We start from the raw sequence: 57,671 nt of genomic DNA, 5'->3' as shown, positions 1-57,671 counted from the left end.
TGAGTGCAAGGTAGGTTTCATGCAGCGTCCTGAGCGCGTTGTAGTTACCGCTGTTACTGCGATGATTACCGGCTTTACGGGCAATATCTGGTGGCTGGCTGGCGGAATGATTCTGATTGCCGTTCTGGCAAACATCACCGCTTTCTGGCGCATCTGGCATTGTTATGTTGTGATGAACAGCCGTAAATGATAAACTCAAGTTCTATCAATAAAAAAGTAGAAAAAAGTGTTTAGTATCTATCTGATTATCCTCCTGGCGGTACTCGCAGCCTGGAAGAAGACACGCCGTTTTGCCTTCTATTTTCTGCCTTGGTTCCTCTTTGGAATCATCTACGATTCGATGCGCCTTTATCCTAACTATATGGTGAACGATATTGACGTGGCGAATCTCTATCATGCAGAAAAGTCGCTCTTCGGCATTGCTGCTTCATCCAGCGCAGAACTGCAGGCTGTAGCCGACCATAGCCAGCTGATGATTCCGGGCGAATACTTCAAGGTTCACCATTGCGGTTTTGCCGATTTCTGGGCAGGCATCTTCTATCTCTGCTGGGTTCCGGTGCCTATCGCCTTTGCCCTTTATCTGTATCTTACGAAACAGCTTAAATGGTTCAAGCGTTTCTCCTGGGCTTTCCTGCTGGTGAATGTCATCGGCTTCATCGGCTATTACATCTATCCGGCTGCTCCGCCCTGGTATGCGATGAACTATGGCTTCAAGGCTGTGCTCAATACACCGGGCAATGTGGCTGGTCTGGGCAGATGGGACGAAATGACCGGACTGCACGTGTTCCACGGACTCTACGGCAAGAATGCCAATGTCTTTGCTGCCGTGCCTAGCCTGCATGCTGCCTATATGTTCCTCACTACGATTTATGCTGTGATGAGCCGTAAACGCTGGTATACGGTGGTGCTCTTCGCCTGCATCTGTCTGGGCATCTGGTGGACGGCAGTTTATTCCGGTCATCATTATATTATCGATGTCATGTTGGGTATTCTTACTACGATAGTAGGCGTACTGCTTATGGAATCCAGGAGATTATGGGCAAGATTAAAGAAGAACTCGTAACCTTCGGCAAGGCAGAACTGACCGCCTCCTGCGCCTCAGTTGTAGACTTCGGACTGGCATTCTTCCTCTCAGATATCATCGGCATTTATTACGGACTTGCCAATGCGCTGGGAGTGATAAGTGGCGGCATTACCAACTGCATACTGAATTACCGTTATGTGTTCGGCGATTCCAAGAGCAAGAAAAAGAGTGTAGCCTGGCGCTATTTTATCATCTGGGGCATCAGCTGGATGCTCAATTCGGGCGGCACTATCGCCCTGACCGAATTTCTGAATGCGCACGAACATATTCAGCTGCATTATATGATTCCGAAGAGTATTGTATCTCTGCTGGTAGCGATATTCGTTAACTATCCCGGACAGAAGAAATTTGTTTTTAAGCAGTAATAACCATATCAGATGGGGGCAGTATTCAGTATGTGCCCTCATCTTTTTTGTATCCTGTTTTTTGTATCCTGGCAGGTAATCTGTTGGCATTGGGACATAAAAAAGAGTTTGGATTGTCTCCCGACATTCCAAACCCACGCTTGTTTCTAACTAACTTATTATCAACTATTCATTACTTTTCAGTTTGCAAAAATACGAGTTTTTTTCTTATAAAATAAATTTTTTCAAAAAAATAATAACGTAAACGTTTGCGCTTTCGAAAGAAATTGTTATCTTTGCAAAGAATTCACTAATTCTGCAGTCGGAAAGAAAAATATGCAGAATTTGTGGATACAAAAATGTATTTCTATAATAAGCGTAAACTAACAGATGAAACAACGAAGAACATCTTTGAAAGACCTCGCCGATCAACTTGGCGTCAGCATAGCAACTGTATCTAGAGCCCTGCGAAACAGCCATGAAGTGGGTGAGGAGATGACTCAAAAGGTGAAAAGCCTTGCCAAGGAGCTCAATTATCGACCAAACCCCTTTGCACAGAGCCTCAGAAAAGAAGCACCTAGGGTGATTGGTGTAATTGTGCCAAACCTGGTAACTCATTATTATGCTGCCGTGCTGGATGGTATAGAAGATTATGCCGTAAGGAATGGTTATTCGGTGATCAGCGCCAATAGCCACGAGAATACAGAACACGAGAAGAGAGCGGTAGAAAACTTCCTAAATATGCATGTGGAAGGCATCATCGCCTGCCTGGCACAGGATACGGTCGACTATTCTCATTTCGAGCAGTTGCATAAGATGGGCGTTCCACTGGTGTTCTTTGCGCGTTGTTGCTTAGAAGATAAGTTCTCCCAGGTAGTAGGCAATGGTGATGTTGCCGCCCAGGAGGCTACCCAGCATATGATAGATACCGGTTCGCGCCGCATCGCCTTCATCGGCGGTCCAAACCATCTTGATATGGTGCGCCGCAGAAAACACGGTTATCTGGAGGCTCTGAGAGAGAACCGCATTCCTATCGACCGTGACCTCGTAGTTTGCGACAGAATCGATTTCGATGTGGCCCGAAACGCTACCCTCCGTCTCCTCGAAAAGGAGGACAGACCTGATGCCATTCTTGCCTTTAACGATATTATCACCTATGCCGCCTTCGATGCTATCAAGGAAAAAGGGCTTCGAATACCAGAGGATGTTGCTATCATTGGTTTTACCGATGGTGATACTGCAGCCTTCGTTACGCCGAAACTCTCGGCTATCATGGACAAGGCACACGAACAGGGAACCACAGCCTGTGATCTACTCATGAGAAGTATCAATGGAGATGAAAAAATCTACAAGAAAGTGGTACCGATGATACTGAAAATACGCGAAAGTTCTGAAAAAAACGACGTGAAATAAAACCTATTATAGAAATAATTCCTATTTTATAGAACTGTAAATTAAGCCTACGATTATGATGATAAAAAAACAAAACTACTTGAAACATGCCATCGTGCTGTTTCTGCTCTTGCTGCTCATGCAGCCGGGTAGGGCATGGGCTGCCTATGAGAACGTAGAATTCAGCAGCCTCACCAATCATGATGGACTTACGAACAGTCAGGTGGGTGCCATCCTCAAGGACATCAGAGGCTACATCTGGTTCGGTACCCAGTCGGGACTGTGCCGCTTTGACGGCTTCCGTATGAAAACTTTCTATTATAGCAACACTGATGATAAGTCGCTGCCTAACAATTCGGTAGATGAACTTCAGCAAGACTATGATGGAAATATCTGGGTGCATACCTCTGTGGGTTACAGCATCTACAAATATGATGAAGAGCAGTTTAACCGCAAACCGGAAGAATGGCTCAAAAACATCCACGTGCAGGGACCTCCTTATAAACTCCTGATAGATAAGGATAAGAACATGTGGATAGCTGTCTACGGACAGGGACTCTACTTTCATAATGCCAAAACAAAAAATACTTATCTTTTTAAATTTACCAAAAAGGCTCAGCCGGGCTGTCTGAAAGAGGGAAATATCAGTAAAATAACCGAGGTTGACGGCGATGCGCTCATTACCTATGGTGATGGTACAATCTGCCGTGTCAACGGACAGAAACAGAAGGTTCTCTGGTCCAATTCCTTCCTTGCCACCCATAAAGCTGCCGGTGATAATGGCGCCTATACTTTCTATGATGGTATAGGTGGTTTCTGGGTTTCTGTAAGTAATGCCAATTACGTGTATCAGTCTAAAACCGGAAAATGGACCGATGCACGTTCTTATCTTACAAACATGGGCATTGATATTCCTTGCCCAACCCATATTCTGATGCGCGATATTGCCCGCGATAAGGCAGGCAATCTCTGGGTGGCTTCCGACCATAATGGTCTCTTCTTCGTTGATTTCAAACGCAAAATCTGCCGTCAGTATGTTCATTCCGAAGCAAAGGGAAGTATCGTTGACAATTCCCTGCAGAAGGTTTATGTGGATGATGAGGGGGCTATCTGGGTAGGTAGTTACAAGAACGGCGTGGCTTATTATTCGCCTGCTGCTCAGAAATTCACAACTATTCCGCTTGGTGATGTGTGTACAATCACGCAGGATCTGAATGGTAATCTCTGGTGTGGAACCAATGATAGCGGTATTGTATGCTACAGTCCGCTTACCGGACAGAACTGGCGATTCTCACAGGCTGAAACCGGTTTGGCTTCGGATATTATCGTCAGCAGCGTAACCATGAGTGATGGTACGATGTATTTCGGTACCTTCAATGGTGGACTTGCCCAATATAAAAATGGCAGATGGAAGAGTTTTCAGGCAGCTCCAGGCGGACTTGCCAATAACAGCGTCTGGTGTCTTGCCGAAGATCCGTATCATCGCCTGATTATCGGAACCTTGGGCTCAGGCTTCCAGATTTATAATCCTGAAAGTGGTAAGTTTACAACCTACAATGTTCAGAACTCAGGCATATCCAGCGATTTTATCAACTCGCTCTTCCTGCCGAATAAAGATGAAATTCTGATAGGTCATTCGCAGAACTATTCTATCTTTAATTTCGGAACCCGAAAGGTAACCAATGTGAATACAACCAAGGACGGACAGCCTTTCCCGAGTCCTTCCCTGAATTACATGATGAAGGATAGCCGCGGCATCTTGTGGATGGCTTCGCCTGCGGGTGTCACCATGTATGATGAGGCTTCAGGACAGTTGGAGTCAATCAATGACCTCAATGGTACGCAGGGCACGGTAGGCTGTATGGTGCTCGAAGATAGGCAGCATAACATCTGGCTGGTTTCTGAATTTATCGTTACACGTGTTACGCTGACCAAGAATAATCAGGGCAAATGGGACATCACGATGATCAGTTTCAATTCGCTCGATGGCTTGCAGAGCCGCCAGTTTAACCAGCGTTCTGCCTGTCTGATGAGAAATGGAGCCATCGCCATCGGCGGTCAGGATGGTATTAATATCATCAATCCTGCCAAGATCCTTCCTGCTCAGAAACATGCAAAAGTCTTGTTTAGCGGTTTCGTACTCTTCGATCATCCGCTCAAGGCAGGTGAGGAGTTTGAGGGAAGAGTGCCTCTGGCTAAATCGCTTGATACAAACCCGGAACTGGATCTCAGTTATAAGGACAAGGCGTTTACCATACAGCTGGCTTCCGACCAGGTAAGTATTCCTGCCCGCTGCCGTTTCCTCTATCGCATGAAGGGACTTGATGACAAATGGATGCTGACACCTGAGGGACGTCCGGAGGCTACCTTTACCAATCTCTCTTCAGGCAGCTATATCCTGGAGGCAAAGGTGGTGAATGCTGATGGTAGTGTGAGCGAAGAGGTGAGCACGCTGAAGATTCATATTCACCCGCCTTTCTATCTCTCTATATGGGCGTTCATCGTATATATTATATTAATAGGTGTAGCTTTCTATCTCTACCGTAAACGCATGCTCGAAAAGCAGCGTGTTAAATTCGAACTCCAGAGCAAGGAAGACAGTATCAAGAAGACCAAGGAGTTGAATGAACTCAAACTCAACTTCTTCACCAATGTGAGCCACGAACTCCGTACTCCGCTCACCTTGATTATCTCGCCGCTGGTCAATATGATTAGAGAAGAAAGAGATGAAAGTAAACGCAGAAAGCTGGAGATGATTCATCGCAATGCTACCCGTTTGCTCAATCTGGTAAACCAGATTCTCGACTTCCGCAAGATAGACCAGAACAAGGAAAAACTTACCCTGTCGCATATCGACATTGTGAGCTTCGTTGACAATATCTGTACTTCGTTCCGTACTTTGGCAAACAGCAAAGTAACGCTTGCCTTCGATTCTACGGTGCCTAGTCTGCAGATGTCGTTTGATGCTGATAAGGTAGGAAAAATCGTGAATAACCTCTTGAGCAATGCTTACAAGTTTACGCCAGATGGCGGATTTATCACCGTTTCTCTGAGTGTTGCACTCCGCCAGCGTGTAGGAGACAAGGATTCTGATATGCTCCGCATCTCAGTATCTGATACTGGCAAGGGCATCAGCGATAAGGAGAAAGAACATGTGTTTGAGCGTTTCTATCAGGTTAATGGTACTGAAATGCAGCCGCAGGGTGGTAGCGGAATAGGCCTGAACCTGGTAAAGAAGTTTGCCGAACTGCATGGCGGTAAAGTAGATGTTACAGATAATCCAAGCGGAGGAACCATCTTTATGGTAGACCTTCCGATAGAGAGCAGTACCACCTCTAATTCTACTGCACATCTCGGTTCCTTGCGAGCAGCACCTATCATAACCACGGTGCATCAGGCTGCTGATGAGGATCCGGATGCAGGTAAGAACGTTCTCTACGGAATGAGTAAACATGCGCATCAGCCTGGAGAATCGATGATCAGGAAGCCGGTAGTGCTCCTCGTTGACGACAGTGAGGACTTCCGTGAGTTTATGAACGAAGTATTGACAGACTATACGGTTGTTGAGGCTGTCAATGGTCAGGATGCCTGGAACAAGATCATCGACCGTCGTCCTGACATCATCCTGAGCGATGTAATGATGCCTGTGATGGATGGTAACGAACTCTGCCGGATGTGTAAGGACAATGACGAAACAATAGCCATACCTTTCATCATGCTCTCAGCCCGTATGGGAGATGAGCAACGTAAGGAAAGTCTGAAGTGTGGTGCTGACGAGTATATTGCCAAACCATTCGATATTGATATGTTGAATCTCTGTATTCTGAACCTCTTGAAGAAACGCAAGAATGTGAGCACAGAATATGTAATAACAGAGGCCGACCGCAAATTTATTGATGAGGTGAATGCTTATATCCGCGACAATATGAGCAATCCTGAAACATCGGTAGAATCGCTCAGTACTCATCTTAGCATTTCACGCGTACAATTATATAAACGCATGATTTCGCTGACGGGTATTACACCTTCTGAATATCTCAGAACCAAGCGTATCAAATTTGCAGAGCATCTGCTGCGCTCGGGCGACTTGAACATCAGTGAAATAGCCTATAAGGTGGGATTCAATAATCCACGTTATTTCACTAAATACTTCCAAGACGCGTATGGCGTTACGCCGTCTCAATATCGTAAGAATCTGTCAGAATCAGAGTAGTTTACGCTTCTAGTTAACATTTTATACACATACAGATAACATTTGCGCACAAAGATACGGGAATTTTCTCGTATCTTTGCCGCAGATTTTTAAACTTTCCTTTAAACGTATAAAATGAGACTAACTAAAACATTATTGATTTCAGCAGTGCTGCTGATGAGTGCCACAGGCATGCAGGCAGCCGGTTTCAACCAGAATGGTAATTATCTCACTGTTCAGTTGAAGCAACACCAGAATTTTGGTCCTAGTCAGATTCGCCTCCAGGTGGTGAGCGATAAGATTATCCGTGTTCAGGCTACAGCCGAACAGAGTTTCCGTAATAAACAGAGTCTGATTATTGTGCCTCAAAACAGCAAGGCAAATTATAAGGTGGAAGAGCAGGGAGACAATCTCATCATTACCACTGCTGCTATGCGTGCTGTCATGAACGAGGCTACGGGTCAGATTACCTTCTATGACCTGAAAGACAATGTCCTTCTCAATGAGGTTGCACAGGGCGGAAAGACTTTCAAGCCGTTCACTGTGCCTGACCGTGAAATCGGTGTAGACATTGCCAAGGTTCCTGAAGCACAGAAGCACGGATGGTCATGGCGTGCTCTCTTCAACTCTCCTGATAACGAGGCGTTCTATGGTCTCGGTCAGCATCAGAGTGAGGAACTCAACATGAAGGGTAAGAACGAAGACCTCTTCCAGTATAATACCAAGGTGAGTGTGCCTTTCGTCATCTCTAATAAAAACTACGGCATCCTCTGGGATTCTTATTCTTATTGCCGTTGGGGTAATCCGGAAGATTATCTCCAGCTCAACCGTGCCTTCAAACTCTATGATAAGGATGGTAAGGAAGGTCAGTTGACAGGTACTTATGTGGACAAGAACGGGCAGAAGATTGTTCGAGGCGAAGATAGCATTTACTTTGAGTACGCAATGCCTGAGGCTTCTGAGATTTGTAACCAGACCGACAAGGGCGGCATTCAGAACCTGCCAAAGGGTTTTGCACTGAATGGTTCCAAGGTGGTTTACGAGGGTTATGTGGAGGCTCCAACCAACAGCTTCTATCAGTTTATCCTCTACTATGCCGGTTACATGAAGATTTATATCGATGGCAAACTGGTTGTGCCTGAGCGCTGGCGTACAGCATGGAATCCGAACTCTTATAAGTTTGAAACTCCTATCAAGAAGGGCGTAAAGACTCCTGTCCGCATCGAGTGGCAGCCAGATGGTGATGTTTCCTACTGCGGACTTCGCGTAGCAGCTCCTCGTTCTGAGGCTGAGAAGAACCAGTTGAGCATCTGGAGTGAAATGTCGCCGGATATGGACTATTATTTCATCGCCGGTCAGAATCTCGATGAGGTGATTTCCGGTTACCGTACGCTTACCGGCAAGGCTTCGCTTTATCCTAAGTGGACCCTCGGTTTCTGGCAGAGCCGTGAGCGCTATCAGAGCAGCAAGGACATCGAGGACAACCTGAAGAAGTTCCGCGACTTGCATATTCCTGTAGACAATATCGTTCAGGACTGGAACTACTGGAAGCTGGATTCATGGGGAAGTCATGAGTTTGAGGCTGCCCGCTATCCAAACCCACAGGCGATGCTCGACAGCGTACATGCGATGAATGGCCGCTTCATGATTTCCGTATGGCCTAAGTTCTATGATACTGTCAAGAACTATAAGGAACTCGACAGCAAGGGCTGGATGTATCATCAGGCTATCAAGGATGATATTCACGACTGGCTCGGCTTCCGCGGTTCATTCTATGATGCCTATTCTGACGGTGCCCGCAAGATGTTCTGGCGCCAGATGGACGAGAATCTTTATACTAAGTATAAGTTCGGAATCGATGCATGGTGGATGGATGCATCAGAACCAAACGTTCGTGACTGTACTCCGATGTGGTACCGTAAGGCCCTATCAGGTCCTACAGCCATCGGTACATCTACCGAATATTTCAATGCTTACAGCATCGTGAATGCTGATGCTATCTATAACGGACAGCGCAGTGTGAACCCTAACCAGCGTGTCTTCCTCCTGACCCGTTCCGGTTTTGCCGGTGAACAGCGCTACAGTACGGCTACCTGGTCTGGTGACATTGCTACCCGTTGGGAAGATATGCGTGCCCAGATGACTGCAGGTTTGAACTATTCTATGGCAGGTCTGCCTTTCTGGGGAATGGACCAGGGTGGTTTCTGTGTAGAAAACCGTTATGTTGCTGCCCAGCAGGAGTTCGATAAGACCGGTAAGGAGAATGCTGACTTGAAGGAATGGCGCGAGTTGCAGGCGCGTTGGAACCAGTTCGGTTGCTTCGTACCTCTTTATCGTACTCATGGCCAGTGGCCTACACGTGAGGTATGGAACATTGCTCCGGCAGATCATCCTGCTTATAAAACCATCGTTGCATACGATAAACTCCGTTACCGCCTGATGCCTTACCTCTACAGTATGGCGGGTATGGTTCACTTCAAGGACTATACGATGATGCGTGGATTGGTGATGGACTTCAACGGCGATGATAATCTTTACGACATCAAAGATCAGTGGATGTTCGGTCCTGCTCTCATGGCTTGTCCTGTAGGCGAGTATCAGAAGTACAGCCGCCATGTTTATCTTCCTAAGCAGAAGGGCTGGTATGATTTCTATACAGGTAAGCACTATGCCGGTGGACAGACGATCGTAGCCGATGCGCCTTTCGATAAGATTCCAGTCTTTGTTCCAGAGGGTTCTATTCTTCCTGTGGGTCCAGAGATGGAGTGGAGCGATCAGAAGAAGGCTGAGCTTATCGATCTCTATGTCTATGCAGGCAAGGACGGTTCTTATACTCTCTATGAGGATGAGGGAACCAACTACAACTACGAGAAGGGTAAGTATGCTATGATCGACTTCAAGTATAATGATGCTCAGAAGACCGTTACTATCGCTGCCCGTAAGGGTGCTTTCGACGGTATGCTCCAGAAGCGTCGCTTCAATATCGTACTTGTTAGTGATAACAACCAGCAGGGCATCAGCCTCGCCAAGGCGCCTAAGGGCAAGATGGTGAAGTATGCTGGTAAGACTGTTACTGTAAAACTGAAGTAATATGAAGAAGATATTTGCTTTAGCAATCTTTCTATTGGGCGCTCAGTCGTTGAGCGCCCGTGATCGCCAGTCTTTTGATAAAGGCTGGCTTTTCACTTTAGCAGATAGTGCCGGAATGTCAAAGTCTGATTATTCAGACCGACATTGGCGAAGTTTGAATCTTCCTCACGATTGGGCGATAGAGGGCGATTTCTCTCCATCGAATCCTTCGGGAGCCAGTGGTGGGGCACTGCCGGGCGGCATCGGATGGTACCGTAAGCACTTCTCGGTGAATCCGAAGGAAAAGTATGACCGGTTTACCATCACCTTTGATGGAGTATATATGAATTCTACCGTGTATATCAATGGTCATAAACTCGGAACCCGTCCTTACGGATACAGTACATTCGAGTATGATCTTACACCTTATATTAATAAGAAGGGTGATAATGTCATTGCGGTGAAGGTAGATAACAGCGACCAGCCTAACAGCCGCTGGTATTCCGGTTGCGGTATTTACCGCCATGTCTGGCTCACCAAAACCATGAAATCTGCTTATATTCCCCAATGGGGACAGTATGTAGTAACTTCTCCACAGGGTGATGTCAGGGTGAAGGTGGATTTCGCTGCTTCCGGTAATAAGATGAAACTCTCTGTCCGTAATACAATCTATGATGCTGCCGGAAAGATTGTAGCCAAGAGTCAGGGTGTTCGGGAACAGAAACTCAAGGTGAAGAATCCGCATCTCTGGAACATCGGAAAGGGATATCTCTATACTGTCAAGAGCGAGCTGGTAGTAAATGGGAAGGTAGTGGATGTAGCTACGTCAACTGCCGGTTTCCGCGATGTGAAGTTTGATGCAAAGAAGGGTTTCTTCCTCAATGGCAAGAATATCAAGATAAATGGTGTCTGTGAGCATCATGATTTCGGTTGCCTGGGTGCTGCCGTTAATGAGGATGCGATGCATCGTAAGCTTACCATCCTTCGCGATATGGGCGTGAACGCTATCCGAAGCAGTCATAATCCTCCGGCACCAGAACTCCTGAACATGTGCGATTCGATGGGCATCCTCGTGATGGACGAGAGTTTCGACATGTGGCGCCGCAAGAAATCGAATGGCGATTATGCCCGTTTCTTCGATGAATGGCATAAGAAAGACCTGTCTGATCTCATCAAGCGCGACCGTAACCATCCAAGTATCATCATGTGGAGTATCGGTAATGAAGTTCTCGAACAATGGTCAAATGCGGCTGCTGATACGCTCAGTCTAGAGCAGGCTAACCTGATTCTGAATGCCGGTCATGATGCTTCTAGCTTGTCACATAGCGATGAACTGAGTGTCAATTCGCTTCTTACCCAGCATCTGGCAAAAATCGTGAAGGAGTATGATCCTTGGAGCTATCGCCCTGTTACTGCTGGCTGCAATGAGCCCGACCCGAAGAATCACCTCTTTAAGAGTGGAGCTATTGATGTAATAGGTTTCAATTATCACCATCAGTGGGTGAAGGATGTGCCAAAGAATTTCCCTGGCAAGCCTTTCATTCTGTCGGAGAGTGTTTCTGCCTTGCAGACTCGTGGTTACTATATGATGCCTAGCGACAGCATTTATACTGCGCCAAAGGAATGGTGGTTGCCTTATACCGATCCATCGTTTATGTGTTCGGCTTATGATAATTTCCATGCCTCATGGAGTAGTACCCACGAAGAAACCTGGGATGTGGTGAAGCACAACGACTTTGTGGGCGGTCAGTTTATCTGGACCGGTTTCGATTATATCGGTGAACCTACTCCTTATGCTTATCCTGCCCGTAGCAGTTATTTTGGCATTATCGATTTGGCGGGTCTTCCAAAAGACAGCTATTATATGTATCAGAGTGAGTGGACTCAGAAAGATGTGCTTCATCTCTTCCCTCATTGGAACTGGCTGCCGGGACAGACCATCGACATGTGGTGTTATTATAATCATGCCGATGAGGTTGAACTCTTTATCAATGGCAAGAGTCAGGGCATCCGTAAGAAGACAGTCTACGGTGCAAAGAATGAAGGCGATGCTTTCAGAAAGAGTACTGAATATCATGTGATGTGGCGCGTAAACTTTGAACCGGGAGAAGTGAAGGTTGTAGCCAGAAAGAATGGTAAAGTTCTTAGAGAGCAGGTCATAAAAACAGCAGGAGCTCCTCATCATCTTGTGTTGAAGAAGACCTATCAGGGCTGTCAGGCCTATGGCACTTCAGAGCCGACTACCTTTGTCGAGGTGAATGTGGTAGATAAAGACGGCAATCTCTGTCCGAACGCAGATAACCGGATTTTCTTCTCTGTTTCAGCAGAACAGGATGCAAGTGGTCATGGTTACCTGAAAATGCCAAAGATTCTGGGAACAGATAATGGATGTCAGACTTCTTTGGAGCGTTTTACCGATTCACATCGCAAGGCATTCTTCGGAAAATGTGTCGTTGTGATAAAAGGTAAGGGAACCCTCAAGGCACAGGCAGTAGACTTAAAGGATGCTTCTGTAGCTTTGTGATTATAGTAATATTCTGAAAATCAAAACCTTAATGATTTATATTGCGAAGAAGGATACACTCTTTCGGTGTATACCTTTTTCGCTCTTAAAAACGAAAAAGGTTTTGAAGCATTGGGACCCAAGGGATTTGGGTATCTCTATTATGCTAGTAATAGAAATTTAGCTTCAAAACCTGTGGCAAAGATACATCTTTTTTTCGAATAAAAAAACTTTTTCGAATAAAAAATATAAAAAACTTGCTCTTATCAAAAAATATACGTAACTTTGTAAACGATAAGGCATCAAACCCAATCTGCAATCATGAAAAAAGTAATTGTAGAATTTCCTCACGATGCTGGAGCATGAAAGAAATAACAATAATAAAACAATAAACAAAAAATAGTATAATGAAAATTCAAATAGAACAGGCTACGCCAGACAAGGCTTCGCATATTGCATCGCTTATCATGGAGGCGATGAATGTGCAGTGTTGCCAAAATTTTGCTGGTCCTCAGCATACATTGGTTGATTTTCACCGTATGATGACTAAACTTGTAGAGATGGAGGACAGTCAGTATAGTTATAAGAATACATTGGTTGCTATGTCTACTGATGGCATTCTTGTTGGCATCTTGGTTGCATACGATGGTGCTGACGTCAAAAGATTACGTAAGCGCTTTATTGAGGCTGCAATCGTGGCTTTTGGAATAGACTATTCGGCTATGGAGCTTGAAACAGAGGAAGGTGAGTTCTATTTGGATAGTTTGGCTGTTTCTAATCAATACCGTGGAAAAGGTATTGCATCTAAACTGTTGGATGCTGCTATCTCTCGCGCAAGAGAATTAGGACTTCCTGCTGTAGGTTTGCTTTGTGATAAAGGCAATCCGAAAGCGGAGCGTCTCTATACGAAGGTTGGTTTCCAATATGTCAATGATACCACTTGGGGTGGTCATGCAATGAAACATCTTCAGTATAAATTGTAATCTGATCGTGCAAACTGTGCAAACGTTTGCCCAATAAAAAGTATAGAAATCAACAGAAAATGTGCTGTTTATTGCGCAAACTGTAGTATCTTTGCACCATAAGTTCATAACGAATAGGTTTTTTGGTTTTTAGAAAAGATATTTTATTAGTTTTTGTTGATTTAATAATAAAAGCTCGGTCTGCAGTGATGCAATGCCGAGCTTTTGTATTTTTACTCCCTTTCAGGGTATTTCCTTTCTGTGTCTTTTATTCTAATTCCTCTATTTCTTTTTCGTCCATGTCTTTATCTAACTGGTCTCTCCACAGATACTTTCTGGTTTCATGCACTATGATACCACTCAGGCAGAGCAAGGAGATAAGGTTTGGTATGGCCATTAAAGCATTCATGCAGTCGGCAATGTTCCAAACCAGTCCCAGACTGATGACACTACCCAGGAAGATAGTAGCAATATAGACTATGCGGAAACAGAGCATCCACTTTTTGCCTTTCAGATATTCTACACACCGTTCTCCATAATAACTCCATCCCAATGTCGTACTGAATGCAAATGTTGCCAGTCCGATGGTCAATATCGGAGCTCCGATATATGGAATCTTACTGAAGGCAGCCTTGGTGAGTGCTGCTCCGTTATGGTAGTCAATGTCTGGGTATGCTATGATACTTGAGGTGATGACGAGACCTGTAAGGGCACAGATGATGACCGTATCCCAAAAGGTACCGGTAGATGAAACCAATGCCTGACGCACAGGGTTACGGGTTTGGGCTGCTGCAGCAACGATGGGTGCCGAACCCAGACCACTTTCGTTAGAGAACAATCCGCGGGCTATACCATAGCGGGCTGCAACCATCATGGTACTTCCAGCGAAGCCGCCACCTGCAGCCTTTGTTGTGAATGCAGAGTCTAAGATTACGTGGATGGCAGGCAATAAATAAGCATGATTTACACAGAGAATGTAGATGCAGCCTAATACATAAAAGACTGCCATGAAAGGTACCAGCATGCCACAAACTTTGGAGATACTGTTCACGCCTCCAAGAATCACTGCAGCTCCTAACGCTGTAACGATGGCACCTGTAATGTAAGGAGAAATGCCGTATTGGTTTTCTACCAGGGTTGAGATGGCATTTGCCTGTACCGTGCTACCGATTCCGAATGATGCCAATGCGGCAAAGAGGGCAAACAGGACTGCAAGCCATTTCCAGCCCAATCCTTTTTCCAGGGCATACATAGGTCCACCCAACATAGTGCCTCGTTTGGTTTTTACGCGATATTTTACGGCGAGTAATCCTTCGGCATATTTGGTAGAAATGCCAAAGACACCAGTTAACCAGCACCAGAGTACGGCTCCTGGTCCGCCAAGAGCGATAGCTGTAGCCACACCGATGATGTTACCGGTACCAATTGTGGCTGCCAGTGCTGTTGCCAGTGCTCCGAACTGTGAAACATCTCCTGTGGCATTCTTGTCTTTCTTTACAGATAGTTTGATTGCCTTGAAAATCTTGCGTTGTGGAAAGCGCAAGCGGATGGTCAGAAAGATGTGGGTTCCCAACAGCAGGATAATCATAGGCCATCCCCACAGGAATGAACTAAATGCGGTGAAAAAATCGTTTATTGCATCCATCTCTTAAAAATTTTACGTTTATCTTATATCTATATTTTTTTATACCTGATAACGCAGTTACTTGTGTATTATAACCTTTTTATTTCTCAAATTCTATCTTTACGTTTTTGAATCCCATTGCTTTCAGCATCTCTCTAAACTGAGTTTTGGCATTCGCCTGTGCAGTATAGATATTGGTGCGGTTTAAGCAACGTTTCTTCATGGCTTGATAAGCGCGCTCATACATAGCCTGTCTGTCGCTGCCTGTCCATTTGCCTTCTTCAAAGAAACTCTTGGTCTTCGCTTCGTCAATGAAGTTATGGTCTAGTAGTTTGATAGGAGGTAAAGTGCATACGATGCTGTCCTGGCTGGCTTGTAGCCATCCTTTTTTTACATCCTTCATATCGATACCCAAGCGCAACGTTCCGTAATAGATACGTACCAGTTGGTCGTCACCCCAAAAGCCACGGCGTATAGTATCTATCAGTTCTTCATCACTTACAGATAGAAATTCCCATTGGCCGATATTCTCGATACTTTCTACCTGAGTGGGTGAGAGGGTTGTCTTATCTTCCTGTACCACGCTGACCTCGTTGTCTTTGGTGAGCCAATAGAAGGCTCCACCCAGAATAAGGATCAGTGCTAATAGTACGATGATTTGTATTCTTTTCATATCATTGTTCTCCTCGCTTAGTGATTCTTTTCGATAGTTGTCTTATCCAGAAGAGTCTTCAGATCGTTGAAAGTGAATTTCTTCCTGAAACTGATTTTGATATTCTCTTCAGCGAATCCCATGTCCTGTAACATCGGAATCAGGGTGTTTGCTGCACTTTGGCGTGCCTGTTCAAGAATATCTAGGTTCGGTATATCGCGAATGATGCTTTCCCTGCCTTGTTGTTCGAATTGTGACAGTTCTGCATCACTGTAGTTTCTTCTGGTGAGTGAAACGAATTGTCTTACACCTTCATGATTGATTTTACTGCTGGTGAGCATCACTTTTGGGTCTGGTAAGATAATTTCTATCTTGTCACCTTGTCGGTTAACGTTCTTAGCAGAGAATCCTGAAAAATCTACATAAGCTTTTAATGTTGCATCCATCGGAATGGCTACCTTGCGGTTTGAGCCGGGAACATGAATATTAAAGTCTTTCTTGAACAGTGAGCCCTTCAGATTGAGCTGGTCATCATGTGTTATAATCTTATGAACATGAGCTTCTGCTGTATATAAGCGATTGCATTTCTGTATCTGCATCACCATCACAGGTATTGTGTCGATGACTTGCTCCTTCTTTTCTGTTTGCTGATGCGAACATGAAACGAAGGCAAAAAATACAGAAAGGATAAATATTAACCTCTTTTTCATACTTAATGTCTTTATTATGCTGCAAAGGTACGGCAAATTGTTTGAAAAACAAAACAAAATCATGTTTTTTGATGTTCTTTTGCTAAGAAATGAAAAAAAAAGCAGAAAAAGCACTTTTTTTTATATCTTGATTAAACCTTTTCATTTTCTTTTCGTCAAAGTTACGATTAGAATTCATAAACTGAACTTTTATTATATCGTGTAAGATTCAATAGGAAATTTATTAGTTAGTATTTAGGTATGTAGGGCGTCTGCTTGTGAAAGTAGGCGCCTTTTTGCATCTGATTTTGTGTAAGAATGTAGATTTCGGTTCTTTTCTTTGGCTATTTCAAAAGAAAAATGTACTTTTGCAGTAAGAAAAAATAACGGAATGAAACGAATTGATTATATATTAATAGGTCTTTTGGCTATTTTTAGCTTGACGGCTTGTACAGAAAAGAAGAAGAGTAATATCATTATTGCTCCTAAACCGGTGGCTAAAGTTGTGAATAAAGCTACTCAGAAAATGAGTGATTATGAGCAGACCAGGGAGGCTGACTGGGTTGGTTCACATTATAAAGTGGTGGTGAAACGTAGTTCTGACAAGGAACTTCCGGTTCTCCAGTTGGACGAAAATACCAAGTATTATGATAACAGAATTTCGGTTAAGGTATTGAGAAGCGATGGCTCAGAATTCTTTAGCCGTACTTTCACAAAGAAAGATTTCACGTCTTATATTGACAAACATACACAGGACATGGGTGCTTTGCTTGGTATTGTGTATGTGAAAGCAGAAGGTGATTATCTTTACTTCGCAGCAAGTGTTGGGTCGCCTGATGTTACCAGTGATGAATATGTACCTCTGGTACTTAAGATTTCCCGAATGGGTAGTATCTCGATATCAAAGGATGAGAAGTTGGATACCAACGCTTCTGCTGAAGAGGAAGAAGAAGATGGGGTATAAAGCGGTTCTTCCGTTAAATGTATGAGTATTTATTATGTCTATTCTGAAATTATTATTGTACTTTTGTAAGCGTATTCATTATAATAATGTATATATCAGCAGGCATTAAAGTATAGTCATGAGCTCGGTTACATCATCTTGGCTCTTGCCGTTGTTATTGTAGCTTTCCTTGCATACAAGGGGCTCAAGAAGAAATAAGAAACTATCCCCATCCTGCTTCCTCAAGCGGGATGGGGGATTTTTTTCTTTTGTACAGAACTTTCGCATGCAGACTCCGCACACCTTGAACCGACGGACACCGGCTAAAGATTTACACAGATTCTGGGGCGTTAAAAAATACAAACAAGGTGTCGCATTCCCCTATGAAGGAGACACCCAAAACCAAAAAATCATACCTGAAAAAACAAATATTACCCCCCCCACTTTCATATAAAACCCTTAACTTTGCACCAGATTTTTTACAATCTGTATCATGAAGGATTTAAAATATTGTAAATTATAATCAAAACATAATAGATTAATATGAGAAATTACTTAACTGGAAAAGAACGATTACTGGTCGCATTGCTTGCTTTTATTCTTCCATTTTCTTTCGCGAAAGCAGAAGTAAAAGAAGATGGAAAGACCGGTCAGCAAGCCTGGTATGTAGGAGTAGAGGGTGGAATGCCTTTCGGTTTCTCTACTTTCTCAAGCTTCGGACATGACAAGACTCGTCTCGGTTGGGCTGCTGGCTTATATGGGGGCTATCGTTTCAACTCCATATTCTCGGCTGAGTTATCTGCCAAGTATGGAGAAATGAACTTGTCTGCACAAGACTGCTGCGTAGAACGTAACTATTGGTTGGGTAGCGACGGCATGCTTTACAACGCAGGTGTCCTGGGCATGGACAGTTGGAAATATGCCAATCTGAAAAGCCATGTCAGAATGGGACAATATGGGGCAAGAGTGAATATCAATCTCCTTGGACTGTTCCATCAAACAGCTGACAGCCGATGGAATTTGGCTGTTTCACCTCATATATATGCAGTAACGACCAAGGCTGATATCCAGACTATAGCCGATGATGCCAAGGTGATGAAAGGTTCTACCAACTGGCATTTGGGTTATGGTGCAGACTTGCAGGTGGGTTATCAACTGACCTCATGCCTGAAATTGGGTATCTATTCCGGTTTGACTCGTCTTACTGGCGAACGTATGGATGGAATGCCGGAATATCTGCATAAGAACAACTTCTTGTGGGAAAGTGGCATAAGATTAGGAATCAACTTGCCTTTTACCAATCATCATCCGTAACCCATAAAACAAGATAGAAAATGAAAGCAAAAAGAAGATTTAATATTTGGTTATGGGTGCTGTTATGCGTCCCATGCCTGTTGGCAAGTTGCGACCATGATGTTCATGACGGTGAGGATGAGGGAGGCTTGTCGGTATCGCTTACTTGGGCAGATGAATCCGGCCAAGGTACAGAAGTGAAAGACGTGAAGCTCTGGATATTCAATGCCGATGACGGTTCCTTAGTTGAGGAAAAACATGATGGTAGTACTAAGGAGGTGGCAAGCCAACGCTTTGCTTTTCCTGTAGGGCATTATCAGATTCTGGCTGCCACCAACCTTATAGAACCGTTTTTTATCGGTGAGGCTACAAGGGCAACCCTCAACATGAACCAACTCATGTTTGGATTGTCCAATCCAAGTGCCTCTCCCGACCATGCCTATTATGGTGTCACGGACATCGGTATAGACAAATCAAATGTCAACTACATAACAAAAAATGAAATGCGCCATATACTTGCAGAATTGACCATCTTCATTGAAGGAGTTCCTGACAATTTTGCAATGATAGGCAAGGTTCTGAATGTGGCAACCGGACTCCTTCCCCTGCAAAAGAATGAGGATGGAACATTCGGGACGGCAAGCTATACCAAGGAAGAGTGTGATATACCTTTGAGAATCGCAGTGCCTGGCGCAACTTTAAAAACGGAAACATTACGCTTGATGCCGACAGCCAACGGTTTTCATACCACCAAGTTGTTTATCCAACTGATTTCTCCTGGGGGAGTAGTTAGCAACTACGACATCGAAGCTCCTGTCATGAAGTCTGGCGGCAAGTACAAGATAAACTTGGAATTTGAGGAGATGAAACCTTACATGTATCTTACGAGCACGAAGATAGATGATTGGACTGAGGAATGGATTTATCGTGGTGAAATCCTGAATCCTGAAGATTAAGCGACCCTCTCATTTAAGCAAGAATCAAAACAAGAATATAAACATAAAATAGTAAAAGACAATGAAAACAAAGACTTATCTCTTTGCTCTGATGGCAATGGCTTTGACATTAGGCAGTTGTTCAGACAACGAGAACGGTATCGGAGGCGAGACCTCCAAGTACATCACCGTTTCTACCAGTATCGGTAATATGACCCGTGTTGCCACAGATGCGAATGGCGGTCAAACCTTTGAGGAGGGTGATGAAATCAGTGTGTATGCCTGGACTGGCGATGCAACTGTTGCTCCAGAGACACGCGAGCGTGTGGTGAATAACGCCATCAATAAGCTGACAAACGGCTCATGGGTATCCACTCCACAGATGCTTTGGAAGAACAACCGAGACAAGCATTATTTCATCGGTGTGTATCCAACTGCAGCAATATCCGACCTTTCTGCTGGAGAATATACATTCGATGTGAATAAGCAAACGGAAAGCGATCTCTTGGTGGCAGTCAACAAAGATGGCTTATCCTATAATGTCGATGAACAGCAGACTGTACCTCTTACCTTTACCCATGTAATGGCAAAACTTGTGGTGAACCTCACCTATAAGAACCAGTGGGGAACAGAGGGACCTACCGTAGATAAGGTAGTTGTAGGCGATGCCGTAAAAAGTGCAACCGTCAATTATCTGACCAAGGTTGTCACCCCATCTGCTGTAGCAGAAGATAAAGCTGACTTCGACATGCCGGTTTTAACTGCCAACAAGCAATATGCTTCCATCATCATCCCGCAGGATGGTGTTCAGAAGATTAGCATCACCATTGGCGGCAAGGACTTCATCTACGACAACGGCACACCTTTCAAGTTTGAGAGTGGCAAGATTACCACCATCAACCTAGAGGTAGGACGTGACGTCATAAAACTTGGCGATGTAAACATCTCTGGCTGGGGTTCTACAGGCGACCCTATCAAGGGCGAGGCTCACGAGTAACTTTCTTAAAATTAAAACATAAAATTCGACAATATGAAAGCAATTAAAATATTAACAATGGCAGCTTTGGCAACGGCAGTTTTTGCCAGCTGCTCCAACGATGAGGATTTGGCACAGAACAATTATCCAATGGATAATGTGGTTAGAATCATGACAAGTGTAGATGGCATGAATACCCGTGCCTCTTACGGAAACAGTACGGACAAGCTTAAATCGTTCGGCTTCTGCATCAAAAATGCTAATAGCGAAAAATATACCTATGATAATATCAAGGTATCACAGGAAGGCAGCAATTGGATTCCGGCTACCCAGATGTTTTGGCAGAATTCAACTACCGCTGTTGATATTCTGGCTTATGCGCCATATCAGGAGACTACCGAAGATGCAAATGGCAAAGTTAAAGTCTTCGGAAAGCCAGATTATGCCTTTTCTGTAAAGGCAGACCAAAGCGATGCTGAAGACTATTCATCCGACCTTATTGTATATAAGCAAACAGGATTCACGCCTGGTTCGGAATTGAATACCAGCAAAGCGGTTGATGTCACATTCACTCATCTCCTCAGTCAGCTGAATCTCACTATCGAGTTGAGAGACCAGTTTAATCAGGATGAAGAAAAGCCTGTTACGTCAGCAACCGTAACTGATGTCAAGGTGGATGGCACCTTTATCCGCAGTAAGGTGAATTTTGCAGCAGACCCTATAAGTGTTCAATTTGACGACATGGCATCAAAAGCCATTACTCCTGAAACTGTAGCATTCACGAAGGCTGATAAAACAACCGACCATGCCACCTTCAAATATTCTGCCATTGTGATTCCACAGTGGATTAGGGCAGGAGTATTCTGTATCTCGTTTAAGGTGAATGGCAATGATTACATCTGGACATCCACCAGCGATGTGAATTTTGTATCTGGTAAGAAACATGACCTGCTTCTGTTAGTTGGTAAGGATGTAGTGCAAGGGGGCGCCATAACAGCGAAGCCTTGGGGAGAAGAAACCATTACCGAAAAAGAGACTGATTAAAGAATTGTTTGACATTTAAAATAGACAAGATATGAAGATTACAAGATATATGGGAGCATTTGCAGTTATAGCAATGCTTGCCGCTTGCTCTACAGATGAAGAGCAGGGCACTAACACTGCCGCCAATGAGGTGAAGATTGCTGCCACCGTTGGTGGAAACAGCATTTTTACCCGTAGTAATCCTATGGGTTCAGCAACGGAACAAGAGAACTTTAATGAGAACGATGCTATCAGCGTAACTACTGAGGGTAAAACCGTGATTTATAAGAAGACGGGCGAGGTATGGGCACCTGCGAATGCTGGTGACTATCTGGTCTGGACGGGTAATGCCCAGGCTTTCGAGGCTTGTTATCCTGAGAAGGCGGATGAAAGTACCACCAATTCTTTCTCTGTAGGTTATGTCTCAGCAAACCAATCTACAGTTGACAAAATAGAGAAGTCAGATTATATGATAAGCAGAGAAACTATAGAAAAGGCATATATACCTTCCGACAGACAGTTGACATTGAACTTTGAACGTCAGACGGCTCGCGTCATTGTCAAAGTAAGCGGGTTTGGAGATGAGTTCAAAGATCTTAACCCTACGCTTTCTGCCGTAGAAGTTTATTCTAAGCTGAAAGTTCCTGCAGGAGAAAGTGACAGCTACGCAGCCATCAAAACTTATAAAAAAGAAGAAAGTGGCAACAATGTGTTCTATGCTTTGGTATCTCCTGGAGATGCCAATTCTACAGAGAAATTCCTCAAACTCACTGTGACATACAATGATGGTGAGGGCAACCCTACTCAGACTAAAGAACTGTATGTAACGGGAATTCCTGCTCTTAGCAAAGCTATGAGCTATACCTATGATGTAAAAATAGGTAAGGACAAAGTTGCAATAGGAAGTGTAAGTGTTACGGATTGGAGTCCTGGCGATGACATTACTGGTGGCGATGCAGTAACAACTACAGAAAATGCCGTACTAATTATAAAAAATGCTTTGGCTGCGGGCGAAAAGAACATTGAAATCAGAAATTTGCCTGCAAATGCAGATAAGAGTGTGTTTGATGCTATAAGAGAAGCTCTAAAAGGTGCAAATGATGGCAGTATAGAATTAACTGTTTATGGAGTTGAGGCTTTGCCGTCTAGTGCATTTTTGAATTGTAAACCGCTGAAAGTTATTAACTTGCAAGATGTAAAGAGTATAGAGTCGGTGGCTTTTCAGGATTGTATTGATCTTGAAACAATCTATGCTCCGAGAGTTTCATCTATAAGTGACTTTGCCTTTTCCGATTGTCAACACCTAAAATCGGTGACATTAGGTAATATTTCCGCTGCAGGTATCCGTATCTTTGATAATGTATCTACTGAATCTGTAGATTTAACTTTGTCAAAAGATCAAAAGGTTATGACAAAAAAAGATATTGAAGCGTGGCAATCTGATGAATCTGAGAGGTATGCAAAATCTCCGGATCATGTACGACGACAATTTCTTGGAAAAATATTCCACTCCATAAAATGTGGACGTACTAAATATGAATAACAATTTAGAAATTAATAACATTAGATAAACTCCTAAGCTGGGCAGGAGTATTAGGTGCTCAGCAATTATATTTACCCGCACCTCACGGGAAACGACAAGGGTCTATATGCCACGAAGAAAAGGTGGCGTATAGACCCTTCATTTGCGGTATGGGATGGCTATCCTTTATCTTATAAAATACGGGAATCCAAACTTTTCCCGAAACTTTTCTCCCGTTTTCTTTGCGTTTTCAAAATAAAGTCGTAATTTTGCAATCAAGATAGATTAAAAAAGGAGGTTGCGATGCCAAAGATATTTGAATACTTCGGATTTATCTTTCTGTTCTATTCAAATGAGCATGAACCAATACACGTTCAGCTAAAATAACGAAGAAATTATGAATTTAAGTATTGTTTCTGCAAAATATGTGGTGCCATTAAAAGTTGAATTACACTTTAATGATGACACCATTAAGACGATAGATGTAGGTGCTTTTATCAGAAATCACCCACATCCGCAATATAACTCTTACTTGAATGAAAACAAATTCAAAAAGTTCAAGATAGAGTTTGGTAATATCGTTTGGGGAAAGAATTGGGATTTGATATTTCCAATAGATAAGTTATATGCTGGCGTTTGCTGCTGAACAAGAAAAGAATATTGTATAAGTCCTTAATACAGTGATTTTTACCGCACTTCACTTTATCCATGTAAGGGTTAAAAAAAACTGAATAACTGAATACAGATGGTCTTACGTTTCACTTAATTAAGTTATCGGACAATCCTATCCGTTTATAATCCACAACGGTTCGTTTTTCCACTCTTGTGGAAATCCCATAGAACGAGTATTTACAATCTCACTTTTATCTATGAGTTTCAAAAGGCGTTTGGAAAAACTTCCATTTGCAGCTATAGATTGTTCCAAATATGCAAGGCAACACAGTTGAGGATACAATTTATTGGGACGAAAATTGCCAGTAATAAGCCATTGAGAAGGTAAATAATTGGGCATTATAGGCATTGTTGGAAAACGTCTGTTCCAAATGCGAGCATGATGAGCGCAAGCATTTCTTAACACCGCAATACATTTTATCCAATTCTCTAAATATAGATATTGTGGAAGTAGAAACTCTTTTGCCACCTTCTTCTTGACAGAGTTGTCTTTGAAGTTGCAAAACAATTTTGATAGTGTACCAAAGGAAACAACTTCCAAAGTTTTCCAAGCTGGTGGAAATGAGGGAGCCGTGTAGCTGTTGTAGTATTCTGAAATAAAATCTTCTTTTGAACGATTTACCTCGGTTGCTATATTGTCAAGGCAAGAATTGAAAATACTTTGATTCTTAAATTTGCTGGCATCCATGAACCAAAACGGACCATGTTCCATTGAAAAATAATGGATGATTCGAGTACGGAATGCTATTTCTATGTCTTGGATTGCCGTAAAAATCAAAGAACGAAGTTCACGGTCGAAGACATATAAATTAGTAGCAAAAGTGAAACTGCTATTTTGTGCAAATCTATGTGATTCTGTATTCAGTTCCATCGGTTGTAGGTAGTTCGCAAAACGAAAATAGCTTACAGAATGAAGAAATTTTATAGCATCTTCTTCATCTTCGATTGTCAGCCCGCGTTCTTTCAAAATGTCAAGTTGACAATAAAAATCCATTGCTTGTTTTGTGTACTGCATATTACTTCGGTATAATATAAAACACGAAGTCCTGCCGTGGTACGCTTTCAAGAAGAGGCGTGGCAGGAACTGTTGCTGCAAAATTACTAATTTCATTCCAAAATGCCAACTTTTTGTTTAAGAATATGCATTCTAAATATGCTATTTAACATTGTATAACGGAATTTCGGCGTATTTTTTTGATATTGGTATCACATTTGTTCTGAGCCCATAGCTCATTATGGGACTATGGGAGAGAGCAGTTGCAGTAATGTGAGGTCAGCCATATCAACCTCCCTTCTTATTTTACTGATAATGAGTTTATCATGCTCTGAAAAAAATCTCGGCTCTTTCTAGCGCATTCGACAGAATTTCTTCTGCCAGCCTTAGTTGGTCAACGAACCATCTCATGTCATTTGATACTTTCTTCATAATTCTTTTCTTTTGATTCTTTGTCGCGAAGATACAAAAGAATCCGAATAATCGGATACCATTTCATCTTTCTTATATTTTTCGTGCACTTATAAACATTCTCCCCTTGCCAGCAACTTTTTCTAAAACTTTCTCCCCGATTTTCTTGCATGTTTCGAAATAAAAGTTTATCTTTGCGGCAGATTTACAGAATCTAAATTGATAATTTATGGGTAGATACATCAACCCCTTTACCGATTGGGGCTTCAAGCGTCTCTTCGGTCAAGAGTTCAGCAAGGACTTGCTGATTAATTTTTTGAACGACTTGTTTGAAGGTGAGTTTCAAATCAAGGACGTAACATTCAAGGATAAGGAACAGCTTGGAGATACTAATGATCTCCGTGGCTGCATCTTTGACATCTATTGTGTTACCGACGATGATAAACATTTCATCGTTGAGATGCAGAACAGATGGGTACCTTTCTTTGTGAATCGTTCCATCTATTATGCTAGTAAGGCTTTTGTTGCCCAACGCAAGAAATTTGATGAAGCTGGTGTTCGCACAGCTATTTTATACCAGTTTGTACCGGTTTATGTGGTTTGCATCATGAATTTTATGCCAAAGGAGCATGAGGTGACAAAGTTTAGGACAGACGTTGCTTTGAGAGAGAAGTCTAGTGACTCTATATTTTCTGACAAGCTTCGTTTCATCTATCTTTCTCTTCCTTTCTTTGATAAGAGTGAGGAAGAATGCGAGACTGGTTTTGAAAAATGGATTTATGTATTGAAATATATGGAAGTATTGGAAAGATTGCCTTTTACGGCACAGAAAAAGATATTCGATCATCTTGCTAAATTGGCGGATGTTCGTTGCTTGAGTAGTGAGGAGCAGGAAAAATACGATGAAAGTATTAAGGTCGCCGATGATTACTACGGCGTCCTGATGAGTTATTACATGAATGGTATTGATGAAGGTGTTGCCAAAGGTGAAGCAAGGGGTAGCCATCATAAAAGTCTGGAAATTGCCAAAAAAATGATGGCAAAGGGTATGGATGAAAATACCATCATGGAAATAACGGGGTTAACCCAAGAAGAAATCAGAAAGTTGATATCATAGATATGATAAAGAAATTTCCCCATCCGGGGGTGTAATTTAAACTGTGTCAAGGCTTGTTCTTAACTTTCATTCCCACTCCCTGCTGGGGGCATGCCCCCAGCAGGGAAGCCTTTTCGGCTGCAAAGTTACATAATTTTAAATCTATCTCCAAATTTTATTGCCATTTGTTGAGAAATTTGTCCCCAATTTGCCAGTGGCATAGTCCATTTCTTACGGATGTTGCGGTAAGCTAAGTACACAAGCTTCTCCAAAGAATTATCCGTAGGAAAGACCCCTTTAGTCTTTGTGACCTTTCTTACCTGTCTGTGATACCCCTCAACCGTATTGGTCGTATAAATGAGTTTACGGATGGCTGGAGTATATTGGAAATACTCTGTCAGACGTTCCCAATTGTCACGCCATGACTTGATGACAATTGGGTACATCTCTCCCCACTTAGACTCTAACAGGTCTAAATTAGCAGCAGCGGAGTCTTTGTTTACTGCACCATATACTGTTCTTAAATCCTTGATAAACTCCTTTTGATGCTTACTGCCAACATACTTGATAGAATTGCGTATCTGATGGACAATACAGAGCTGCACAGAACTCTCAGGAAATACGCTTTGGATGGCATCCGGGAAGCCTTTGAGACCATCAATACAACAAATCAAGATGTCTCGAACACCACGGTTCTGAAGATCCGTAAGAACTTCTAGCCAGAAGTTAGCTCCTTCACTCTTAGACACATACATACCTAACAGTTCTTTTTGGCCTTCCTTGTTGATACCAAGAATGTTGTAAATGGCTCGTGTGACAGCTCTGCCATTCTCATCCTTTACCTTATAATGGATAGCATCAAGCCAGCAAATGGCATATACAGGATCGAGCATGCGAGACTTCCAGGCGGTGATTTCGGGTAATACACGGTCTGTTATAGAGCTGATTGTATCGGCTGATAGAGTTGTGTTGAACTCACGCTCAAAGTAGCTGCTGATGTCACGTGTGCTGGTGCCCATGGCGTACATCTCAATAATCTGGTCTGCCATGCCATTGGCAAGAATAGTCTCACGCTTCTTTACGGTCTCAGGTTGGAAAGTTCCGTCTCGGTCACGAGGAGTCTCTATAGTGACCTCACCATATTTTGTTTGAACCTTCTTACTCATCTTACCATTACGACGGTTGCCGGAAGAGCGTTCCTCTTCACTTAAATGAGCGTCCATCTCACCTTCGAGAGCTGAGTTGAGAATACGCTCTAACAATGGAGCTAATGCTCCGTCCTTGCCAAATAAGGCTTCACCACTACGCAACTGCTGAGCTGCTTTCTTGTAATCAATTTCTAAGTTGTCCATAATATAAAAACTGTGTTAAACTACTTTTATTGTAGCTTGACACAGTTTAGTTTACACTCTCGAAAGTTGATATCATAGATATGATAAAGAAATTTCCCCATCCGGCTTTCTCAAGCCGGATGGGGGAATTTCTTTATCTGTTATTTCTGAGATAATATTTTATTTTTCTATCTGTTCCTGGGTAAGTCCGGAATACTTTATAATCAGATTGATGTCAACGCCATCAGCAAGCATGTTCCTGACAATATCCAGGGCTTTCTGGTTCATTCCTAATTCCATACATATTTTCCTCCCTAGTTCTATACCCTCCGCAAGACCTTCTTGCTTCGCCGTATCAATGCAGTTCTTGATATCCCGATATGCCATCTTACTTGCTTCATACTCCCTCATTTCCTGAGGTGTGAAGTTGGCAATCTCGGCTTCCTCAAAGAGACGGTCGAAAACCTTGTCGCACAACTCCTTTGGGTGTTGGGTAAGTTTATAGAGGTTCTTCAGCGCATAAAGCCACTTCTCGTAGAGCGTTTCCAATTCTCCTAGTGTCTTATTGAATTTAGCTAGTACTACATAGATAAACTCCTGCTTGTCGTAGGAAATCTTGTGGGTAGCGGTATTGCACAACTGTACATGATGGCGGGTTTTCTCCTTGTCGAAGGCATCCTCATACATGTTGAAATTGAGCAGGGCAATGGTATAGACATGATTGATCTTGAAATCCCAGTCATTCCCCTTGGGCGCCTGTTCTCGGATAGGGAAGGTGGAGTAGAAGAGGGCGCGATCCTTGAAATACGCCTGATAAGCATTCTGCATTTCTACGATGAACTTCTCGCCGTTTTCCCCTTCACAATACACATCGAAGATGTCTTTGCGGTCGGTATAGCCATCTCCCACGTGCTCCGGGTTCAGATACGATACGTCCTTCACAACCTGTTTGCCATTAAACAAGCTGTTGAGGAAGCAAATGAGCAAATCCTTGTTCATTGCTGTTCCAAAAATTCGCTTGAAACCGAAGTCGGTCAGCAAGCTGATGTATCTTTCTTCTACCTGCTTCATAATCTCTGTTTTAAAATTCACTACTGCAAAGTTACGACTTTATTTTCAAACCCACAAGAGATTTTAGGGAAAGTTTAGGAAAAAGTTAGAGATTGTTGAATGTAGAATGTGGAGTGTTGAATGGTCTATATGCCACGATGAAAAGGTGGCGTATAGACCCTTGATTATATGGTGATATTCGTAATCTACATCTCCGCTTTCTGTTTTTTATGAATTGCTCAGATTCTTAATGATTTCCAAAGACAGCTGGGTAGCTTTGGCAACCTGTTCGGCAGAAAGTCCCATTGCCAGCAATCGTTGTGCTGTTTCTGTGTTGGCCTCATGTTTGCCTTCTGCTCTACCTTTTTCCATACCTTCCTTCATGCCCTTTTCCATACCTTCAGCTATACCTTCACGCTTGGCAGTGTCTACGGAATTCTTGATGTCGCGATATGCCATCTTGCTGGTCTCGTACTCCCTCATTTCCTGCGGAGTAAACTTGGCTATCTCGGCTTCCTCGAAGAGGCGGTCGAAGACTTTATCGCACAGTTCTTTAGGACGCTGGGTAAGTTTATAGAGGTTCTTCAGAGCATAGAGCCACTTCTCGTAGAGCGTATCCAATTCTTCCAGGGTTTTGTTGAACTTGGAAATCTCTACATAGATATATTCTAGTTTGTCGTAAAACACTTTGTGGGTAGCTGTGTCGCACAACTGCACATGATGGCGGATTTTCTCCTTGTCGAAGGCGTCCTCGTTCATGCTGAAGTTGAGCAGGGCAACGGTATAGATATGATTGAGCTTGAAATCCCACTCATTCCCCTTGGGCGCCTGTTCTCGGATAGGGAAGGTGGAGTAGAAGAGGGCGCGATCCTTGAAATACGCCTGATAAGCATTCTGCATTTCTACAATGAACTTCTCGCCGTTTTCGCCTTCGCAATATACATCAAAGATGGCTCTGCAGTCGGTATAGACATCTCCTACGTGCTCTGGATTCAGATACGACACGTCCTTCACAACCTGTTTGCCATTAAACAAGCTGTTGAGGAAGCAAATGAGCAAATCCTTGTTCATCGCTGTTCCGAAAATTCGCTTGAAACCGAAGTCGGTCAGCAAGCTGATATATCTTTCTTCTACCTGCTTCATAATCATCTGTTTTAAATATCCATGCCGCAAAGTTACGACTTTATTTTCAAACCCGCAAGAGATTTTAGGGAAAGTTTCGGAAAAAGTTAGAGATTGTTGAATGTTGAATGTGGAATGTTGAATGGTCTATATGCCTCGATGAACAGATGGCGTATAATTAGTCTTTGTTGATAATTACTTTTATTCATATTGGATTATAGGTTAAATAGTCATATCTCTACGTTTTAATAGTTCCAATATCTAGAATTGTACGATTGCTGGCATATGCCGGCAACCTTGCTGGCAGCTGCCGACATCGTTGCTGCCACATGCCAGCAACCCTGCTGGCGTATGCCGACAATCTGATTTATCTGATTCTTAGAGCCAATAGATATGTTATCTCTGATGATATCATCTATGAGTTAAAGGATGGTAAACAAGCGTTTCTTAGTTCTTTAAGATACTTATCAGTATTTACTACAGATACTTTTATTTATCAATGCATCTGACTGAAGAAACATAAAAAAACTCCTGAAGTTTGTTTCAAGCAACTTCAGGAGTTTGATTATTATGTATTGATAGCTTATTTCAATAACTTTTTGTAGTCCTTGTCAAATCCTTGAGGATGACGTCCGATGAAAAGAACATTGAGTAAGCAGTTGGCTGCCAGTTCTACATCATTGAGATCAGCGCCTTTGCCTTTTTTGACTTCCTTTCCCAGGCATACATCCCATGTGGACTGGAAACAGCTATCATTTGCTCCAACAAACATATCATTTGAGTTGGGATCTTCCATCAGTTCAAACTTTATAACCTTTTTGGATGTGATAGATTGGATATTGCAAAGCATATCGAATGCTTTTTCAAAAATATCGCGATGCAACTGTGCATTTGGAAACATCACATTGACTGTTGGAAAAATCTCTTCAAATTCAAACGACTGCAATAGCTGGTAGAGTTTCATATGCTTATACCTTATTATATATATAACATTCAGTTTATCAACTCTCGTTGTGAAGACTAGAACTTAGCCATCTTGATAGCATCTATAGCACACTCATCACCCTTGTTACCCAACTTGCCGCCGCTACGATCCTTAGCTTGCTGCAGATCGTTGGTAGTCAAGAGACCATAGATAACAGGAATTTCCTGAGTAGCATTCAGACGGGCAATTCCGTAGGTAACACCCTCGCAGATGTAATCGAAATGGGGAGTTTCACCACGTATCACACTACCTAAAATGATGACTGCATCATAGCCGCCATTCAAAACCATTTGATGGGCTCCATAGATAAGCTCAAAGCTGCCTGGAACAGTTTTCACATGGATGTTCTCTGTGAGAGCTCCATGTTTTTCGAGTGTTTTTACTGCTCCGTCGAGCAAAGCGCCCGTTATCTCAGGATTCCATTCTGCTACAACGATACCGAAGCACATGTTGCTGGCGTCTGGTATTTTAGTAAAGTCGTATTCAGATAAATTATGAAGTGCTGTTGCCATATTGATTTCGAATTGTTATCAGTACAGATTAGTTAGAAGCGCGCTCGATGTACTTGTCGATTTCGCCACCCTGTACGAGCATAGCGTTAACATACTTCTTCTTGGCATCCTGATAAAGCTTCAAAGCTTCGTCTTTCTTACCCTGGCTTTCGAGAATCTCGCCTGCCTTGATAATGAATGTAGGAGAAAGACTGTTGTTTGTACCATCATCGGCCTTGCTGTCAGCCATAGAAGCAGCCTTCTTGAAAGCATCTACAGCCTTGTCGAGCTGGTTGAGATGCGCATAAGCATCACCTAAGGCAGATTCAGCAGCAGGACTGATCATCTGGTCGTCTTCTGAAGAGAAAGATTCCAGACTCTTCTGAGCTTCTGCCCATTTGCCGAGGTTTGCATAGCAAAGACCAGCATAGAGGTTTGCCAGGTTACCTGCATCTGTGCTGCTGTATTCGTCAGCAATCTTAGTAAAACCTACATAGCCAGCGCCATCACCCTTCAATGCCTGCTCATACATCTGGTTAGCAAAGTAGGTCTGACCCTTAGCAAGCATAGTGCTAGCCTTGTCCTCACGAGGACCTGAGATCTGAGATACATAACCGAATACACCTGCAATGATAACAATGATAGCTACTACTGCAATGATAATTGCCTTCTTGTACTTCAAGAAGAAGGCCTCACGAATGTTTAGGCTCTCTGTTTCCTGAGCCTGTACGTTGTTGTTTGCCATTTTTATTTTGCTTTTTTATTATTCTATACTTTTTAGTTTCTGGTTTAGGGGCAATCTGTTCAATAGAAAGTTAGCTTTCAAATTGTGGAATGCCGCTAAACTTCTGCAAATTTACTCAATTTTATTCAATTATTGAAATTTCTAGCCTATTTTTTTTGTTTTTTCCTCTTTTTCTGCTAACTTTGCACTATAAAAGCAGAAAAGAGACTATGATTTTAAAGAATATTTCCATTATTAACTTTAAAAATATAAAGAGCGCCAATCTGGAGTTGTCGCCCAAAATCAATTGTCTGATAGGACATAATGGCATGGGAAAGACTAATTTCCTTGATGCCATCTACTATCTCTCTTTCTGTAGGAGTGCCTATAATTCTATCGATTCCCAGATTATTACTCATGATGAGCCTTTCTTTATGCTGGAGGGAAATTATGATAATGATAAGGGGGAGATAGAGAATGTTTACTGTGGCATGAAACGGGGTACCAAGAAGCATTTCAAGAGAAACAAGAAGGAGTATAAGCGTCTTTCGCAACATATTGGGCTTATCCCTCTGATTCTGGTTTCTCCATCTGATGTTTCTCTGATAGAAGGGGGAAGCGAAGAGCGCAGAAAACTGATGGATGTGGTCATCTCTCAGTATGATTACTCTTATATAGAGGCTTTATCCAACTATAATAAGGCTTTGCAACAGAGAAATGCTTTGCTGAAAATGGAGGAGGAGCCTGATATTACGCTGCTGGAACTTTGGGAACAGCAGATGGCGAGTAATGGTGAATTGCTGTACCGGAAACGGCAGGCTTTCGTTGACGAACTGGTTCCGCTGTTTCAGCAGATTTATCAGCAGATTTCGGGTGATAAGGAGCAGGTCCGTCTTCACTATGTTTCTCATTGCCAGAGAGGTCCTTTGCTGGATGTTATCCAGCGCGACCGGTTTAAGGATCGTGCTGTAGGGTATTCTCTGCATGGCGTTCACCGTGATGATCTGGAGTTTTTGCTGGGTGATTATCCGATGAAGAGAGAGGGGAGTCAGGGACAGAACAAAACTTTCGTGATAGCCCTGAAACTGGCTCAATTTACTTTCCTGCAGCGCACGAGTTCCAATACGCTTCCTTTGCTCCTCTTAGATGATATTTTCGATAAGTTGGATGCACAGCGGGTTGAGGCTATTGTGAAACTGGTTGCCGGTGACCATTTCGGACAGATTTTTATTACGGATACGAACCGTGATCATTTGGATAAGATTCTCCAGAACATGCAGGGAGATCATACGATATTCTATGTAGAGAATGGGGAAATAATAAAGTAAGAATATGTTTAAAAGAAAAGTTAAGTCAATAGCAGAACTCTTGCCTGAATTTCTGAGAAAGGAAGGCTTGGAGACTCCTTTACAGCAGAAACGCCTGATAATGAGTTGGGATTCTGTTGTAGGGGAAAATATTGCTGCATATTGTGGTGAGAAGTTTATCAAGAACCAGACTCTCTATGTAAAGATAGAGAATGCTGCATTGAGGGCTGACCTCACGATGAGCCGTGCTACCCTTGTTCGTCGTTTGAATGAACAGGTTGGTGCTCAGGTTATTGCCGATATACGCTTTTATTAATATTCCGCGCTCTATATACTCTATATGATTTCATCCATGCCTATATCTGTAGGGGTAACAGGAAGGCGTCCTTCCTCTTTGATTTTCTGGAAGTCGAAACAGATTCCTATTTTGTATGCATGTGGAATCTGGGCAAGAAATCTGTCGTAATAGCCTTTTCCTCTTCCTAACCGGTTGCCTTTCATATCGAAACTCATACCTGGGATTACGGCAAGTTCTATCTCAGGATATTTCTCTTCCGGATAAATCTTGCCTTTCGGTTCAAGTATATGATAGGCTCCTTCCTTCAGGTCTTGAACTCCGGAATATTCTCTCAGTTCCATATTCGTATCGTCCAGCACAACGGGCAGTATCACCCGCTTTCCCCTGGAAACAAGTTGGTCTATATAATGATGGGTGTCTACTTCATCAGGAAGCGAATAGTACATCAGTATGGTTTGGGCATTCTGAAGATGCGGGTTGGAATCTAAACGTGATAATACAGAAAGCGACAGTTCCTCAAGTTGTCTTGAGGAATACTGTCGCTTTCTGTCTTTTATGATTTTTCTTAATTCTTTCTTGTCCATGCCTTAAGCATTTGCTATCATACAATTATTATGGTGTAAGGAAGAATAGTTGTAGGGCGTATTCGCCATAGCTATCTTTGCTTTCTTCGCAGCGCGTTTTTTGGCTGGCTCTGGTTTCTTTGGGAATGCTGCATGGTTCTCAAATACATCCAGCGTCTTTTTGATGACTGGATCATCAAGATTGATGTACTGGGTCCATGCCTGCTCGTCCAACATATTGTAGATGATACGGCTGTCGATGACACGGTCTAATAGTTTGTGTGATTTCTTGATTAAAAGATTTCTACGTTTCAAACCACGTTTATCAGCATAGCTGGCAAACTTTTCAACCATGTCCTGACTGTCAAGATAATCGGCAAGTTCCATCATCTCCTTGAAGTTGTTCAGCTTCGGACGGTTATCGTCTGTATAAGTGAAGGCAAACTGCAAGATGAGACCACTCAGACTAGCCTCCTTGAAATAGGATGTCATGCCGAGCGTATCTTCAGGAACAAAGATGTCTGGGGTGATACCACCTCCGCCATAGACAATACGGCCGTTACCTGTATGATAAGCTGGTCCTGTATGCTTGATGCTATCCTGTGAGAAGAACTCTCCGTGCTGGTATCTGTCAAGCAAGTCTTGCTCATAATCCTTGTCATCGCCCAGGGTATATGGCTTCTGGATGCATCTTCCTGAAGGAGTATAGTAGCGCGCAATGGTCAGACGGATGAGGCTGTGGTCAGGGAATTCTATCTGTTGCTGAACCAGTCCCTTACCAAACGAGCGTCGTCCGATGATGGTAGCACGGTCATTATCCTGCATGGCACCCGCAAAGATTTCTGCAGATGATGCAGAACCTTCATTGATGAGAACTACCATCGGAATCTTCTGGTAGGCACCCTTACCGTCACTCATATAGTTATGTCTAGGCGATTTGCGTCCCTGTGTGTAAACGATGAGCTTCTTGTCTGGCAAGAATTCGTTTGCCATGTTTACTGCAGCCGTCAGGTAACCACCTGAGTTATCACGAAGGTCAATACAGAGGTTGGTGAATCCCTGCTGTGAGAGTTTGGCCAGAGCAATCAGCATTTCCGGATATGTGTTCTCGCCAAAGTTCTTGATACGGATATAGCCAGTTTTGTCGTTAAGCATGTAAGCTGCTGTAACACTCTTTGTCGGTATTTCACCTCGGGTTACGGTAAAGGTCTGAACCTTCTTGCTTCCATATCGTATAACTCCGATTTTCACCTTGGTATCCTTTGGACCCTTCAGGCGATGCATTGCCTCCTGATTGGTTACAATCTTGCCTACAAAAGGCTTGCCGTCTACGGCTACAATCTTATCTCCTGCCAAAAGTCCGGCTTTCTCGGCAGGTCCATTCTGTATCACATTCTGTATATGTATTGTATCTTGGCGGATGACAAACTCTACGCCTACACCCGAGAACGAGCCTTTCAGATCGTCGGTGGCCTGAGCTGCGTCTTTAGCACTGATATATACGGAATGTGGATCCAGTTCTGCTAAAATCTGTGGAATTGCCTTATCTACCAGCGAGTCGATGTTCACGGGATCTACATATTGGTCATCAATAAGATGGAGCAGGTTGTTCAGACGGTTGCTTCCACTATTGATAACGTTGAGGCGATTTCCTGAGAAATGGTTGGAAAAGAATGTTCCGATGATGATACCTATCACAACACAGAATGCCATGATGAATGGCATAAAGCGGTTGGTCTTATTCTTACTCATGTTCATAACAATTCTCTTTTTACTAACGTTTTATCTATCTTATCTCTAATCTTCTACAGAAGATGTCTTTTCATCAGGATTGAGGCATTCTACCTTGATTCCTGCTCGTTGCATCAGTTTGATACCATCGTCCAGACGGTATTTCTCTGCATATACAACACGCTTGATGCCCGACTGTATGATCAGTTTGGCACATTCTATACATGGAGAGGCGGTGACGTAAAGCGTACTTCCCTCACTGTTATTGCTGCTGCGGGCCAATTTCGTAATAGCATTAGCCTCCGCGTGGAGAACGTATGGCTTGGTTACGTTGTTATCCTCACAGACATTTTCAAATCCGCTCGGTGTACCATTGTAGCCATCACTGATAATCATTTTATCTTTTACAACCAGTGCACCTACCTGTCGGCGTTTGCAATAGCTGTTTTCAGCCCATATACGTGCCATTCGCAAATAGCGAAGGTCGAGCTTGGTTTGTTTGGAAAGTTCGTTTGCCATCCTCTTATCCTTTATGTTGTACCTTGATTTCGTTACGTTCCAGCAGTGCATCGATGGTTGGCTCTTGTCCACGGAACCGTTTGTAGAGAACCATAGGATGCTCTGTTCCACCCTTAGAGAGTACGTTGTCACGGAAACTTTGAGCAGTCTTCTGGTCGAAGATTCCATTCTTCTTGAATACACTGAAAGCATCAGCATCCAATACTTCTGCCCATTTGTAGCTATAATATCCTGCGGCATAACCTCCTGCCATGATGTGGGAGAACTGTACGGTCATACAGGTTTCCTGCAACTGTGGCAATATCATCGCCTTTTTCCAGGCTTCCTTTTCATAAGGCATGATGTCGGCAGTAAATTCTTTCTTCTGGGTGTAGTATGCCATGTCAAGCAATCCGAAACTTACCTGGCGCAGGCAACCGTAGGCTGCCATGAAGTTGCGACTCTTCATGATGCGCTCTATGAGCTCATCTGGCAATGGTTCACCTGTCTGATAGTGGAAGGCAAATGTACGGAGAAAATCTTTCTCTATTGCATAATTCTCCATAAACTGTGATGGCAATTCAACGAAGTCCCACCATACGTTGGTTCCCGAAAGACTCTCGAAGCGGGTATTGGCAAACATGCCGTGAAGACTGTGACCAAACTCATGGAGGAAGGTTTCTACTTCTCCTAATGTCAAGAGAGCAGGTTTTTCCTCTGTTGGCTTGGTAAAGTTCATTACCACACTTACGTGAGGACGTATGTTGTTGCCCTTATGGTCTATCCACTGTCCCTGGAACTCTGTCATCCAGGCACCTCCTTGCTTACCCTTGCGAGGGAAGAAGTCGGCATAGAATACAGCCAGATAGCTTCCGTCTTTATCAAATACCTCGTATGCCTTGACGTCTGGATGGTATACCGGTATCTCTTTGTTCTCCTTAAAGGTGATGCCATACAGCTTGTTGGCGAGGCCAAACACACCGCCTATCACTTTGTCCAGCTGGAAATAAGGGCGAAGCATTTCTGCATCGAGATTATATTTCTCCATCTGGAGTTTATGAGAATAGAAGCCGAAATCCCATGGCTCCATTTCGAAATCTTCACCCTCCAATTTCTTGGCAAGGGCTTCCACTTCTTCCACTTCCTTTTCTGCCGTTGGCTTATAAGCCTCTATCAGGTCGTTGAGAAGTTTATATACATGTTCTGTATTGCTTGCCATACGGTGGCGAAGAACATAGTCGGCATAGGTTTCGAAACCGAGCAACTGAGCGAGTTCTCTGCGCAGGTTTACCAGTCGTTTGCAGATTTCCAGGTTGTTCTGCTCGTTATCATGGGTACATACCGTATTGCGTGCCATATACATCTGTTTGCGGAGCTCACGCTGGGTAGAGTAGGTCATAAATGGAGAATAACTTGGATAATCGAGTGTAAAGATCCAGCCTTCTTTTTCCTGCTCTTTGGCGGTATGCGCAGCGGCAGCTTTTGCTGTTTCAGGAAGTCCGTCGAGCTGAGCTTCGTCTGTGATATGGAGTGTAAAAGCCTTGTTTTCTTTTAAGAGATTCTGTGAGAACTGCAGAGTGAGCATACTGGCTTCTTCTGTAAGTTTGCGAAGTTTCTCTTTACCTTCTTCATCTAAGAGTGCACCGCTGCGTACGAATCCGTCATAGCTGGTGTCCAGGAGCATTTTCTCTTCTGGTGTCAGTTCTCTGTTTGGATGATCGTGAACAAACTTGATGCGCTCAAAGAGTTTCTTGTTCAGCGTGATGTCATTTGCGTGCTTTGTGAGAATCGGACTCATCTTCTGCGCAATCTCTTCCATCTCATCGCAGGTTTCAGCACTCATCATGCAAGAGAAAACGTTAGATACACGGCTCAAGAGGTCGTAATAGTGTTCGCCCTTATCGGGATCAACTCTTGCAATGGTATTCTCAAAGGTTGGTTCTGCCGGATCGTTTACAATCTTGTCTGTAGCCTCGTCATCACGGCGGATTCCCTCCATGAATGCTGGCTCATAATCTTCGAGACGGATTCGTTCGAATGGTACTGTATCGTGCGGTGTATTGTAAGGCACGAAGAATGGGTTGGTTCTATTTTGTATTATATTGTCTTGCATATTGTTACTTTTTAGCTGCAAAGTTAGCAAAAAAATGCTTTATTGCCTTGATAATAAACGTTTTTAACTTATATTTATCGGTCGTTATATTTTCTTTAGCGTTTGATGAGATTTTCCAGTGCAGGGATATGGATTCTGCCTCGTTCTAGCTGGATAAGTCCTTCTGACTGTAGTTCGTTGAGGGCTTTGGATACATAGATGCGCTTTACATTCATCTCTTCTGCTAAACGGGTCATCTTGATATGAAAGATTTTCTCGCCTGCCGGGCGGACGCTGTGGCTCTCGAAAAAACGAATCAGACGCTCACTCAGTGTCTTGGCAGGAACTCTGAACAGTCTGCGGTTGTTCTTCTGGGATTGGGTGCAGACCAAGTTCAGAAGATTGATGCGGAATATTTCATATTCATCGGATAACTTCATGATCTCTTGCTTGCTGACTGACATGATGCTGCAGTTGTTCTTTGCCACATAAGTGTGGGTGAAGCGCTGGGTAAGACCGAAAAGTCGTTCCAGCTGGAATGATTCCGGTGCCGAAATGTCTTCTTCTACCTGATAGCCGTAGTCATCTGCCTGGGTTATCACCGTAATATCTCCACTGATTAAATAATATAGACGTGTACAACTGGTGCCTTCTTCAACTATAGTTTTACCCGCTTCCAGTTTTTGAAAGTCAAAACGGGTTTTACCAGCTACATTTTGGAAGTCATAGCGAGTCATTCCCAGGAATAATGGGAGTGATAATAAACTGTTGTATAGTCTATTGGTTGACATGTAAGTTTATTTATTTAATATCTTGTTTTTGAGAGATGGTGAATACCATATCTTGTTTTGTCCTTTCTCGTCAGCATAGATGAGATATGCACAGAGGTCCGGATGCTTTTTCAGAATCTGTTTTGCGCCCTCCATTCCCATTACCATAAACGAGGTTGCATAGGCATCTGCTGTAGCACAGTTCTTGGCTAAAACCGTTGCAGATAAGATGTTATGCTGTACAGGATAGCCTGTTTTGGGATCTATGGTATGTGCATACTTCTTGCCGTTTTTATAATAGAAGTTTCTGTAGTTACCACTCGTAGCCATGGCTATGTCGGTAATATCAAGTACATCCTGAATTTCCTGACTTGTATTGGTAGAATCGTCAGTTGGCTTGTTGATACCAATATGCCAAGGCACTTGTTTCTCGCTAACACCGTTTACTACAATTTCTCCACCAATCTCAACCATAAAGTTGCTGATACCTTTCTTTTTCAGGAATCTGGCAACAATGTCGCTGCCATATCCTTTGGCGATAGCAGAACAGTCAAGCATGATCTTAGGGTTTTGCTTGATGATGCGTCCCTTTTCCAGGGCTACTTTCTCATAACCAACCAGCGTTTTGATACTGTCTATCTTGGCTTTCGTAGGAGATACCCCCTGCTTGAATCCAAAGCCCCAGAGGTTTACCATTGGGGCAACCGTGATGTCAAAGGCTCCATTGGTATCTTTTGAGATGCTTTCTGCCATGCGGAATACTTCGGTAAACATTTCGTCTACCTCAATATCTTTACCTTGGTTTACCTGTGTGATGACAGAGGTCTTATTGAAAGGAGACAAGGATTGGTCTACTTTCTTGAGTTCTGTTTCTATCTCTTGCTGGTAGTTGGTATCACTCTGATAGGTAATGTGATAGATGGTACCAAAGATAAAGCCGGTATCTTTCTGATAGGGCGTATTATGCTGCTGACGTATGATAATGATGGTACCAACGATAAGTATCAACAGAAATGGAATTTGCCAGATAAGTTTCTTTTTTTTCATTCTTTACACATTATTAAGTCTTTAAATCTCTAGGGTTACATTGAATGTTCCGCCAAGGCGTGAACCTCCCTGTTTACCGTAGCCTGGCACATACCAGGTGTTGCCTAATTCTCCATCGTTCTTGAAGAGGCGGCGTTTGTATCTGAAACTCCAGCCCATACGGACGGGACCCCAGATTTTGGCATCAATACCTATTACACCTTCCAGCCAATGATAGTTGCAGGAAATGCCGTTACCTCCATAGGACGTTTCGCCGCCCCATACTGGGTCTGTAACGGGTGGGGCGCTCAGGTCATATTCATAATAGGTGCAGGCATAACGGAAACCGCCAAACAGCCGGTAGTCGTCGTGTTTGTTCTTCAGAAGATTCCAGTCTACACCTAATCTGAAATAGGGAGCGCTGGTCTTGTAGGTGATTTGGGTTGCCTCATCGCTGGCATCTGCCTTTCCATAACCCAATTCGAAAACAGGATAATACTTGTCTTTCAGATTGATACGGAGAGATGCTTCGTACTGCCCATAGTCGCTAACTATCAACTGTACGGGACCTATCAGGTCAACTCCCACAGACATACCTCTAAAAAAAGGTATGGTGTCAGGCTGCTGCTCTATGATCTTCTTCTTGCTTTGGGCCTGACAGGGGAGAACAGCAAATAGGGATAGCATACTAGTTGCGGCTGCCAAAATATATGTAGAAATGTGCTTTGGATGCATCATAATTTACCTCTTTTTGATTGATGACTATTGAGTCAATGTAATTGTGAGTAGTCTTAACATCGGTTATCGTATGGAAGAACGATGGACTGCAGTCTACCGACTCAAAATGAGAGCGGTTTTCCTTTGATACAGTCACGGTGTCCTTGAATACTTGCTTCGATAGGGTATGTATCTCGAAAAACAATATGTCTTCATTCAGGCTGTAACTCATAGGCAGACTGAAACTGTCTACGTTTACATCCTTATTGATCAGCACACTATCTGTTCCTGCTATCTTTTTCGTAGAAATCGTTAGCGTGTCTTTTAGCGTTTTATTGTCGCCCATCAACTTGTATTTGGTATATACAGTATTGTTGAGTGGGCAGTCGAGAGATGTACATCCCATCATGGCTAGAACCATGAAAACGACGAAAGGTATTATTTTCCGCATCTTATTTCTTTTTCTATTTGATAATCGTTACGGTTTGGGTTCTGGCGGCTGATAAGGTCGCCCAGGAATCCGGCAAGGAACAGCTGACTACCCAAAACCATCGCTACAAGAGCAATGAAGAAGTAAGGTGAATCGGTAATGAGATGTCCGTAGATGCCGTTGTGCAGGTCGATGGCCTTGTCTATACCTAGGCCGATGAGCGATAGAAAGGCTACGAAGAATACGACGCTACCCAGGAAGCCGAATACGTGCATGGGCTTTTTGCCAAAATTGCTCAGGAACCAGAGAGTCATCAGGTCAAGATAACCATTTACAAAGCGGTTCCATCCCATAAACTTTGATTTGCCGAACTTTCTTGCCTGATGATGAACAGGCTTTTCGCCTATCTTGGCAAAACCTGCATTCTTGGCTAGATATGGGATATAACGATGCATCTCACCATATACCTCGATATTCTTAACTACGTCGAGGCGATAAGCTTTCAAACCGCAGTTGAAGTCGTGCAGATTGTGAATGCCGCTTACTTTGCGTGCAGTAGCATTGAAGAGTTTGGTAGGGATGGTCTTGCTTAGAGGATCTCCTTCTTTACGGTTCTGCTTGTAACCTGACACGAGGTCGTATCCCTCTTTCATAATCATCTGGTAGAGTCCCGGAATCTCGTCTGGAGAATCCTGTAGATCGGCATCCATGGTGATGACAACATCGCCCTGCGCTTCTTTGAAACCACAGAAGAGTGCTGGGCTCTTTCCATAGTTTCTGCGGAATTTGATACCCTTTACTTGCTCGTTCTTCTCAGCAAGTTCTTCTATGACGTTCCATGAACGGTCGGTAGAACCGTCGTTCACAAAGATGACTTCATAAGTAAAATCGTTTGAGTCCATTACTCGCTTTATCCAGGCGAAGAGCTCTTGTAACGACTCTTCCTCATTGAAAAGAGGAATTATTACTGAAATATCCATTATCTTGTATTTATCTGTTTGTTTCTTATTTATTGTTATTTTGTATGCTGTTGTTTATCCTTCTTTGCCATTACAGCAGCAATAATCGGACTGAGTACAGCACCTGCTACCAGGTCGGTAATCATAAACATGGAAGCCCAGGCTATCGGTTTCATCATACTGACGGCATCAAGAAGGACTTTAGATTCCCCTGCAGTTAACTGATACGCTTGTGCTACAATCTGATAGTTGGTTTGCAGTTGGTTCATGAATAGCCCCGTATCCATAAAACGGAACCAAAGATATTGCACAAGGGTAAGCAGAAGGGTTGCATTGAAGAATGTCTGGATGCAATAGTAGAATGCATGACGGAAAGAGATATGTCCGTCTCTTGCATAGTCACGGAATGCCTTCAGTCGCTTGGCCACAACAAATGGGGTTGCTATGATGAGAATGTTGGAAATGAATCCCAGCATCTGGTATTGCGGGTCTACTGCCAGCATGGTACATACGAAACTGACGATCCAGACAGCTCCGAGGATGGCACCATCTTGCCGGGCAAATGCTTTGGTTTGTCTTATCTTGCCTGTGTCGATGATAATCGTTTTAACCTTATGCATTTGCTGGTTTGTTTTCTTTTCTTCCTGATTCTCGTTATTTTCTGTATTCATTGTTTTTATTGTATTTCTACGGATGTAACATATCAATTTGCAAAAATACAACTTTTTTATTATATAAGGTGTAAAGGGTGGAAATATTTATATATAATTAAAGATAGATCCTCGTGAAATAGAGGTTTCAACTGTAATGTTATGAAATATAGAAGCAAAATGTATGTAAATAAAAAAAGGAACCTTCTAAAAGAAGATTCCTTTTTGAGCCTCTTGTCGGATTCGAACCAACGACCCCGAGATTACAAATCACGTGCTCTGGCCAACTGAGCTAAAGAGGCGGGTGGACAAGCGATTCATATCGCACCGCTACAACCAAGTACCCTTGCTATGTTCCCATCCTGGGGGATTCCGAGGGAGCTGGTCGTATGAGACTTGTCCGTCTCAATTTTTAAGCGGGTGCAAAGGTACGGTTTTTCTTTGAACCCGCCAAATGTTTTGCCGAAAAACTTCAGTTGTTTAACGTTTGTTTGCTAAAAATCGACTACCGTAATGCCTGATCCGCCAAATTGTACGTGTTCATCTGCATAATGGGTCACATTAGGCACACTACTCAGATATTGGCGAATGAGCTGTCTTAGGATGCCATTTCCCTTTCCGTGAAGGATTCTGACTCTTGGCATTCCTACCAGGATAGCGTCATCGATGAAGTATTGTACCGCATTAAGTGCTTCATCGCCTCGCATTCCGCGAACGTCCAGATCCTGGTGGAAGTTGGATTTATGTGAGTCAATGGTCTTTCTGGTTTCCTTACTGATACCGTATGAAGCCAGATTTTCCTTGCGCTCTTCTGTCTTGTCTGCATTTTCAATAGGAGTTGTGGCATGCTCCAGACGGTTCAGGCGCATCTTAGTTCTCATTCCTCCAAATACGGCAGTTGCTGTATCTCCAGTAATGTTTTCTATCTTTCCGACAGTAGTCAGTCCCTTGATGCGCACCGTATCGCCAATCTGAATATCACGTTTACTATCTGCTTGAGTCTTGTTCTGTGCATTCCTCAGTGCTGCTGCAGCCTTTTCCTGATTCTCTTTCTTTTCAGCCTGGCGCTTGGCATGGCGTTCTTTGCGTTGTTGAATCTGGGCTATCTTGCGGGCAATTTTGTCATCGGTCTCCTTGGTATCAATTTCTTGAACTTCTTGCTTGAAGGTATCAAGTTCCTGACGGATACGGCGGGTTTCTTCTTTTTCAGCCTGGCTTTCTTTGATTTCCCGGATGGCGTTTTCGATTCTCTTGTTACTTTCTTTCAGAAGTTCTGCGGCTTCTTCTTTTGCCTTTTTGAGAATTGCCTTTCTGCTTCGCTCAATATCCTCTATGTCGTTTTCGTACTTGGAGATTGTTTTCTCCATGTCTTTTTCACGCTGATGGATATTCTGGCGTTTGTTTTCCCAATATCGCTTGTCACGAACAATATCCTGAAGATACTTGTCGCTTTGAATGTATTCAGAACCAACGATATCTGATGCTTCCTTGATTACTTCTTCGGGTAATCCTATCTTTCTTGCAATTTCGATAGCGAAAGAAGAACCTGGTCTGCCGATAGCTAATTGGAAGAGGGCTTTCATCTCATGGCGGTCGTAGAGCATGGCGCCGTTAACCACTCCTTCATGGCTGTCGGCAAAATGCTTCAGGTTCTGATAGTGGGTGGTAATCACACCATAAGCTTGCTGCTTGCAGAACTTGTCGAGTACAGCTTCGGCGATAGCACCTCCGATGCCTGGCTCTGTACCTGTACCAAACTCATCTATCAGAATGATGGTCTCGCCATTGGCTGCCTTCATCATATTCTTCATGTTCAGAAGATGAGACGAGTAGGTACTCAAGTCATTCTCCAGACTCTGTTCGTCACCGATATCAATCATGATGTTCTGGAAAACACCTGTCTTTGAACGCTCACTTACAGGGATGCTCAAACCGCATTGCAGCATATACTGTAATAATCCGACGGTTTTCAGACAGACAGATTTGCCGCCTGCATTTGGACCGGAGATGATAAGAATGCGTTTGTCCTGTGTAAGCATGATATCCAACGGAACTACTTTCTCGTTTTTTTTCTGTAGAGATAGCTGCAATAATGGGTGTATCGCACGGGTCCAGTCTATGTGTGGGTGGTCTTCTACCTCGGGTTCTATGGCTTTGAAGATATCAGCCAGTTTTTGCTTGGCTTGTATCAGGTCAATGATGGCAAGAAAGCGGTAGCTGTCCAGAATTTCCTTGGAATATGGGCGTACCTTGTTGGTAAAGTCGGTGAGGATGCGGATGATTTCTTTTCTCTCTTCACCCTCCAGTTCACGTACACGGTTGTTTGCCTCTACCACCTCGGTAGGTTCTATAAAGACTGTTTTACCTGTGGCACTCTCATCGTGTACGATACCTTTGATTTTGCGCTTCAGAGTAGGGATGACGGGAATAACCAGTCTGCCGTCACGCAGGGTTGGGGTTACGTCTTTTTCTACGATGCCTTCACTTTGTGCCGAGCGCAATATACTATATAAGGTACGTGAGATGCTGCCCTCTGTCTTTGCCAGTTCTCTGCGAATCTGAAGAAGTTCAGGGGTTGCATTATCTCTTATCTTGCCGAATTTGTCAAGTATCTGGTCGATGCGCTGAATCAGTTGTGGAAAAGTAACTACATCCTGTGAAAGGCGATGTAGGGCTGGGTAGGGATATTTTTTCTCTCTTTTCCATCCGTCTTCCGGCTCGTCATCGTCATCGCTGTGATTCAATATTTTCACCATATCTGCTATGGTAGACAGTGAGCGTCGCAAGTCAAACAGTTCGTCCTCCTCCAGGTGACTGTTTTCTACACGGATACGGAGGATGCTCTCCCTTACATCATAGAAATATTGTAGGGGAAAGTCTTCTACTTCCTCCATCAGTCTGCGGAACTCACGCACCTGCATGAGCCATTCGTTAACTTGTTCTGCATCGCTGCTGAATGCCATCTTGTCTACCTGTTCCTTTCCGAGTGGAGAGAGGCATCTTTCGCGCAGCATCTTGCGGATTTCATTGAATCCTATCTTATTTTCAAAATTATCTGGATATATCATGGGTGCAAAGGTAGTGCAAATCGAAGACAATACAAAATAAAAAAGCATTTTTTTATTTTTATTGTTGAGATTCGGCCTGTCTTATTAGAAAGTAGTGTATTTCTCTCTACCAAATGTTTGAACTGTTAAGCGTATTCTTGGCATTTCCGGGTGTAAGTTTCTGCTTAATTATGGCAAGATATTCCGTCCATTTTGCATCAGTTCTTCTGTTCCAGACGTCGCCTAAAAAAGCACCTCCGCCAAAGTTCCATGCTCTCAATTGTGGAATATATTCAGGGGTGACACCTCCCAATGCAACTACTCGCTCATTGATGATTCCATTGATGCCTGCTTCCTCTAAGTCTTTGTTAGAGAAGGAATGTTTGTAGCCTTTTTTTGAAATGCTGTCAAAGATTGGACTGAGGAAAACATAATGGCAGGCAGGTTTGAGAATCGCGCTCTTTTCGTCTTTGTTCTTGGGTGATATAGTCTGGAGAGCTTGTTCTACTTCCTTAAAACTATGGCAGGATTGTGAGATGCTTCCTTGAAAGCCTTTTGGAATCTCGTGGTTTCTTCTGTTAAGGTGAATACCATGAAGATGAAATTCCTGACATAGTTCGAAGTGATCGTGTACTACGATCTTTTTATGCCATTTCTTGTCGATTTCCTGTATCAGTTGCCTACACTCCTCTATATTTGATTCTGGTTTGCGCAGATGTAGCAGGTCTGTACCTGCTTTAAAGAGTTGGTTGATATAGGTTGATTCATTCTCTATAAAATCGGGCAGAGTGATTACTATCCATTTCATATTCGTTGTGATTTTATTTCTTTATATAAAGGTGTTGGCTGTTATTTGATAAACAGTGCCTTGGGTTCATAGAAATGATTCACCGGACCATGACCTTTTCCTATCTGTACATCTTTTCCTGCCAGAATTGCGCCTGAAAGATAGGTTTTTGCCATGGCGATAGCTGTATTCATATCCATTTCTCTTGCCAGATAAGAAGTGATGGCTGAGGATAGGGTGCAACCTGTACCGTGGGTATTGCGTGTGTTTACGCTAAGGCCTCGATAACTGGTAATAGGTTTTCCGTCTTCGAAGAGGTAATCAATCTTTTCTGCTCCCTGGAAATGGCCGCCTTTGATGAGTACATATTTACAGCCTAACTTACTGATGGCTAAAGCTGCGTTCTGGATGTCTTCCTTATTCTGTATCTTCATTCCTGCCAGTATCTCTGCTTCCGGGATGTTAGGTGTTAGCAGGGTAGCTAGTGGTAATAACTCCTGTATGAAAATGCTGAGAGCGTCCTCCTGCATGAGTCTGCAACCACTGGTGGAAACCATCACTGGGTCAATGATGAGATGCTGGTATTCCCCTTGGTATCTTTTCAGGGCTTCAGCAATAGCCTGGATAGTGGTACGGTCGTTAACCATACCTACTTTGATGGCATCTGGGTGGATGTCGTCCATCACAGCTTCTATCTGGCCCTTTACTATTTCGGGGTTGATGTCTTGGATGGCATAAACTCCCAGGGTGTTCTGTACGGTAATGGCTGTAATGGCCGATGCGGCATATACGCCTAGTGCTGACATTGTCTTGATGTCAGCTTGTACGCCGGCTCCTCCGCAACTGTCTGAGCCAGCTATTGTCATTGCTGTATAATATTTCATAATTCCTATTAACTTCTTGCTTTTCCTCTAAAACTGTTTCTTACCAGGGCTGATTCACAGGTCTCACAGAGATGTTCTGTGGCTTGATGGTGCTTGAAACCTTCTATCATGGCTTGGGCACGGGGTGAAGCCAGAATTTCTTCCAGCGATTGTTCAAGCAGGTTCCCAAGTGCTACATCTCCGTTGTGGTCCAAGCAGCAGGGTACCAATGTTCCGTCTGCCAATACGCCTATCTGCTTGAGTAGGGCTTTACAGAAAACTTCTCTTTTTTCTTCTCTGATACCTGATTTCTGATTTTCTTTTATCATTTCCTTTTCTTCGATATGGTTATCAAAGTTGGGCCATTCGAATTTCCTGTCAAACTCCAGATAGAGATTATTGGTAAGTCTGTAACCGTCAGGTCGTTCTTTCCAGGGTTTGGGAACAAATTTTTCGATGTGCTCCATTACTTCTTCATTTTCCCGGTCTTTTCCTCCTTGGTTCCAAAGTCTGAGAACTATGCAGGTTTCTTTCTCTGCTGCTTGGGTTGAAAAAGTCATTACCTCGTTCATGTAACTGGCAAGCTCTCCCTTGGCATTACTCTCGTGTGAGTGGAGCGAGAGCTGTATTTTGTGGGGAAGTGTATAAAGGAGATCCATAGCTTTGGGTAGCAGAGTGCCGTTGGATGTAAGTACGGTTTTGAAACCTTTCTCTCTTGCCATATTGATAAATTCGGGTAGAAGAGGGTGTAGTAGGGGTTCGCCCATAATGTGGAAATATAGGAAACAGACCTTCCCGCGTATCTTGTCGGTGAGCAGGTCGAATTCCTCAGCACTCAACTGTCTTTTCTTTCTTGTATGTTTTGGACAGAAGTGGCAGTTGAGATTACATGTATTAGTGATTTCTATGTAACAGCGATCTATCATTGTCTTGTCTTTTCTTGCATATAGCTTACTTTTTAGCAAAGTTACATGTTTTCTTTGATATGACCAAATAATATAGCATAATTTTGCATTTGAAGTCTTCTTGTCGTGGATAGTGAATGAATATGAAGGAAATATACAAATACGAAAATAAAAAAAGCCTTCTGAAATTTCTTTCAGAAGGCTCTTGCGGAGAGAGAGGGATTCGAACCCCCGGTACCTCTCGGTACGACGGTTTTCAAGACCGTTGTAATCGACCACTCTACCATCTCTCCATTGTTTTAGTCTGGATGACTATAGCTTGGTTTTCTTAAGCGGTTGCAAAGGTACTACTATTTTCTGGTTCCACCAAATTTTTTGCCAACTTTTTTTTGTTTTTCTTCAAAAAAATGCGTTTTGGGGACTAATAAGTGGCAAAATCGGCAAAAAATAGAGAGGTAAGGCTGAAAAAGACAATAAAAAAGGGCTACCGCCGTAGCCCCAATCTTGATAACCTTAAATCTAATACTATGAAAAACACACTGCAAAAATACAAAATATATCTATTCGTTATGTCAAAAGAATAGAAAATCTGTATTTTGAAAGGGTGCTTTAATCTTTTTTAAACCTTATAGGTAACCTTTCTGCTTAAACTCTTCCATCAGTGGCAAGGCTAAAATCTTGGCATCAGGATGTGGTGCACCGGTAGTACCTAATGCGCGAAGGTCGAAGAAATGTTTCCAGTCACTCACGAAAGCGGTATGAACCAGTTCTGTGTTGCAGTCCAATGGTAGGATGGCTCGTGCTTCCTGTGGTTTGCAACCTGCCTCTATCAGTTTCATGTAGGCATATTCGGCAGCCTGATTGGCGAATATCCAAGTTGTGAGTTTACTCCATTCTGCAGTTCTTCCTTCTGCAATGTCAGCACACATATCTTCTATTCGGTAGTCGCTGGGATCTTGTGAACCATCGAAGCCTTCTGCTTCTACCCATGTAGGCAGGTTGATGGTAATCTCGTTATCAAACTTATTCTTCGAATAGTTGCAGTATCGGGTACTCTGCTCTGCCATAGAGTTGGCACGATGACGGTTATATTCTCGGGTTATGGAAATCTGAGTAGTAAAATGAACGGTAATACGGAGTTCGTGCTTACCTTCTTCATAGTTGCTGAGGTATTTCAAATCATCCATCGCCTTGTTTTCTGCCAATACTCGGAGATTGGTTGTAATATAGTCTTTGCCGTCTAAAGTTTTCAGACGTGAGAACTTGTTGTGGGTATAAAGCGGCAACTCTCCATGTTTGCATACCAGATATACGGTTCCATGTTCCAGCATGGCAAAGTGTTCACTCTGCACCATCCGATCCACGAAAGGTTTGGCAGAATTCACAGTGGTATTATTCTCACTTTTATAGCATACTCTTCCTGCTCGTTCTATCTGCTGGTAGATACCGAGCTCACCTGGTTTCTGTAACCAGATTTCATACGATGGTCTTTGTATTTTCATTTCTTTTTGTTTTTTGTTCTGTCTGCAAAGGTACATTATTTTGTGCATACGGCAAAATAATTCATGCCTTTTTTCGTCTTATATATAATTAAGGTGTAATAATTAGTAAATATGGAGATAAAACCAATAGCATATTTTCGTTCTCCCTTCAGTAGCAAGTTTGGCATACCCAAACAGGCTGGATTGGTAGCAGAACTGGAAGGACAGATTGTTTTTGAACCCGAATTTCGTAACCCTGATGCGCTGCGTGGCATGGAGGGCTTTGATTATCTTTGGCTGATTTGGGAATTTTCAGCCAATAGGCACAAAGCGCACAGTCCGGTTGTTCGTCCTCCTGTGTTGGGAGGCAATGAGAAAGTGGGTGTCTTTGCCACTCGAAGTCCTTTCCGTCCCAATAATATAGGTCTTTCATCGGTAAAAATTTCTCATATCGAATGGGAGACTCCTCATGGTCCTGTCATTCATGTTAAGGGAGCTGATCTTATGGACAAAACACCGATATTTGACATCAAGCCGTATGTGGTGTATGCCGATTCTCATCCTGGGGCAAGGAGCGGTTTTGTTGATGACCGCAAATGGCAGAAACTTGATGTAGAGATTTCTGGAGATGTAGACAGGCATCTGCGTCTGCAGGGATTGAATGCAGAAAAGATTGAAATATTGAAAGAGGTACTTGCCCAAGATCCCCGTCCGCATTACCAGAAAGACCCTCATAAGGTCTATGGAATGCCTTATGAGGGTCTTGATATTCATTTTACGGTTTGCAATCATACGCTTACTGTTGTCAAGTAGATTTCTTGAATGTTGAGTCGAAAATTTACTTTGCGAAACTTTCAAAACGTACGTTTTCCAACAGAATTTTGCAGGCAGCATCGATATTCTTGGCTTCCTTGGTGTAGAAGATATTGGAGTTTTTGATGGTGATATCGTGTACCATACCTTCTGCACCATGTGCTTCAATACCTGTTTTGCAACCTCGTACGTAGATGTTGCTCATGTGGATATCCTGAAAGTTTGGCAGGAATTCCTGTTTTACAGGAGCGGTCTGTTTCTTGGCACCTACGTGGTTATCAAAATAGGTGGTCTCAAAGGTGATGGCTGCATCCTTGATATCGGTCATGTAGATATGGTCGATATAGATGTTCTCTGATGTTCCGCCTCTCTTCACAGCACTCTTAAAACGTAAACCGGTATCTGTTCCCTGGAAAGTATTGTTGCGAACAACAATATTCTTCATGCCGCCAGAGAACTCGCTGCCGATAACAAAACCTCCATGGGCATGGTATACGGTGTTGTCCTGGATATTGATGTTTTCACAAGGACCTGCAGCCACACCTGCTGCGCCGGCGCCACCCTTCATGCAGATACCATCATCACCGGCATCAATCACATTGTTTACGATGAGTACATCCTTACAGCTGGAGATATCAATCGCATCACCATTTTGGGCATTCCAAGGGCATTTTACGGTGATTCCGTCGATAGTCACATTCTTGCATCGGGTAGGGATGATATGGAATTTAGGACTATTCAGAAGTGTAACACCCTGTACGAGCACATTCTCGCAACTGGTGAATCTGATCATGTGTGTTCGGGTTTTCTCCTGTGTATCCATATTCTCTGCCACGTTAGGTTGATGTTTCAGATTGAATGGATACCAGATGTCACCCTTCTCATTCAGTGTTCCGCCCATAGCCTGGAATTCTTTCCATTCTACGTCACTAACCTTACTGCGCTTTACCGGTCTCCACCATTCTCCGTTTCCGTCAATGGTGCCCTCGCCTGTGATAGAGATGTTCTTTCTCTTGCTGGCATTGATGGCTGGAGTTGCACGGTTTTCTTTCTTTCCCGTAGTCTCGTCTATCTTGAAGTGGTCGTTCTTGTCTTCTGAAAGAACGATGATGGCATTCTTTTCCAGATGCAGGTCAATATTGTCCTTCAGTGAGATGAGACCGGTGAGGTAGATACCTGCAGGCACATTAAGATGACCGCCGCCCATCTTGTTCAGTTTGCTGATGGCTTTGGCGAATGCCTGGGTATTCATGGTGAGTCCGTCACCATTACCGCCACATTCCAAGATACTGACATGATTGTCTGGGATGCTAGGCAATGTTGGTTGCTGCATCTGAACTGGTAAGTTCTGATAATACTTACTGTAATCTTTGGCATTGGCTGTCACAAATGAGAAACAGACCAATAGAGCTATTAAAATCTTCTTCATAAGCTTTTTAAGTTTAGTTTGTTTAATAAATTCTATACTTTGTCTTGTTTGTAATATCTGTTACCTTAAGGTGTGGATATAAAAAAAAGACGGCCCTAACCACAGTTAGTAACCGCCTTTTATGAAAGGAGGAGTGGTACCACCAGGAATCGAACCGGGGACACAAGGATTTTCAGTCCTTTGCTCTACCAACTGAGCTATGGCACCATCTTGCTTTTTGCGGTTGCAAAGGTACAATAAATATTTTAATTGAGCAAGAGAAAACGAAATATTTTCTCTTGCTTAATGTTTATTAACTAAATACCGCGTTGTTTGAAATTAATCTTTCAGCGGATTCCAACCTTGTGCTTTCAGTTCAAATTCCTGTCCGTCTCTGGTAATGAGGAACTTGCCCAGATTTTCTTTGGTGATGTAGCCAATCTGCCTTACACCCTCCATGGTCTCAATCTTCTCGTGGTCACCGATAGGTACGGTAAAGAGAAGTTCATAATCTTCGCCACCATTCATAGCACAGGTGGTAAGGTTCATATTGAATTCTTCTGCCTGCACGGCTGTCTGGTAGTCGATAGGTATGTTCTTCTCATATACTCTGCATCCGCAATGACTCTGTTCGCAGATATGCATCAATTCACTGCTCAGACCATCGCTCACATCCATCATGGCGGTAGGACGGATACCTGCCTCACGCAGTTGTGCTATCACATCTCCGCGTGCCTCAGGCTGCAGTTGTCTTTCCAAGAGATATTCCTTGCCGGCGAAATCTGGCTGGAAGTTGCGCATATTCTCTAAGTCTCTGTTCAGAAGAGCCAGTTTCTCGTTATCACCATTTGCTTTAGCCTCAGCCATCTTCTTTCGGATATCTTCTATCTGTCCGTAGTATACAGCCTTTTCGCGTTCCAGCAGTTGAAGTCCCATATAGGCACCGCCCAAGTCACCCGACACACAGATCAGGTCTGTTTCCTTGGCTCCGTTGCGGTATACGATTTCTTCTTTTGCTGCTTCTCCGATACAAGTAATACTGATGGCTAAACCGGTGAGAGAAGAGGTAGTATCACCTCCCACGATATCTACTCCCCATTTGTCGCATGCCATTCGAAGACCCTTATAGAATTCATCAATGTCTTCTACTTTGAATCGTTTACTCAATGCTATGCTTACTACCATCTGGCGTGGGGTTCCGTTCATAGCAAAGATATCACTGATGTTTACCATTGCACTCTTGTAACCCAAGTGAACCATGTCAATATAGGTAAGGTCGAAATGTACGCCCTCCATCAGCATATCTGTAGTCATGAGCACCTCCTTGTCTGGATAATGCATCACGGCACAATCGTCGCCTACACCATAAACGGTAGACTCGTTTTTCTTTTCATAACCTTTGGTGAGATGGTTTATAAGACCGAATTCACCTAACTTTGAGATATCCAAAATAAATAATAGTTTATAATTTATACTTAAGATCTGCGGATGATTTCTCGCATAATCTCTGTCATCTTAGGCTGTGCGGCATTGGCTGCAATCTGCACTTCCTCATGACTGACTTCTACAGGTACATCGAAACCGCCAAGATCGGTGATGATGCTGATGCCGAAAACCTTGATTCCACAATGGCGGGCAACAATCACTTCAGGTACAGTACTCATACCTACAGCGTCACCACCCAATACACGATACATGCGATACTCTGCCGGTGTCTCGAAGGTAGGTCCCTGCACGCCAACATATACACCATGCTTTGCATCAATTCCCTTCTCCTTAGCGATATCGTCGGCAAGGTCGCGGAGTTTCTTGTCGTATGCTTCGTGCATATCCGGGAAACGTGGACCGGTAGGGAAGTTCTTTCCGCGCAATGGATGTTCTGGGAAGAAGTTGATGTGATCATCGATAATCATTAGGTCTCCAATCTGGAATTCCGGATTCATACCGCCCGAAGCGTTGCTTACAAAGAGGGTTTCAATGCCCAACTCGTACATCACACGTTCTGGGAAGGTTACAGCCTTCATGTCATATCCTTCATAGTAATGGAATCTTCCTTCCATAGCCATGATGTCTTTACCTCCTAACTTACCGAAAATCAGTTTGCCTGCATGACCTTGAACGGTAGATACCGGGAAGTTTGGTATTTCACTATATGGAAATTCATAACTGTCAGTTATTTCTGAAGCTAATTGTCCGAGACCGGTTCCCAGTATGATTGCTGTCTTCGGACTTGTTGTCATCCTTTCTTTTAGCCAGGATGCTGTTTCTTGAATTTTTTCGTACATAGCTAATGATTTTGTCGTTAAAAATATCTTCTTGTTCCAGCATGAAACTTACCTTGATAGGCAGTTCGTATATGCTTTTCTTTACTATTTCATAGAGTCCCTCTGTCTCTTTTAGTCTCACGGCATCTTTCTCTGTCGTGATAATCAGACGGGGTTCTGGCATCTGTTCAAACGCCTCGTTGATGCGTGTGATGTCTTTATTCTTGAAGCGATGGTGATCACCGAAACTCAGCGACTGCATACTCTTGACCATTGGCTTCAGGTCGTGTTCCATCTGCTTAGGCGATGCGATACCAGTAACCAGCAGAACATGGTAGTTTTTCAACTCCTTCTTGGCTATCTGCTGGTCTTCGAAAACTCCCTTTGGCGTATCATAGTTGATGCAGGTGAAGTAGAGCTTCTGGAAAGGGTAAAGGTTCATAGCCTTGGTGAGTACTCGAAATTCCATTGGCTTCAGGTCCTTTGGACATTTAGTGATAATCACAATGTCTGCACGGTTCTTACCGCTTAGAGGTTCTCTCAGTCTTCCTGCTGGCAACATCTTGTCATAGATGATCAGACGGTGGTAATCTACCAGCAGAATGTTGATACCTGGCTTCACATAGCGATGCTGAAAGGCATCATCCAGTAATACTACATCTACATCCTTGGTTGGTTCTTCATTCTGCAACTTTTCGATTCCTCTCACACGCTTAGCGTCTACGGCTACATAGATATCGTCAAACTTGCTGTGCATCTGGAAGGGTTCATCGCCAATCTCTGACATTGTCGTATCTTTATCTGCCAGCACATAGCCACTGGTCTTTCTTTTGTAACCACGTGATAGCACAGCTATCTTTACCTTGTCATGCAACAAGCGTATCAGATACTCCACATGGGGAGTCTTGCCCGATCCGCCCACCGTGATGTTACCCACAGAAATGATCGGGATTGAGAATGACTGACTCTTTTTCAGTCCGATATCGAAGAGCCAATTGCGAAATCTGACCATGCCGCCATAAATCCAACTCAGTGGTAGCAGCCAGTCGTTGATCTTGATAAGATCGCCTTCTGTTCTCATGTCTGTTTCCTTTCTCTTAATTCGGTATGTCTATATATTAATGTACGCATACCTTATTATAAATGTTATTGTATGTTCAGTACGTAAGGAAGTGCAGCCTGTATAGGCTCTTTCTCCTTCATATTGCGTATCATGATGAATGGCTGGTAGAGATCACCCAATGCCAGACGCAACTGTTCGTCGAGGTAGGTTCCCTTGTTTCCGCCCGCCATATCCAGCAACTGTTCCATCCATCCAGCCAATGCCGGATATTCTACCGCCTGATAACTGCTGAGATGAGCCAATTCTGCAGCCTTGTCGATGGCGTCGCTCAAGCCGCCGAATCCATCAATTAACTTGATCTTCTTGGCGTCTGTACCCAGCCATACTCTTCCTTGAGCAATCTTCTCAACCTGTTCGGTACTCATTTTTCTGCCCTCAGCCACACGATTGCGGAAGAGGCTATATCCACGGTTCACATAGTTTTGCATGGTGGCAATCTCTTCTGCACTCCATGGGCGTGACATGCCTGCAGAGGCATAGGTACTGTTGCGGTTGGTCTTCACTTCATCATACTTGAAGCCTAACTTCTTTGTCATCAGGTCACTGAAATCTGGCATGGCTCCAAAGATGCCGATGCTGCCGGTCAATGTTGTAGGTTGTGCCATGATATATTGGGCACCCATACTCATATAATAAGCACCCGATGCTGCCATACCACCCATCGAAACCACTACCGGCTTCTTTTTATTTAATTCTTTAACTGCTCTCCAGATCTGTTCCGAAGCATAGGCATCGCCACCGCCCGAATTGATACGCAGAACTACGGCCTTTACCTGACTGTTATCTGCAAGTTCCTGAAGGTCCTTGATGACCTTTGTACTTACTATCTGTTGCTCTGAATCATAGATGCTAGGAGTCTCCATCCTGACAATGGACCCCTGACAGTAGTATACGGCAATCTCTTCGCCCATCAGATTCGAGTCGTCTATAGTCATATCTACGTCGTTATAGTCAACCTGATTGATGGTCTCGTCTGCCTTCAGTCCTAACTGTTTCTTTACCACGTCTCTGATTTCATCATAATAGCAGAATCCATCTACCATCTTTCGAGATTTCAGTAGTTTGGTATCATCAAACACCATCAGCCCGTCAGCATAGCGGTTCAGTGAATCCTTGCTGATGTTTCTGCTTTTGCTCACATCTCCCAACATCTGTAGCCAGAGTCCACTAATATAGCGTGAAACCTGCTCTCTGTTGACATCCGACATTTTGTCTTCGGTGTATGTTTCAGTATAGCTTTTGTATTTGCCTACCTTCACTACCGTAAAGTGAACGCCAAATTTGGCTGCTACATCTTTGATATATTGTGGCTGCGATGCAATACCATGCCAGTCCACATTGCCTTCTGGGTTTACATATACCTTGTTGGCAACCGAAGCCAGATAATATCCACCCTGTGAGAGAGCATCACCATATGCGATAATCCATTTGCCGCTCTTCTTGAAATCGGCAAGTGCATTTCTGATTTCCTGCAAAGTGGCATAATCTGTCTCCAAGATACCTGTTTCCAGATAGATGCCCTTCACTTTATCCTCATTCTTTGCCTTGCGGATAGAAGAGAGAATCCTGTTCATGCCTATGTTGTTAAACTGCTCGCCTGTCAGTTCGCCGAGCCAGTTGTCTTCAGTACGGTCTTCAATCTGTCCTTGTAGTTTCATTACCATCACCGCATTGTCTTTCAGTGCCGGTTTACTGTTGCTCGATGCCACCATTCCGATGATACAGATGAATCCCAGGATGGTCATAATCAGCCCGAAGGCAAACAATCCTACGATAGTAGCTGCCACGTTCTTGAAAAAATCCTTCATTATTCTATGTCAATATTTTATAAGTGAGACTCCTAAATAAATGCCAGCGGCA

At 43.3% G+C, this 57,671-nt stretch carries 49 protein-coding genes, 3 tRNA genes and 1 pseudogene (1 of these 53 only partly in view); 20 read left to right on the top strand and 33 right to left on the bottom strand.

The window, feature by feature from the left end; genetic code table 11:
* From RCO84_RS09550 to RCO84_RS09515, 8 genes are all read left to right on the top strand, one after another.
* A protein-coding gene (locus RCO84_RS09550) for a CDP-alcohol phosphatidyltransferase family protein (RefSeq protein WP_317584885.1) crosses the window boundary here: on the top strand, nt 1–190 show its end. It extends 479 nt beyond the left edge of the window; only the last 190 of its 669 coding nucleotides appear in the window; its start codon lies off the left edge, out of view; it ends in the stop codon at nt 188–190.
* A 36-nt stretch (nt 191–226) separates the two neighbouring features.
* Nucleotides 227–1,063: a phosphatase PAP2 family protein gene (locus RCO84_RS09545; protein ID WP_317584884.1), complete on the top strand. Its 837-nt coding sequence runs from the start codon at nt 227–229 to the stop codon at nt 1,061–1,063.
* Entirely contained in the window at nt 1,036–1,449 is a 414-nt protein-coding gene (locus RCO84_RS09540; protein ID WP_006847720.1) for a GtrA family protein, read from the top strand. Before RCO84_RS09545 ends, RCO84_RS09540 begins: the two co-directional genes overlap by 28 nt.
* A gap of 369 nt (nt 1,450–1,818) precedes the next feature.
* Nucleotides 1,819–2,841 carry a LacI family DNA-binding transcriptional regulator gene (locus tag RCO84_RS09535; RefSeq protein WP_006847718.1) on the top strand — a complete coding sequence of 341 codons (1,023 nt, stop codon included), beginning with the start codon at nt 1,819–1,821 and terminating at the stop codon, nt 2,839–2,841.
* A 55-nt stretch (nt 2,842–2,896) separates the two neighbouring features.
* Complete coding sequence (locus RCO84_RS09530; RefSeq protein ID WP_317584883.1) at nt 2,897–7,033, top strand: hybrid sensor histidine kinase/response regulator transcription factor; 4,137 nt, start codon at nt 2,897–2,899, stop codon at nt 7,031–7,033.
* A 114-nt stretch (nt 7,034–7,147) separates the two neighbouring features.
* The gene (locus tag RCO84_RS09525; protein WP_317584882.1) at nt 7,148–10,102 is read left to right on the top strand and encodes a TIM-barrel domain-containing protein; all 2,955 of its coding nucleotides are present in this window, start codon (nt 7,148–7,150) and stop codon (nt 10,100–10,102) included.
* A 1-nt stretch (nt 10,103) separates the two neighbouring features.
* Nucleotides 10,104–12,605 (top strand): glycoside hydrolase family 2 TIM barrel-domain containing protein, encoded by a 2,502-nt coding sequence (locus tag RCO84_RS09520; RefSeq protein ID WP_317584881.1) that lies wholly within the window; start codon nt 10,104–10,106, stop codon nt 12,603–12,605.
* A gap of 386 nt (nt 12,606–12,991) precedes the next feature.
* Nucleotides 12,992–13,567 (top strand): GNAT family N-acetyltransferase, encoded by a 576-nt coding sequence (locus RCO84_RS09515; RefSeq protein WP_144154160.1) that lies wholly within the window; start codon nt 12,992–12,994, stop codon nt 13,565–13,567.
* 247 nt (nt 13,568–13,814) lie between these two features.
* Here the strand turns inward: RCO84_RS09515 and RCO84_RS09510 are convergent, their stop codons facing one another.
* The 3 genes from RCO84_RS09510 to RCO84_RS09500 all read right to left on the bottom strand — a co-directional run bounded on the left by RCO84_RS09510 (nt 13,815) and on the right by RCO84_RS09500 (nt 16,532).
* The gene (locus tag RCO84_RS09510) at nt 13,815–15,191 is read right to left on the bottom strand and encodes an alanine/glycine:cation symporter family protein (protein WP_144154158.1); all 1,377 of its coding nucleotides are present in this window, start codon (nt 15,189–15,191) and stop codon (nt 13,815–13,817) included.
* 79 nt (nt 15,192–15,270) lie between these two features.
* Nucleotides 15,271–15,843: a DUF4230 domain-containing protein gene (locus RCO84_RS09505; RefSeq protein ID WP_006847710.1), complete on the bottom strand. Its 573-nt coding sequence runs from the start codon at nt 15,841–15,843 to the stop codon at nt 15,271–15,273.
* A gap of 17 nt (nt 15,844–15,860) precedes the next feature.
* On the bottom strand, nt 15,861–16,532 hold the full coding sequence (locus RCO84_RS09500; RefSeq protein WP_144154156.1) for a DUF4230 domain-containing protein: 672 nt from the start codon (nt 16,530–16,532) through the stop codon (nt 15,861–15,863).
* 370 nt (nt 16,533–16,902) lie between these two features.
* On the opposite strand from RCO84_RS09500, the gene RCO84_RS09495 reads away from it, so the two are divergent.
* The 8 genes and pseudogenes from RCO84_RS09495 (at nt 16,903) to RCO84_RS09465 (ending at nt 23,849) form a co-directional block, all read left to right on the top strand.
* Complete coding sequence (locus tag RCO84_RS09495) at nt 16,903–17,475, top strand: DUF4738 domain-containing protein (RefSeq protein ID WP_144154154.1); 573 nt, start codon at nt 16,903–16,905, stop codon at nt 17,473–17,475.
* Nucleotides 17,476–17,565: 90 nt separating this feature from the next.
* Nucleotides 17,566–17,673 (top strand): annotated as a pseudogene (locus RCO84_RS16935) (DedA family protein); the annotation flags it as partial.
* Nucleotides 17,674–17,997: 324 nt separating this feature from the next.
* Nucleotides 17,998–18,768: a hypothetical protein gene (locus RCO84_RS09490; protein WP_317584880.1), complete on the top strand. Its 771-nt coding sequence runs from the start codon at nt 17,998–18,000 to the stop codon at nt 18,766–18,768.
* Nucleotides 18,769–18,788: 20 nt separating this feature from the next.
* A complete protein-coding gene (locus RCO84_RS09485) occupies nt 18,789–19,703 on the top strand; it encodes a FimB/Mfa2 family fimbrial subunit (RefSeq protein WP_317584879.1) in 915 nt (304 codons plus the stop codon).
* Between the two features lie 61 nt (nt 19,704–19,764).
* Nucleotides 19,765–20,679: a fimbrillin family protein gene (locus RCO84_RS09480; RefSeq protein ID WP_317584878.1), complete on the top strand. Its 915-nt coding sequence runs from the start codon at nt 19,765–19,767 to the stop codon at nt 20,677–20,679.
* Between the two features lie 33 nt (nt 20,680–20,712).
* Nucleotides 20,713–21,702, top strand: a complete 990-nt coding sequence (locus RCO84_RS09475) for a fimbrillin family protein (RefSeq protein ID WP_317584877.1) — start codon at nt 20,713–20,715, stop codon at nt 21,700–21,702.
* 31 nt (nt 21,703–21,733) lie between these two features.
* Nucleotides 21,734–23,224, top strand: coding sequence for a fimbrillin family protein (locus RCO84_RS09470; protein WP_317584876.1), 1,491 nt, complete (start codon nt 21,734–21,736; stop codon nt 23,222–23,224).
* A gap of 376 nt (nt 23,225–23,600) precedes the next feature.
* On the top strand, nt 23,601–23,849 hold the full coding sequence (locus RCO84_RS09465) for a DUF2442 domain-containing protein (protein ID WP_288232788.1): 249 nt from the start codon (nt 23,601–23,603) through the stop codon (nt 23,847–23,849).
* Nucleotides 23,850–23,987: 138 nt separating this feature from the next.
* Here RCO84_RS09465 and RCO84_RS09460 read toward each other — a convergent pair whose 3' ends face one another.
* Complete coding sequence (locus tag RCO84_RS09460; protein ID WP_317584873.1) at nt 23,988–24,986, bottom strand: Abi family protein; 999 nt, start codon at nt 24,984–24,986, stop codon at nt 23,988–23,990.
* Nucleotides 24,987–25,509: 523 nt separating this feature from the next.
* On the opposite strand from RCO84_RS09460, the gene RCO84_RS09455 reads away from it, so the two are divergent.
* Nucleotides 25,510–26,397 carry an Rpn family recombination-promoting nuclease/putative transposase gene (locus tag RCO84_RS09455; RefSeq protein ID WP_317572522.1) on the top strand — a complete coding sequence of 296 codons (888 nt, stop codon included), beginning with the start codon at nt 25,510–25,512 and terminating at the stop codon, nt 26,395–26,397.
* 125 nt (nt 26,398–26,522) lie between these two features.
* Here RCO84_RS09455 and RCO84_RS09450 read toward each other — a convergent pair whose 3' ends face one another.
* From RCO84_RS09450 to RCO84_RS09425, 6 genes are all read right to left on the bottom strand, one after another.
* On the bottom strand, nt 26,523–27,728 hold the full coding sequence (locus RCO84_RS09450; protein WP_317584872.1) for an IS256 family transposase: 1,206 nt from the start codon (nt 27,726–27,728) through the stop codon (nt 26,523–26,525).
* A gap of 159 nt (nt 27,729–27,887) precedes the next feature.
* Nucleotides 27,888–28,778, bottom strand: coding sequence for an Rpn family recombination-promoting nuclease/putative transposase (locus RCO84_RS09445; protein WP_317584871.1), 891 nt, complete (start codon nt 28,776–28,778; stop codon nt 27,888–27,890).
* A 207-nt stretch (nt 28,779–28,985) separates the two neighbouring features.
* Nucleotides 28,986–29,906 carry an Rpn family recombination-promoting nuclease/putative transposase gene (locus tag RCO84_RS09440; protein WP_317584870.1) on the bottom strand — a complete coding sequence of 307 codons (921 nt, stop codon included), beginning with the start codon at nt 29,904–29,906 and terminating at the stop codon, nt 28,986–28,988.
* Nucleotides 29,907–30,462: 556 nt separating this feature from the next.
* Nucleotides 30,463–30,843, bottom strand: a complete 381-nt coding sequence (locus RCO84_RS09435) for a hypothetical protein (RefSeq protein ID WP_317572515.1) — start codon at nt 30,841–30,843, stop codon at nt 30,463–30,465.
* A gap of 56 nt (nt 30,844–30,899) precedes the next feature.
* Nucleotides 30,900–31,376 carry a 6,7-dimethyl-8-ribityllumazine synthase gene (ribH, locus tag RCO84_RS09430; protein ID WP_006846254.1) on the bottom strand — a complete coding sequence of 159 codons (477 nt, stop codon included), beginning with the start codon at nt 31,374–31,376 and terminating at the stop codon, nt 30,900–30,902.
* Between the two features lie 28 nt (nt 31,377–31,404).
* Entirely contained in the window at nt 31,405–32,100 is a 696-nt protein-coding gene (locus tag RCO84_RS09425; protein ID WP_317572514.1) for a tetratricopeptide repeat protein, read from the bottom strand.
* A gap of 209 nt (nt 32,101–32,309) precedes the next feature.
* Here RCO84_RS09425 and recF point away from each other — a divergent pair, with 209 nt between their 5' ends.
* Both recF and RCO84_RS09415 read left to right on the top strand, forming a co-directional pair.
* Complete coding sequence (gene recF, locus RCO84_RS09420; protein ID WP_117691976.1) at nt 32,310–33,407, top strand: DNA replication/repair protein RecF; 1,098 nt, start codon at nt 32,310–32,312, stop codon at nt 33,405–33,407.
* A gap of 4 nt (nt 33,408–33,411) precedes the next feature.
* Nucleotides 33,412–33,702 (top strand): DUF721 domain-containing protein, encoded by a 291-nt coding sequence (locus RCO84_RS09415; protein WP_006846258.1) that lies wholly within the window; start codon nt 33,412–33,414, stop codon nt 33,700–33,702.
* Between the two features lie 20 nt (nt 33,703–33,722).
* On the opposite strand, the gene RCO84_RS09410 is transcribed toward RCO84_RS09415, so the two are convergent.
* The 17 genes from RCO84_RS09410 to RCO84_RS09330 form a co-directional block, all read right to left on the bottom strand.
* A complete protein-coding gene (locus RCO84_RS09410) occupies nt 33,723–34,268 on the bottom strand; it encodes a 5-formyltetrahydrofolate cyclo-ligase (protein ID WP_317572513.1) in 546 nt (181 codons plus the stop codon).
* Nucleotides 34,269–34,271: 3 nt separating this feature from the next.
* Complete coding sequence (locus RCO84_RS09405; protein ID WP_264907528.1) at nt 34,272–35,999, bottom strand: S41 family peptidase; 1,728 nt, start codon at nt 35,997–35,999, stop codon at nt 34,272–34,274.
* A 45-nt stretch (nt 36,000–36,044) separates the two neighbouring features.
* Nucleotides 36,045–36,497, bottom strand: a complete 453-nt coding sequence (locus tag RCO84_RS09400; RefSeq protein WP_144151022.1) for a deoxycytidylate deaminase — start codon at nt 36,495–36,497, stop codon at nt 36,045–36,047.
* A 4-nt stretch (nt 36,498–36,501) separates the two neighbouring features.
* A complete protein-coding gene (locus tag RCO84_RS09395; RefSeq protein WP_317572511.1) occupies nt 36,502–38,589 on the bottom strand; it encodes a M3 family metallopeptidase in 2,088 nt (695 codons plus the stop codon).
* A 95-nt stretch (nt 38,590–38,684) separates the two neighbouring features.
* Entirely contained in the window at nt 38,685–39,359 is a 675-nt protein-coding gene (locus RCO84_RS09390) for a Crp/Fnr family transcriptional regulator (protein ID WP_144151018.1), read from the bottom strand.
* Between the two features lie 6 nt (nt 39,360–39,365).
* Complete coding sequence (locus RCO84_RS09385) at nt 39,366–40,385, bottom strand: FAD:protein FMN transferase (protein ID WP_144151016.1); 1,020 nt, start codon at nt 40,383–40,385, stop codon at nt 39,366–39,368.
* 21 nt (nt 40,386–40,406) lie between these two features.
* Nucleotides 40,407–41,102: a DUF6048 family protein gene (locus RCO84_RS09380; RefSeq protein ID WP_317584867.1), complete on the bottom strand. Its 696-nt coding sequence runs from the start codon at nt 41,100–41,102 to the stop codon at nt 40,407–40,409.
* Entirely contained in the window at nt 41,053–41,532 is a 480-nt protein-coding gene (locus RCO84_RS09375; protein WP_317584866.1) for a DUF6452 family protein, read from the bottom strand. The genes RCO84_RS09380 and RCO84_RS09375 overlap by 50 nt, the downstream gene beginning before the upstream one ends.
* A complete protein-coding gene (locus RCO84_RS09370; protein ID WP_144151014.1) occupies nt 41,520–42,491 on the bottom strand; it encodes a glycosyltransferase family 2 protein in 972 nt (323 codons plus the stop codon). Before RCO84_RS09370 ends, RCO84_RS09375 begins: the two co-directional genes overlap by 13 nt.
* Nucleotides 42,492–42,526: 35 nt before the next feature.
* Nucleotides 42,527–43,141, bottom strand: a complete 615-nt coding sequence (locus RCO84_RS09365) for a DUF4199 domain-containing protein (RefSeq protein WP_317584865.1) — start codon at nt 43,139–43,141, stop codon at nt 42,527–42,529.
* Nucleotides 43,142–43,348: 207 nt separating this feature from the next.
* Nucleotides 43,349–43,422, bottom strand: a tRNA-Thr gene (locus tag RCO84_RS09360).
* A gap of 192 nt (nt 43,423–43,614) precedes the next feature.
* Nucleotides 43,615–46,188, bottom strand: a complete 2,574-nt coding sequence (locus RCO84_RS09355; RefSeq protein ID WP_317584863.1) for an endonuclease MutS2 — start codon at nt 46,186–46,188, stop codon at nt 43,615–43,617.
* Nucleotides 46,189–46,294: 106 nt separating this feature from the next.
* A complete protein-coding gene (locus RCO84_RS09350) occupies nt 46,295–46,975 on the bottom strand; it encodes a thiamine phosphate synthase (protein ID WP_317584861.1) in 681 nt (226 codons plus the stop codon).
* 41 nt (nt 46,976–47,016) lie between these two features.
* The gene (thiD, locus tag RCO84_RS09345; protein WP_154480324.1) at nt 47,017–47,838 is read right to left on the bottom strand and encodes a bifunctional hydroxymethylpyrimidine kinase/phosphomethylpyrimidine kinase; all 822 of its coding nucleotides are present in this window, start codon (nt 47,836–47,838) and stop codon (nt 47,017–47,019) included.
* 8 nt (nt 47,839–47,846) lie between these two features.
* On the bottom strand, nt 47,847–48,743 hold the full coding sequence (locus RCO84_RS09340) for a radical SAM/SPASM domain-containing protein (protein ID WP_317584859.1): 897 nt from the start codon (nt 48,741–48,743) through the stop codon (nt 47,847–47,849).
* A gap of 187 nt (nt 48,744–48,930) precedes the next feature.
* Nucleotides 48,931–49,015: transfer RNA gene (locus tag RCO84_RS09335), tRNA-Ser, on the bottom strand.
* A 333-nt stretch (nt 49,016–49,348) separates the two neighbouring features.
* Nucleotides 49,349–50,224: an FAD-dependent thymidylate synthase gene (locus RCO84_RS09330; RefSeq protein WP_022121629.1), complete on the bottom strand. Its 876-nt coding sequence runs from the start codon at nt 50,222–50,224 to the stop codon at nt 49,349–49,351.
* 111 nt (nt 50,225–50,335) lie between these two features.
* Here RCO84_RS09330 and tsaA point away from each other — a divergent pair, with 111 nt between their 5' ends.
* Nucleotides 50,336–51,016 (top strand): tRNA (N6-threonylcarbamoyladenosine(37)-N6)-methyltransferase TrmO, encoded by a 681-nt coding sequence (tsaA, locus tag RCO84_RS09325; RefSeq protein WP_317584857.1) that lies wholly within the window; start codon nt 50,336–50,338, stop codon nt 51,014–51,016.
* Between the two features lie 25 nt (nt 51,017–51,041).
* On the opposite strand, the gene RCO84_RS09320 is transcribed toward tsaA, so the two are convergent.
* From RCO84_RS09320 to sppA, 6 genes are all read right to left on the bottom strand, one after another.
* Nucleotides 51,042–52,445: a glycoside hydrolase family 28 protein gene (locus RCO84_RS09320; RefSeq protein WP_317584856.1), complete on the bottom strand. Its 1,404-nt coding sequence runs from the start codon at nt 52,443–52,445 to the stop codon at nt 51,042–51,044.
* 134 nt (nt 52,446–52,579) lie between these two features.
* Nucleotides 52,580–52,652, bottom strand: a tRNA-Phe gene (locus RCO84_RS09315).
* A gap of 111 nt (nt 52,653–52,763) precedes the next feature.
* Nucleotides 52,764–53,876: a thiamine-phosphate kinase gene (gene thiL, locus RCO84_RS09310; protein WP_040552461.1), complete on the bottom strand. Its 1,113-nt coding sequence runs from the start codon at nt 53,874–53,876 to the stop codon at nt 52,764–52,766.
* Between the two features lie 23 nt (nt 53,877–53,899).
* A complete protein-coding gene (locus RCO84_RS09305; RefSeq protein ID WP_082231209.1) occupies nt 53,900–54,709 on the bottom strand; it encodes a purine-nucleoside phosphorylase in 810 nt (269 codons plus the stop codon).
* Nucleotides 54,594–55,769 (bottom strand): tetraacyldisaccharide 4'-kinase, encoded by a 1,176-nt coding sequence (gene lpxK / locus RCO84_RS09300; protein ID WP_317584855.1) that lies wholly within the window; start codon nt 55,767–55,769, stop codon nt 54,594–54,596. The genes RCO84_RS09305 and lpxK overlap by 116 nt, the downstream gene beginning before the upstream one ends.
* A 65-nt stretch (nt 55,770–55,834) precedes the next feature.
* Entirely contained in the window at nt 55,835–57,619 is a 1,785-nt protein-coding gene (sppA, locus tag RCO84_RS09295) for a signal peptide peptidase SppA (protein ID WP_317584853.1), read from the bottom strand.
* Between the last annotated feature and the right edge of the window lie 52 nt (nt 57,620–57,671).

This window comes from Segatella copri (assembly GCF_949820605.1).
Classification (GTDB): domain Bacteria; phylum Bacteroidota; class Bacteroidia; order Bacteroidales; family Bacteroidaceae; genus Prevotella.
Note: the sequence above shows the minus strand (reverse complement) of the source record. Positions and strands in the feature narration are given on the sequence as shown.

What these genes read in the sequence shown, in the direction of transcription:
- RCO84_RS09540 (WP_006847720.1), top strand. Translation starts at nt 1,036, where the DNA reads ATGGGCAAGATTAAAGAAGAACTCGTAACCTTCGGCAAGGCAGAACTG.
- RCO84_RS09535 (WP_006847718.1), top strand. Translation starts at nt 1,819, where the DNA reads ATGAAACAACGAAGAACATCTTTGAAAGACCTCGCCGATCAACTTGGC.
- RCO84_RS09530 (WP_317584883.1), top strand. Translation starts at nt 2,897, where the DNA reads ATGATGATAAAAAAACAAAACTACTTGAAACATGCCATCGTGCTGTTT.
- RCO84_RS09525 (WP_317584882.1), top strand. Translation starts at nt 7,148, where the DNA reads ATGAGACTAACTAAAACATTATTGATTTCAGCAGTGCTGCTGATGAGT.
- RCO84_RS09520 (WP_317584881.1), top strand. Translation starts at nt 10,104, where the DNA reads ATGAAGAAGATATTTGCTTTAGCAATCTTTCTATTGGGCGCTCAGTCG.
- RCO84_RS09515 (WP_144154160.1), top strand. Translation starts at nt 12,992, where the DNA reads ATGAAAATTCAAATAGAACAGGCTACGCCAGACAAGGCTTCGCATATT.
- RCO84_RS09510 (WP_144154158.1), bottom strand. Translation starts at nt 15,191, where the DNA reads ATGGATGCAATAAACGATTTTTTCACCGCATTTAGTTCATTCCTGTGG.
- RCO84_RS09505 (WP_006847710.1), bottom strand. Translation starts at nt 15,843, where the DNA reads ATGAAAAGAATACAAATCATCGTACTATTAGCACTGATCCTTATTCTG.
- RCO84_RS09500 (WP_144154156.1), bottom strand. Translation starts at nt 16,532, where the DNA reads ATGAAAAAGAGGTTAATATTTATCCTTTCTGTATTTTTTGCCTTCGTT.
- RCO84_RS09495 (WP_144154154.1), top strand. Translation starts at nt 16,903, where the DNA reads ATGAAACGAATTGATTATATATTAATAGGTCTTTTGGCTATTTTTAGC.
- RCO84_RS09490 (WP_317584880.1), top strand. Translation starts at nt 17,998, where the DNA reads ATGAGAAATTACTTAACTGGAAAAGAACGATTACTGGTCGCATTGCTT.
- RCO84_RS09485 (WP_317584879.1), top strand. Translation starts at nt 18,789, where the DNA reads ATGAAAGCAAAAAGAAGATTTAATATTTGGTTATGGGTGCTGTTATGC.
- RCO84_RS09480 (WP_317584878.1), top strand. Translation starts at nt 19,765, where the DNA reads ATGAAAACAAAGACTTATCTCTTTGCTCTGATGGCAATGGCTTTGACA.
- RCO84_RS09475 (WP_317584877.1), top strand. Translation starts at nt 20,713, where the DNA reads ATGAAAGCAATTAAAATATTAACAATGGCAGCTTTGGCAACGGCAGTT.
- RCO84_RS09470 (WP_317584876.1), top strand. Translation starts at nt 21,734, where the DNA reads ATGAAGATTACAAGATATATGGGAGCATTTGCAGTTATAGCAATGCTT.
- RCO84_RS09465 (WP_288232788.1), top strand. Translation starts at nt 23,601, where the DNA reads ATGAATTTAAGTATTGTTTCTGCAAAATATGTGGTGCCATTAAAAGTT.
- RCO84_RS09460 (WP_317584873.1), bottom strand. Translation starts at nt 24,986, where the DNA reads ATGAAATTAGTAATTTTGCAGCAACAGTTCCTGCCACGCCTCTTCTTG.
- RCO84_RS09455 (WP_317572522.1), top strand. Translation starts at nt 25,510, where the DNA reads ATGGGTAGATACATCAACCCCTTTACCGATTGGGGCTTCAAGCGTCTC.
- RCO84_RS09450 (WP_317584872.1), bottom strand. Translation starts at nt 27,728, where the DNA reads ATGGACAACTTAGAAATTGATTACAAGAAAGCAGCTCAGCAGTTGCGT.
- RCO84_RS09445 (WP_317584871.1), bottom strand. Translation starts at nt 28,778, where the DNA reads ATGAAGCAGGTAGAAGAAAGATACATCAGCTTGCTGACCGACTTCGGT.
- RCO84_RS09440 (WP_317584870.1), bottom strand. Translation starts at nt 29,906, where the DNA reads ATGATTATGAAGCAGGTAGAAGAAAGATATATCAGCTTGCTGACCGAC.
- RCO84_RS09435 (WP_317572515.1), bottom strand. Translation starts at nt 30,843, where the DNA reads ATGAAACTCTACCAGCTATTGCAGTCGTTTGAATTTGAAGAGATTTTT.
- ribH (WP_006846254.1), bottom strand. Translation starts at nt 31,376, where the DNA reads ATGGCAACAGCACTTCATAATTTATCTGAATACGACTTTACTAAAATA.
- RCO84_RS09425 (WP_317572514.1), bottom strand. Translation starts at nt 32,100, where the DNA reads ATGGCAAACAACAACGTACAGGCTCAGGAAACAGAGAGCCTAAACATT.
- recF (WP_117691976.1), top strand. Translation starts at nt 32,310, where the DNA reads ATGATTTTAAAGAATATTTCCATTATTAACTTTAAAAATATAAAGAGC.
- RCO84_RS09415 (WP_006846258.1), top strand. Translation starts at nt 33,412, where the DNA reads ATGTTTAAAAGAAAAGTTAAGTCAATAGCAGAACTCTTGCCTGAATTT.
- RCO84_RS09410 (WP_317572513.1), bottom strand. Translation starts at nt 34,268, where the DNA reads ATGGACAAGAAAGAATTAAGAAAAATCATAAAAGACAGAAAGCGACAG.
- RCO84_RS09405 (WP_264907528.1), bottom strand. Translation starts at nt 35,999, where the DNA reads ATGAGTAAGAATAAGACCAACCGCTTTATGCCATTCATCATGGCATTC.
- RCO84_RS09400 (WP_144151022.1), bottom strand. Translation starts at nt 36,497, where the DNA reads ATGGCAAACGAACTTTCCAAACAAACCAAGCTCGACCTTCGCTATTTG.
- RCO84_RS09395 (WP_317572511.1), bottom strand. Translation starts at nt 38,589, where the DNA reads ATGCAAGACAATATAATACAAAATAGAACCAACCCATTCTTCGTGCCT.
- RCO84_RS09390 (WP_144151018.1), bottom strand. Translation starts at nt 39,359, where the DNA reads ATGTCAACCAATAGACTATACAACAGTTTATTATCACTCCCATTATTC.
- RCO84_RS09385 (WP_144151016.1), bottom strand. Translation starts at nt 40,385, where the DNA reads ATGAAAAAAAAGAAACTTATCTGGCAAATTCCATTTCTGTTGATACTT.
- RCO84_RS09380 (WP_317584867.1), bottom strand. Translation starts at nt 41,102, where the DNA reads ATGATGCATCCAAAGCACATTTCTACATATATTTTGGCAGCCGCAACT.
- RCO84_RS09375 (WP_317584866.1), bottom strand. Translation starts at nt 41,532, where the DNA reads ATGCGGAAAATAATACCTTTCGTCGTTTTCATGGTTCTAGCCATGATG.
- RCO84_RS09370 (WP_144151014.1), bottom strand. Translation starts at nt 42,491, where the DNA reads ATGGATATTTCAGTAATAATTCCTCTTTTCAATGAGGAAGAGTCGTTA.
- RCO84_RS09365 (WP_317584865.1), bottom strand. Translation starts at nt 43,141, where the DNA reads ATGAATACAGAAAATAACGAGAATCAGGAAGAAAAGAAAACAAACCAG.
- RCO84_RS09355 (WP_317584863.1), bottom strand. Translation starts at nt 46,188, where the DNA reads ATGATATATCCAGATAATTTTGAAAATAAGATAGGATTCAATGAAATC.
- RCO84_RS09350 (WP_317584861.1), bottom strand. Translation starts at nt 46,975, where the DNA reads ATGAAATGGATAGTAATCACTCTGCCCGATTTTATAGAGAATGAATCA.
- thiD (WP_154480324.1), bottom strand. Translation starts at nt 47,838, where the DNA reads ATGAAATATTATACAGCAATGACAATAGCTGGCTCAGACAGTTGCGGA.
- RCO84_RS09340 (WP_317584859.1), bottom strand. Translation starts at nt 48,743, where the DNA reads ATGATAGATCGCTGTTACATAGAAATCACTAATACATGTAATCTCAAC.
- RCO84_RS09330 (WP_022121629.1), bottom strand. Translation starts at nt 50,224, where the DNA reads ATGAAAATACAAAGACCATCGTATGAAATCTGGTTACAGAAACCAGGT.
- tsaA (WP_317584857.1), top strand. Translation starts at nt 50,336, where the DNA reads ATGGAGATAAAACCAATAGCATATTTTCGTTCTCCCTTCAGTAGCAAG.
- RCO84_RS09320 (WP_317584856.1), bottom strand. Translation starts at nt 52,445, where the DNA reads ATGAAGAAGATTTTAATAGCTCTATTGGTCTGTTTCTCATTTGTGACA.
- RCO84_RS09305 (WP_082231209.1), bottom strand. Translation starts at nt 54,709, where the DNA reads ATGTACGAAAAAATTCAAGAAACAGCATCCTGGCTAAAAGAAAGGATG.
- lpxK (WP_317584855.1), bottom strand. Translation starts at nt 55,769, where the DNA reads ATGAGAACAGAAGGCGATCTTATCAAGATCAACGACTGGCTGCTACCA.
- sppA (WP_317584853.1), bottom strand. Translation starts at nt 57,619, where the DNA reads ATGAAGGATTTTTTCAAGAACGTGGCAGCTACTATCGTAGGATTGTTT.